At 65.9% G+C, this 57,671-nt stretch carries 39 protein-coding genes (2 of these 39 cut by a window edge); 21 read left to right on the top strand and 18 right to left on the bottom strand.

What is annotated here, in order from left to right; genetic code table 11:
• Both J2728_RS10575 and J2728_RS10580 read right to left on the bottom strand, forming a co-directional pair.
• On the bottom strand, positions 1 to 698 hold the 5' portion of the coding sequence (locus tag J2728_RS10575) for a glycosyl hydrolase family 28-related protein (RefSeq protein ID WP_309998910.1). 2,338 nt of this gene lie to the left of the window's left edge; the window shows 698 of its 3,036 coding nt (coding positions 1-698); it begins with the start codon at positions 696 to 698; the stop codon falls past the left edge of the window.
• Between the two features lie 21 nt (positions 699 to 719).
• Complete coding sequence (locus tag J2728_RS10580; protein WP_309998911.1) at positions 720 to 3,725, bottom strand: glycosyl hydrolase family 28-related protein; 3,006 nt, start codon at positions 3,723 to 3,725, stop codon at positions 720 to 722.
• A 170-nt stretch (positions 3,726 to 3,895) separates the two neighbouring features.
• Between J2728_RS10580 and J2728_RS10585 the strand changes: the two genes are divergently transcribed.
• Positions 3,896 to 4,453 (top strand): gluconokinase, encoded by a 558-nt coding sequence (locus tag J2728_RS10585; RefSeq protein ID WP_309998913.1) that lies wholly within the window; start codon positions 3,896 to 3,898, stop codon positions 4,451 to 4,453.
• On the opposite strand, the gene J2728_RS10590 is transcribed toward J2728_RS10585, so the two are convergent.
• Positions 4,450 to 5,127: a FadR/GntR family transcriptional regulator gene (locus tag J2728_RS10590; protein WP_309998915.1), complete on the bottom strand. Its 678-nt coding sequence runs from the start codon at positions 5,125 to 5,127 to the stop codon at positions 4,450 to 4,452. The two genes, J2728_RS10585 and J2728_RS10590, sit on opposite strands and share 4 nt — an antisense overlap.
• 234 nt (positions 5,128 to 5,361) lie before the next feature.
• Here J2728_RS10590 and J2728_RS10595 point away from each other — a divergent pair, with 234 nt between their 5' ends.
• Positions 5,362 to 5,622, top strand: a complete 261-nt coding sequence (locus tag J2728_RS10595) for a response regulator transcription factor (protein ID WP_309998916.1) — start codon at positions 5,362 to 5,364, stop codon at positions 5,620 to 5,622.
• Positions 5,623 to 5,703: 81 nt separating this feature from the next.
• Here the strand turns inward: J2728_RS10595 and J2728_RS10600 are convergent, their stop codons facing one another.
• The 3 genes from J2728_RS10600 to J2728_RS10610 form a co-directional block, all read right to left on the bottom strand.
• A complete protein-coding gene (locus J2728_RS10600) occupies positions 5,704 to 7,818 on the bottom strand; it encodes a glycoside hydrolase family 88 protein (RefSeq protein WP_309998918.1) in 2,115 nt (704 codons plus the stop codon).
• Positions 7,819 to 7,847: 29 nt separating this feature from the next.
• Complete coding sequence (rhaT, locus tag J2728_RS10605; protein ID WP_309998919.1) at positions 7,848 to 8,912, bottom strand: L-rhamnose/proton symporter RhaT; 1,065 nt, start codon at positions 8,910 to 8,912, stop codon at positions 7,848 to 7,850.
• Positions 8,913 to 8,983: 71 nt separating this feature from the next.
• On the bottom strand, positions 8,984 to 10,354 hold the full coding sequence (locus J2728_RS10610; protein ID WP_309998922.1) for a BNR repeat-containing protein: 1,371 nt from the start codon (positions 10,352 to 10,354) through the stop codon (positions 8,984 to 8,986).
• An 824-nt stretch (positions 10,355 to 11,178) separates the two neighbouring features.
• Between J2728_RS10610 and J2728_RS10615 the strand changes: the two genes are divergently transcribed.
• The 5 genes from J2728_RS10615 to J2728_RS10635 all read left to right on the top strand — a co-directional run bounded on the left by J2728_RS10615 (position 11,179) and on the right by J2728_RS10635 (position 18,612).
• Entirely contained in the window at positions 11,179 to 14,559 is a 3,381-nt protein-coding gene (locus J2728_RS10615; protein WP_309999462.1) for a response regulator, read from the top strand.
• A gap of 2 nt (positions 14,560 to 14,561) precedes the next feature.
• Positions 14,562 to 15,383, top strand: coding sequence for a CheR family methyltransferase (locus tag J2728_RS10620; protein WP_309998923.1), 822 nt, complete (start codon positions 14,562 to 14,564; stop codon positions 15,381 to 15,383).
• Positions 15,380 to 15,949: a chemotaxis protein CheB gene (locus J2728_RS10625; protein ID WP_309998925.1), complete on the top strand. Its 570-nt coding sequence runs from the start codon at positions 15,380 to 15,382 to the stop codon at positions 15,947 to 15,949. The genes J2728_RS10620 and J2728_RS10625 overlap by 4 nt, the downstream gene beginning before the upstream one ends.
• Positions 15,946 to 17,085: a hybrid sensor histidine kinase/response regulator gene (locus J2728_RS10630; RefSeq protein ID WP_309998928.1), complete on the top strand. Its 1,140-nt coding sequence runs from the start codon at positions 15,946 to 15,948 to the stop codon at positions 17,083 to 17,085. The genes J2728_RS10625 and J2728_RS10630 overlap by 4 nt, the downstream gene beginning before the upstream one ends.
• Positions 17,086 to 17,259: 174 nt before the next feature.
• Complete coding sequence (locus tag J2728_RS10635) at positions 17,260 to 18,612, top strand: FAD/NAD(P)-binding protein (RefSeq protein WP_309998930.1); 1,353 nt, start codon at positions 17,260 to 17,262, stop codon at positions 18,610 to 18,612.
• A gap of 9 nt (positions 18,613 to 18,621) precedes the next feature.
• On the opposite strand, the gene J2728_RS10640 is transcribed toward J2728_RS10635, so the two are convergent.
• The 8 genes from J2728_RS10640 to J2728_RS10675 all read right to left on the bottom strand — a co-directional run bounded on the left by J2728_RS10640 (position 18,622) and on the right by J2728_RS10675 (position 32,223).
• Complete coding sequence (locus J2728_RS10640; protein WP_309998932.1) at positions 18,622 to 20,025, bottom strand: glycoside hydrolase family 30 protein; 1,404 nt, start codon at positions 20,023 to 20,025, stop codon at positions 18,622 to 18,624.
• Positions 20,025 to 22,313 carry a beta-glucosidase gene (locus J2728_RS10645; protein ID WP_309998934.1) on the bottom strand — a complete coding sequence of 763 codons (2,289 nt, stop codon included), beginning with the start codon at positions 22,311 to 22,313 and terminating at the stop codon, positions 20,025 to 20,027. Before J2728_RS10645 ends, J2728_RS10640 begins: the two co-directional genes overlap by 1 nt.
• Positions 22,314 to 22,333: 20 nt before the next feature.
• Positions 22,334 to 23,863, bottom strand: coding sequence for a tryptophan halogenase family protein (locus tag J2728_RS10650; RefSeq protein ID WP_309998935.1), 1,530 nt, complete (start codon positions 23,861 to 23,863; stop codon positions 22,334 to 22,336).
• Between the two features lie 117 nt (positions 23,864 to 23,980).
• Positions 23,981 to 26,830 carry a TonB-dependent receptor gene (locus J2728_RS10655; protein WP_309998937.1) on the bottom strand — a complete coding sequence of 950 codons (2,850 nt, stop codon included), beginning with the start codon at positions 26,828 to 26,830 and terminating at the stop codon, positions 23,981 to 23,983.
• 154 nt (positions 26,831 to 26,984) lie between these two features.
• On the bottom strand, positions 26,985 to 28,025 hold the full coding sequence (locus J2728_RS10660; RefSeq protein ID WP_309998938.1) for a LacI family DNA-binding transcriptional regulator: 1,041 nt from the start codon (positions 28,023 to 28,025) through the stop codon (positions 26,985 to 26,987).
• A 173-nt stretch (positions 28,026 to 28,198) separates the two neighbouring features.
• Positions 28,199 to 29,551, bottom strand: a complete 1,353-nt coding sequence (locus J2728_RS10665; protein ID WP_309998939.1) for a glycoside hydrolase family 27 protein — start codon at positions 29,549 to 29,551, stop codon at positions 28,199 to 28,201.
• A 36-nt stretch (positions 29,552 to 29,587) separates the two neighbouring features.
• Positions 29,588 to 30,511 carry a family 43 glycosylhydrolase gene (locus tag J2728_RS10670; protein WP_309998941.1) on the bottom strand — a complete coding sequence of 308 codons (924 nt, stop codon included), beginning with the start codon at positions 30,509 to 30,511 and terminating at the stop codon, positions 29,588 to 29,590.
• A 59-nt stretch (positions 30,512 to 30,570) separates the two neighbouring features.
• Entirely contained in the window at positions 30,571 to 32,223 is a 1,653-nt protein-coding gene (locus J2728_RS10675; protein ID WP_309998942.1) for an alpha-L-fucosidase, read from the bottom strand.
• Positions 32,224 to 32,417: 194 nt separating this feature from the next.
• Between J2728_RS10675 and fucP the strand changes: the two genes are divergently transcribed.
• The 13 genes from fucP to J2728_RS10740 all read left to right on the top strand — a co-directional run bounded on the left by fucP (position 32,418) and on the right by J2728_RS10740 (position 49,001).
• On the top strand, positions 32,418 to 33,686 hold the full coding sequence (gene fucP / locus J2728_RS10680; protein ID WP_309998944.1) for an L-fucose:H+ symporter permease: 1,269 nt from the start codon (positions 32,418 to 32,420) through the stop codon (positions 33,684 to 33,686).
• A gap of 1 nt (position 33,687) precedes the next feature.
• A complete protein-coding gene (locus tag J2728_RS10685) occupies positions 33,688 to 34,701 on the top strand; it encodes a zinc-binding alcohol dehydrogenase family protein (RefSeq protein ID WP_309998945.1) in 1,014 nt (337 codons plus the stop codon).
• On the top strand, positions 34,695 to 35,531 hold the full coding sequence (locus tag J2728_RS10690) for an amidohydrolase family protein (RefSeq protein ID WP_309998946.1): 837 nt from the start codon (positions 34,695 to 34,697) through the stop codon (positions 35,529 to 35,531). The genes J2728_RS10685 and J2728_RS10690 overlap by 7 nt, the downstream gene beginning before the upstream one ends.
• Positions 35,528 to 36,532 (top strand): aldo/keto reductase, encoded by a 1,005-nt coding sequence (locus tag J2728_RS10695; protein ID WP_309998948.1) that lies wholly within the window; start codon positions 35,528 to 35,530, stop codon positions 36,530 to 36,532. Before J2728_RS10690 ends, J2728_RS10695 begins: the two co-directional genes overlap by 4 nt.
• Positions 36,529 to 36,825, top strand: a complete 297-nt coding sequence (locus tag J2728_RS10700; protein ID WP_309998951.1) for a UxaA family hydrolase — start codon at positions 36,529 to 36,531, stop codon at positions 36,823 to 36,825. The genes J2728_RS10695 and J2728_RS10700 overlap by 4 nt, the downstream gene beginning before the upstream one ends.
• Positions 36,822 to 38,027, top strand: a complete 1,206-nt coding sequence (locus tag J2728_RS10705; RefSeq protein WP_309998953.1) for a UxaA family hydrolase — start codon at positions 36,822 to 36,824, stop codon at positions 38,025 to 38,027. The genes J2728_RS10700 and J2728_RS10705 overlap by 4 nt, the downstream gene beginning before the upstream one ends.
• 11 nt (positions 38,028 to 38,038) lie before the next feature.
• A complete protein-coding gene (locus J2728_RS10710; RefSeq protein WP_309998954.1) occupies positions 38,039 to 38,767 on the top strand; it encodes an SDR family oxidoreductase in 729 nt (242 codons plus the stop codon).
• A 22-nt stretch (positions 38,768 to 38,789) separates the two neighbouring features.
• The gene (locus J2728_RS10715) at positions 38,790 to 39,641 is read left to right on the top strand and encodes a fumarylacetoacetate hydrolase family protein (protein WP_309998956.1); all 852 of its coding nucleotides are present in this window, start codon (positions 38,790 to 38,792) and stop codon (positions 39,639 to 39,641) included.
• 4 nt (positions 39,642 to 39,645) lie between these two features.
• Entirely contained in the window at positions 39,646 to 39,993 is a 348-nt protein-coding gene (locus J2728_RS10720) for an L-rhamnose mutarotase (RefSeq protein ID WP_309998959.1), read from the top strand.
• A 119-nt stretch (positions 39,994 to 40,112) separates the two neighbouring features.
• Positions 40,113 to 40,865, top strand: coding sequence for an IclR family transcriptional regulator (locus J2728_RS10725; protein ID WP_309998962.1), 753 nt, complete (start codon positions 40,113 to 40,115; stop codon positions 40,863 to 40,865).
• Between the two features lie 418 nt (positions 40,866 to 41,283).
• A complete protein-coding gene (locus J2728_RS10730) occupies positions 41,284 to 44,340 on the top strand; it encodes a TonB-dependent receptor (RefSeq protein ID WP_309998963.1) in 3,057 nt (1,018 codons plus the stop codon).
• Positions 44,341 to 44,638: 298 nt separating this feature from the next.
• Positions 44,639 to 47,104, top strand: coding sequence for a beta-galactosidase GalA (gene galA, locus J2728_RS10735; protein ID WP_309998965.1), 2,466 nt, complete (start codon positions 44,639 to 44,641; stop codon positions 47,102 to 47,104).
• A 22-nt stretch (positions 47,105 to 47,126) separates the two neighbouring features.
• On the top strand, positions 47,127 to 49,001 hold the full coding sequence (locus tag J2728_RS10740; RefSeq protein WP_309998966.1) for a glycoside hydrolase family 97 protein: 1,875 nt from the start codon (positions 47,127 to 47,129) through the stop codon (positions 48,999 to 49,001).
• A 130-nt stretch (positions 49,002 to 49,131) separates the two neighbouring features.
• Here the strand turns inward: J2728_RS10740 and J2728_RS10745 are convergent, their stop codons facing one another.
• The 3 genes from J2728_RS10745 to J2728_RS10755 form a co-directional block, all read right to left on the bottom strand.
• On the bottom strand, positions 49,132 to 50,979 hold the full coding sequence (locus tag J2728_RS10745) for a glycoside hydrolase family 35 protein (protein WP_309998968.1): 1,848 nt from the start codon (positions 50,977 to 50,979) through the stop codon (positions 49,132 to 49,134).
• Positions 50,980 to 51,293: 314 nt separating this feature from the next.
• A complete protein-coding gene (locus J2728_RS10750) occupies positions 51,294 to 52,841 on the bottom strand; it encodes a tryptophan halogenase family protein (protein ID WP_309998969.1) in 1,548 nt (515 codons plus the stop codon).
• A gap of 63 nt (positions 52,842 to 52,904) precedes the next feature.
• Positions 52,905 to 55,694, bottom strand: a complete 2,790-nt coding sequence (locus J2728_RS10755; RefSeq protein WP_309998971.1) for a TonB-dependent receptor — start codon at positions 55,692 to 55,694, stop codon at positions 52,905 to 52,907.
• A 336-nt stretch (positions 55,695 to 56,030) separates the two neighbouring features.
• On the opposite strand from J2728_RS10755, the gene J2728_RS10760 reads away from it, so the two are divergent.
• On the top strand, positions 56,031 to 57,527 hold the full coding sequence (locus tag J2728_RS10760; RefSeq protein WP_309998973.1) for a glycoside hydrolase: 1,497 nt from the start codon (positions 56,031 to 56,033) through the stop codon (positions 57,525 to 57,527).
• An 87-nt stretch (positions 57,528 to 57,614) separates the two neighbouring features.
• Here the strand turns inward: J2728_RS10760 and J2728_RS10765 are convergent, their stop codons facing one another.
• Positions 57,615 to 57,671, bottom strand: partial view of a CehA/McbA family metallohydrolase domain-containing protein gene (locus tag J2728_RS10765; protein ID WP_309998974.1) — the 3' end only. Its footprint extends 1,464 nt past the window's final position; 57 of the gene's 1,521 nt are visible here — the last part of the coding sequence; its start codon lies off the right edge, out of view; its stop codon occupies positions 57,615 to 57,617.

Raw genomic sequence — 57,671 nt, forward strand, 5'->3', positions numbered from 1 at the left:
TCGAGCAGGACGAAACCCCAAGCCGGCGAAGGCTTCTCGGTCAGGATGCCGTAGCGACCGCCCTTGAAGTGCAGGTCCTCGGCCTCGTTGCCGATCTGATAGAGCGCCGCCAGGCCCGAGCCGATGTCGAAGCGCATGTGGCTGAGGAAAGCGTGCTGGGCCGCGTGGAAGCGGATCGCCGTCGCCGCCGGATTGCCCTTGCCGATCTCGAAATCGACATTGCTCATCGCGGTGTAGAAGGTGCCGGAATTGGCGTCGGGCACATCCTTGTTGAACGGCACGCTGCCCGGCGGCGGGAACGGAACCTTACGGGCCGGGTCCGGCTTGGCGCCGGCGACGATCACCATGTTGGCGACGCCCTTCTGGAAGCCGGGAGTCGCGTCGCCCAGCACGATCACCGGCCGCGTGGCGCCGACGCCGAACACGCGAACGCCTGGCCACAGGAACAGGGTTCGCGAGATCCGGTAACGGCCGGAGGGCAGGAAGACCAGTCCGCCGCCGGGCTTGGCGGCGGCCGCGTCGATCGCCTGCTGCAAGGCCGCGCTGTCATCGGCGCGCCCGTCGCCGCGTCCGCGGACGGTGATGGCCGCCGGATCGGCGGGCGCGGCCGCGAAGGCCGAGCGGCTCTGAGACGCCTCGGCCGAGCCGCCGACGGTCGCGACCACGACGGTGGCGAGGGCGATCAGGATGGTCTTCATGGCGGGCCCTCCCAGGCTTCGTTAGGGCTCGACAGCGTAGAGCGAATGGTGGGTCAGGACGAACAACGTCCGCCCGCCCTCGCCACCGAAGATCAGCTGCAACGGACGCTCCGGCACGTCGATGCGTCCGACCAGCTTGCCATCGGGCGCGTACTGGAAGATTTGCCCGTTGGCGACGAACACGCGCCCTTGCCCATCCACCGCGACGCTCTCGCCGCCGCGCTCGGCGAAGACCTTCAGGTCGGTCAGCGTTCCGCCAGGTCCGACCTGGCCGCTATAGGTCCGGTTCTCGGAGCCATTGGTCACGAACACCCGCTGGCCCGTAGCGCCCCCGATCAGGCCGTGCGCCTGCAGGGTGTCCGACCAGCGCCAGCCCACGTGATCGGGCGGACCTTGCTGCCACACCCGGAACGCGGGCAGCACGACGCTGCCGTCGGGCGAGACGTATTCTCGGGCCTTCGGCGTTCCGACATCGCGCGCGAACATCTCGGCCAAGGTGGTGAAATGATCGGTCGCCGGATCGTATTGGTCGCGGAACTCGCCATTCACCCACCAGTTCACGGGCAGTAGCGTCTTGGCCCCCGCGCGCGGCGTGGCCGCGGTCGGCGAGATCATGGTCAGCTGGTCCTTCGGCCCTTGTGGGTCGATCGAATAGACCGAGGCCCGCGGACCGTACGAGGACACCACCAGCAGCTTGCCAGAGCCATCGACGGCCAGGTTGGTCGGGTCCAGCGACTGGTCGCGCACCACCTCCAGGCCGCGCGCCTGCGTCCAACGATAGATCCGCTGGAAGCGCTTTTCGATGAAATAGAGCGCGCCGTCCGCGCCCGTCGCGGCGCCCGAGATCGACCAGAAGCCGGTCTCCAGCTTGCGCACGCGCGGATCGGCCGCCGGCGGCGCGCCGGGCGAGACCGGACCGGCGACGTCCAGCACGGCGAACTCGCGTTCGCGAACCTCCAGCTTGCGGGTCTTGTCCTGGATCGCGTTCTCGAACGGGTACTTGCTGGCCCGCAGATAGGTCCCGCAGCCGATCTGGTCGCACAGGGCGATGCCGCTCTCGGCGTTGATATGGACGTTGCGGAAGCGGATGTCGGTCGAGTTGAACAGCTTCACCGCCGTCTCGGCCGGGTGATACGAGCGCGTCACCCGATAGCCGTGATAGTTCGCGAACAGGATGTTGCGTGAGTTGCGCACCTCCAGCGACACGGCGTCGGGGCCGTCGCCGACCTCCTGCTCGGTCTGGGGCGCGAGGAACTCCCAGTTTTCGACGTTGTCGAGCACGAACTCGTTGCGGACGTGGTGCTCGACCGAGACCTCGTAGATGTAGCCGGGGGTCTTGGTGTCGCTGATGTAGAAGCCGGCCGAGGCGAACGTGTTGGGGCTCCACACGTCGGCGAAGGTCCCGCCGCCGCCGTCGGTCACCCAGATGCTCGGATACTGCGCGTCCCAGCGTCCATCGGCGACCGGATCGCCGCTGCGGGCCTGGGCCGCGCCCAGCGACTTGCCATCGGCCGTCGGCGTGCCGCCGCCGCCCATGATCTTGACGTCATTGACCATCGAGGTCGCGCCGGAGCGCCACAGCAGGGCCGAGGCGCGCGGATTCACCCGACCGGTGAACAGGCCAATTCCCGAGAGGATGTTGTCGCCAGCGCGCGGCGTCTCAAGGATCGGTCGCACGGCGCCCACGCCCACGTGCCCAGGGTTGTTGTCCGGAATGACCAACTGGGTGATCGCCGGGTGCAGGCCGATCAGCACCGTGTCGGGCCGCAGCTTCAGGGTGTCGGACACCATGTAGAAGCCGACCGGCAGATAGAGCACGCGGTGCGTGTCGATCGCCTTCTGCAGCGCCGCGGTGTCGTCGGTCGAACCGTCACCCTTGACGCCCAGCGTCTTGACGTTGGTCCACTCGCCCATCGGCGGCAAAGCCCGCAGCGCCGGCTTGGCCGTCGTCTTGGCCGTGAGCGGCTTGATGTCGGCGGTCGTCTTGTACTCGCCCATCTGGCCAAGCGCCGGCAGGGTCAGGCCGTGGGTGAACGACGCCACCCGATAGTCCTTGCCCTTGCCCGCCACGGTCTTGCCGCTGTCGCGGAAGCTGGCGAAGACCGGGGTGTTGCTGGCGGTGGCGTTATCGAAGCCGACCTGGGTGAAGACGCTGTTCTCGGCGGAGATCACGACCCCGGCCTTGGAGACGTTCTCGAAGCGGACGTTCTTGCCCCAAAGGCTGTCGCTATAGCCGCGATCGATCTCGATCCCGACGGGGGTGTTCTTAATGCCGACATTGACCAGGGTCAGGTCGACCTCGTGCTCGCGGATCGCCGCGTCGCGCTGACCATCGAAGGTGGAGTCGACCAGGGTGAACTGCCAGGCCGGCGAGGTCTTCTCGGTGACGATGCCGTAGCGCCCGCCATGGAAGTGCACGTCCTCCATGATGTTGCCGGCCTGGTAGACGCCCGCGAAGGCCGAGCCCAGGCGGAAATCCATGTGTCGGAGGAACGCATGCTGGGCCATCCGGAAGCGCACGGCCGCGGCGGCCGGATTGCCCTCGCCGATCTCGATGTCGATGTTGCTCATCGACGAATAGAAGGTGCCGGAATTGGCGTCGCGCACCTTGGCGGTCGTGGGGCGCACGGTGGGGATCGGCACAGGTATCTCGCCGACCTGATATTGGTCGCCGCCCGTGAACGCGATCATCGTCGCCACGCCCGTCTGGAAGCCCGGCGTCTTGGCGCCCAGGACGAAGACAGGACGCGTGGCTCCGACGCCGAAAATCCGAACGCCCGGCGGCACCAGCAGCGTGCGGCTGAGCCGATAGCGTCCCGACGGCAGGAACACGAGACCATGACCGGTCTTGTCGCGGGCGGCGTCTATGGCTTTCTGAATCACGTCCGTGTCGTCCGCGCGCCCGTCGCCCACGGCCTTGACCACGATCGCCCGAGGATCGTCGGGTATGGAAGTCAGAACCGAGCGGGTTTCCGCCAAGGCTGGTGTCGAAACCGCCAGGATCGCCGCGAAGACAACCGCTCTCATCTCACTCTCCCTCTTACTATCGCCCAGCGATAGGAGATCGGCGCCGCTCGGGCATCCGCGACCATGGTCGTAGTTACGTCCGGTCGGACCGCCGTTAGAAAACGTTCTCCAGCCGACCCTGTCATCGCGCGTTCTTCCAGAGCGGTCGGCCCCGTTCCCAAGGAGACCGTTTGCGGACGTCATCTCGCTTAGCGCGGCCCAAAGGCCTGGCCATCGTGACCATGGGCGTCAGCGGCTGCGGGAAGTCGACGCTGGGCGCTCTCCTCGCCGCCCGCTTCGACTGCGCTTTCCTGGAGGGCGACGCCTTCCATGATGAAGAGGCGGTCGCGAAGATGCGCGCGGGCCACGCCCTGACCGACGAGGACCGTTGGCCGTGGCTCGATCGGCTGGGCCTCGCGATCAAGGAGACCCTGGAGAACGAAGGTCAGGTCGTCGCCGCCTGTTCGGCGCTCAGACTGCGCTATCGCGAACGCCTTCGCGCCGCGATCGGCGCTTCCGCTCGCTTCGTCCTGTTGGACCTTGGCCGTGACGAGCTGGAGCGGCGAATGATCCAAAGGGCGGGCCACTACATGCCGCCCAGCCTGCTCGACAGCCAGCTCGCGACACTGGAGCGGCCCGATCCAAGCGAAGGCGTCTTCATGCTCGACGGCTCGCTCTCGCCCGAAGGCCTTTGCGACCGCGTCCAAGCCTGGGTGTCGACGATAGCGCCCGCGGTCTTGCGGGCTTAGGGCATCAGGCGCTTTCGTCCGCGCGAAAGGTGCCAACGCATGGCCAGGGCCGCGCTGTCGCCATCCTGAGCGCGGATCGCTTCCACGATCATCTCATGTTCCCGCATCATCTCGTCGATCGCCTCGGGCGGCCGCGAGCGCGAGATGTCGACGCCCGCGCGCATGATCTTGTCGACATCGGGCTGGAGCGCCTCGAACGTCACCAGGAAGGCCGGGTTGGCGGTGGCCAGAACGATCCTTCGATGCAGCTCCATGTCCTCGTCGTGCGCCGGAGCGTTCGATAGCAGCGCCGCGCGCAGGTTGGACAAGGCCTCCTCGATCCCGGCCATCTCTTCGTTCGAGCGTCGCGCGGCCGCCAGACGCGCGGCCTCCGCCTCCAACACGAACCGCACCTCGTAGCTGCCCAGCGTCGAAGGAAGCTCCGACAGCGGCATATAGGCGCCGAGTTTGTCGGAAGGCCGGTTCTTCACGAAGGAGCCAGCGCCGCGCCGCGCCTCGGTGATGCTGTCGGCGGCGAGCCTGACAAGCGCCTCGCGGACGATCGTGCGCGACATGCCGAAGATCTCGGCCAGGCGGGCCTCGGACGGCAGACGATCGCCTGGGGTCAGCCCCTCGACCTTGATCATCTCGACGATGCCCAGATAGGCCTGATCGGCCAAACGCCCTTGGCTCATCCGCTCCCCCCTGTTGGCGCCGACAACGGAAAACCTGTCCAACAGATTCATGCCAATGGCAACGTCAGCGGAAATTGTTTGCGTTAACATTGACCATTCCGCTTGAATCTGTCCAACTAATATAACTACGTTCGTAGACACGAACCGCCCGCTGGCGAAGACCGGCGCATAGACCAAGGCGGAGGCCGCTCATCGAGAGAAGAGCGGTGTGGGACAGGAAAAGCAGGGGTGAACATGACCGGGAAAAAGCAGGACAATATCGAAGCCACAACGCGCGTCGGCCTTTGCGACCTGACGCCGACGCAGCTCAAGGTTCTGGAGGGCGTCAACTCCGGACTGCTGAACAAGCAGATCGCCTTTGACCTCGGCATCGCCGAGGCGACGGTTAAGGCGCACATGACCGCGGTGATGCGGAAGCTGAACGTCCACAATCGAACCCAGGCGGCGATCGCCGCGCGAGCGATGAGCCTGGAACCAAGCGCGGCGACGCGTTAGGCGCGTCCAAACGGGGGCCGCGCCTCCTACGGCCCCCAAGCCCTCGCCGATCGCGTTGATATCCTTCGGCTCTCGCGGGCGCTAGCGTCCCGCATCGAGTTCGGCCTTGCGCGCGCCAAGCCAGGTCTTGAACGCGGCGAGGTCCTTCACGCCCTGCTGGTCCTGAACCCAGGCGGTCCCGAACGCGTAATCGATCCGGGTCGGGTCCTTGAAGGTCACGAAAACGGAATTCCCGTCGTCGCCTGGAGCCCCCACAACCGCCGAGGGGTGATAGAACACCGCGACGCCGAGGCCGTCGTTGGCCAGACTCTGCTTGCCGTAGGTGGCGAGATAGGCCCAGCCGTGCGTGCCGGACGGCGAAGCGATCACCTCCACCCCGTCATGCTTGACCAGCCCCGTCAGCAGCGGCCCGCCCTGGCTGTCGCCGACGGCCGTGACGCGGGTCAGGGTCGAGCCACGTCGTATGGAATAGCGCGCGCGAAGGTTCGACTTGCCGCCCGAAAGGCCCGTATTGACCACCTCGACGGTCGCGGCGTCTCGCCCGCTCTCCACCACCTCGGCGCGGATGGTCGAGCCGCCCAACTGGCCGGCCTTGCCGTCCCGCAAGCGGCCGATGCCGCCCACCCCGACGGTGTCGCCAACCTTGAAGATGTCCATGCCCCACGGGGCCATATCGTGGTAGTTGTCGACGCCCTGCCCGATCTTGTCGAGCACGGGCCCGGGCGTCTTCTTGCCGAAGATGTCGACCGCCATCCGCTCGTCGAGATAGAGCCGATAGGCGACGAGGTCCGACTCCCAGCCCACGCCCTCGAAGGCCATCAGGCCGTCGTGAATGAAGTGGTCGGCCGGAACCGTGAAGCTCTTACGCTGGTGGAAGACGCCGCCCTGGAGCACCTTGTCCTTCAGAACACCGCCGTGCTGAACGTTCAGCACCGCCTGGGCCGGCGCGCGCGGCGCTTGGACGGTCAGGTCCTTGCCTGGCTTGAGATCGAGGTCGGCGACCGCTGTCGCCGCCAGCAGGAAGGCGCCGACGCCATAGAACTGGGTGTCATCATAGCTGACGCTCTCGGGGCGGTCCGACACGGGCTGCACGTAGCCGAACTTACCGTCGGGATGGACCGCGCGCGTCAGAGCGGTCCAGCCCTTGCGCACCGTCGGTTCGAAGGTCTGGCGGTCCAGCAAACCCGCCTTGATCCCCCAGGCTAGGCCATAGGTGAAGAAGGCCGTCCCGCTCGACTCCGGCGGCGACTTGGTGGGGTCCGACAGCAGCGAGGGAGACCAGTAGCCGTCGGGCTTCTGGATCGCGGCGAGCTTGACCGCCATCTCCTTGAAGACGGTCTCCATGCGCGCGCGGGTCGGATCGCCTGTCGGCAGCAACGGAATGACCCGCGCCAGACCCGCCAGCACCCAGCCGTCGCCCCGGCTCCAGAAGATCTTCTCGCCGTCGAGGCCGCGCCTCGGGAAGAACCGGGAGTCGCGATAATAGAGGTGCTCGTCGCGGTCGTAGAGGAAGTCGGTGACGGCGTTGAACTCAGACTTGGCATAGGCCGCGTAGCGCGGGTCGCCAGTCACCTTGCTCAGCTCGAACCAGGTCGCCGGCGCCATGAACAGGGCGTCGCTCCAGCACCAGCGCTTGTCGCACTCGACGCCACGCGGGTCGGTATATTCGGCGTGCTCCAAACCGACCTTCGGCGGATAGGCCAAGATCCCGTCGAAGCGGGCCTTCAACGGCCCGATGGCCTCCGGCCCCGCGCCTTTCTGGGCAGCCCACAGATAGGCCTGCCCAATCACGTGATCATCGGCATGATAAAAGCGCGGGCCCAGCTGCCACTGGTTGGCCTGCCCTCGCGCCAGGATGGCCTGGCGGTACGCGGGATTGGGCGAGCGATCGGCGAGATCGGTCAGGCCCACGAACAGCGCGCCCTGCACCCAGCCCTTGGGATCGGGCGTGTCGCGCGAGGTGTTCGGCGGGATGTAGCCCGCGGCCATGGTCGCCAGTTGGTAGTCGGCGACCTTCTCGACCAGCCGCATGACGTCGGCGGGACGGTAGGGAACGACCTCCGCCGGAGCGCTCGCGGCGGGCGGCGCGGCGACGGCCGGAACCACGCCCAGAGGCGAAAGCAGGATCGCCGACACCAACGCCGTCCGGCGCAAGGCGGCCCGATGGCCACGCGAAAGCTCTCGTGAAAGGTTCATCGCCCTCCCCCCTCTCCTGTTATCGCCACCTAAGCGCCAAGACTGTTGCCATAACCGATGACCACGGTCGCCAGCACCAGCAGCGTCACACCGGCCCAAACCACCGCCCGGGTGGCGGCTTTCGCCTTGCGCCACTCGGCGAGCGCGAAGCCCCACAGGGTCCCGAAGATGATGATGCTGGCCATGTGCAGGGTCCAGCTGGAGAAGCCATAGCGCCCCATCTGGCTCTCGCCCATCGTGTAGAAGAAGAACTGGAAGTACCAGGCCACGCCGGCCAGGGCGCAGAGGGCGTAGTTACGGGCGATCGGCGCCTTGAGCTCCCCCGTTTCGCCGCGCGCAAGCCACTGCCCGGCCGAACGGTTCTTGATCACAAGCCAGCCGCACCAGACGAGATTGGTGGCGAGACCGCCCAGAAGCACCACGCACAACACCGGCAGGCCGGTCCATAGCGGCCCCGTGCCGGCCTTGGCGGAGAGCTGCCGGATCGGCTCGCCCGCCGCGAGGCCATAGGCGAAGCAGGCGGACATGATCCCCGACAGGATCGCCACGATCAGGCCCTTGCGATAGTCGAACTCGGCGATGGCGGCCTTGGCGTCCTCGGCGGACATGTCACGCTCCTTCAGGGAGCCGGCCCACGCCACGACCACGATGCCCACGAGCGTCAGGACGATACCGGCCAACACGATCCGCCCTGGCGTGTGGGCCAGCAGCTTTTCGTGAAATTCGCCGGAAACCAAAGGCGGGATCAGCGTGCCGAACGCCGTGCACAGCCCCAGCACCACCGCCATGCCGAGCGACAGGCCCAGATAGCGCATGGTCAGGCCGTAACCCAGGCCGCCAAAGCCCCAGAGCGCGCCGAACATAACGCAGGCGGCCAGCACCTTCGGCGGGGTCTGGGCCAGCACGCCGATCAGGTCGTGGGTCCCCAGCGCGGCGAAGAACCATGGCGCGAGCAGCCAGGAAAAAATCCCGCCCGCCAGCCAGTAGATCTCCCACGACCAGCGACGCACGCCCTTGTAGGGCACGTAGAAGCTGGCGGAGGCGAAGCCCCCCAGCCAATGAAGAAAGACGCCGAAAAGAGGATTGGCGGGCACTTGGAGGCTCCGGTACGGCGGGTCGGCCAGACCCAGGGAAAGACGAAGTCAGCGGGGCTCGGCGCTGGCGGTCACGGCGCGGTGTTGGTCAGGCGCAGCAGCAGCAGTGTCGTGGAGGGCGGGATATCCTCGGTCGGGCGGTCGCGGTTCGGCGGGCGCGTCGGCCAGACCAGGGCGTAGTCGCCTTCCGGACCGCCGGCGCCCCGCAGCACGTTGGCGCGCATGTCGGACGGAATCCGCACCTTGCCGCCAAGACGCGCGACCAGATCCTGGGTGGCGCGCTCCTCGATTGGCGCCAGTGTCTTCTCGTCGAGGACCAGCTCTAGACCGCGGCCATCCCGGATGACCGGCGCCATCAGACGCCCCGCCGCCTCGGGCCTCGCGCCGCCAACTGAAAGTCTGCCGGCGAGGCTGCCGGGTCCGCCGAAGTCCCAGCGAAAGCCCTTCCACTGGCTGATCGGCGCCGTGCGCCAACCCGACGCCTCGCGGCGCGCCAGATAGACCTGGGTGTCCCCGCCGGCGTCGAACTTGTGGTAGGTGATCGTCGGCCGCCCCTGGGAGTCGAAGCCCAGCACGGTGTTGTTGTTGATCATGCCGCCGCGCGCCGGCACGGGATCGACGATTTCGGCCTTGCCGAGCGTGATCGGCAGCGACAACGGCTGGCCGTCGGAACGCTCCCAATGGATCAGGTCCTTGCTGCGCGCGTAGCTCAGGTCGTGATTGGTCGAGGCGTCGGGCGTGTCCCGCCAGACCCAGACGATGTGGAACATCTTGTCCGGCCCCAGGACGGGTCCCACGAAATAGGCGTTACGCTTGCCCTCGCCACTGACCAGCGGGGTCGACAGCAGGCGGCTCCAGGTTCCTGTCTTGGCGTTGAGGACATTGTAGATCTCGTCGCCCGCGCCGCTGCGACCCGACCGGTATTTGACGATCAGGCGTCCCGCCGCGTCGTGCAGGAAAATCGGATAGGTGACACGGGCTTCGTCTTCCGGCCCGACCATCTGGGCCTCCCGGCGCAAGGTCCGGGCGTCGCCGGACTCCGCCGACCGAAAGTAGATCAACGGCTCGGAGTGCATGTTGGCCATCACGTGCAGACGGCCGGCCGGATCCACGGCCAGGGCGACATAGTTGTGGCTATCCCAGCCCAGCCAGGTGTCCAGCTTGGCGTAGGTCCAATGGGTCGCATCGCGATCGCGCTGGGCGATCGTCAGCTGGCGGTTGGCGTCGTAGTAACCGGCATAGAGGCGCGTCGCGCTGACCGCGAGGGCGAAGCCGACCTTGTGCCCCGACCAGACCTGGTCGATGGCCTCGACCGAGGCGATCGGCAGCGCCTTGGCCGGATGGTCGGCCTCGGGCGCCTGCGCGCCGACGGCGGACGCGCCCACCAGGCACGCCGCCGAAAGCCCGACGGAGACGATGATGCTCGACAGTCCGGAACGCATGGCGTCGGTCAGGTTGAAGGCGTCGAGGCTGACCGACGTCCAGTCGTTGATGTTATAGGAGGCTGAAAGGTCGAGCCGGCCTCGCCATCAGTCAACGCGATCGAACTGGCCGTCGCCAGCGCCCCCACGCGGACGCGGCCCATCTTCCCCTGAGACATGGCTCGATACCCTTCTTCGCTTCCGCCCATATCCCTATATGTGGGACCTTGTTTCATTTATTGGGGATCAGGACTACACCATCCGAGCCTGCTTGTCATACAAGTCATCCAGGTATTCGAAACGAGGAAAGCCCTACCCGCGCGGCAGGCAGCGCGCGCCGGAACGGATTACTTAGTTATAAGAATGACTTAATCACAATCTCCGGCGGGGCCGCGCGTCTGCAGCGCCACCATCAGAGTCACGATATTCTTATGGGCCGCGCCGATCATCGGAACACGATAAGCCTTCAGCGGGGCGCCGGGCTTTCCATGCCCGTCCCTGGCCTCGCAACGCGCGAAGAAGGGGTTAGAAGAGGCTCTCGAGATTGGCCGTGGGAAAATCGATGCTTCTGTTGAACATCCCGATCCGGCGCCTAGAGCTAGGCTTTCTTCCTGGAACCGAAGCTGAACAGCCGCGTTTCAGCCCAACGCGCTTTGGCGCGGGCGGGGGCGTGGTGTTCATATTCACGGCAATGAATGGCGGCGAGATATTTGGCTCGACCGCGGGAACGCCGGCGCAAGGGCGATCATCGCCGCGCCCCGCAATATCCTAGCGCCCAGCGCTTTGGCCTCGGAATAGAGATGTCGACCTCAAACTCTTCGCGTTCGTTGCTGCCCTGGTCTCGCATGGAGGTCTGGGCCGCGTTCGGCTTGGCCTTGGTGCTGCTGTTCTTCCTGGCCAGCGGCATGGTCGCCTATCGCAACGTCGAGATGCTGCGAAGCAACAGCCGGATGATCTGGCACTCGCACGACGTCCTGATGGCGATCGACGACCTCTTGTCCACCGTCCAGGACAGCGAAACCGGCCAACGTGGCTATCTCCTCACCGGCAACGACCGCTATTTGGAGCCCTACCAGGCCTCGACATCCGCGGTTGCGACACGAGCGGACACGGTCAGGACCCTCACCCGGGACAACCCGACGCAGCAGGCCAACCTCGCCGTGCTCGAACGGCAGATCAGCGCCAAGCTCGCCGAGCTCGAGGAAACGATCGCGTTGCGCCGACGGGGCGACGCCGAGGCGGCCACGGCATTGGTCAATACCGATCGCGGCAAGGTCGAGATGGACTCCATCCGGCGCCAGATCGCGACCATGCGGCAAGAGGAAAACCGCCTGCGCGATATCCGCTTGAACGAGATGGGCGCGGCCTACAACACCGCGCTGTTGAGCGGCGTGCTGGCGAGCCTGCTTGGCGCGATCCTGACGGCGGTGGTGTTTTATCTGATCCGTCGCGCGGCTCGCGCCCATGCGCGGGGCGAATGGTTGCAAGGCGGCCAGGTGGGTCTGGCCTCGGCGATGATGGGCGATCTCTCGGTGGAGATGCTGTCCGACAACATCCTGGCCTTCCTCTCGAGGTACCTGGGCTTCCAGGCTGGCGCTCTCTTCAAGGGCCACGGCGGCCATTTCTACCGCGCCGCCAGCCTGGGCATCCCCGCCGACGCCCAGACGCCGGAGCGTTTCAATCTTCGAGAGGGGCTATTGGGCAAGGTCGCCGCCGAAGGCGTGTCCACCATCGTTCACGACGTTCCAGACGGCTACATCCAGATCGGCTCGGCGCTCGGGCAGGATAAGCCCAAGCATCTGGTCATTGTCCCCGTGAAGGCCGAGGGCGTGGTCAATGCCGTGATCGAGCTCGGTTTCCTGCAGCCCGTCGATGATCGAGTCCTGGAGTTCCTGGAAGAGGCTTCGAGCGCGATTGGCATCGGCCTGCGCTCGGCCCGCTACCGCGCCGAGTTGCAAGACACGCTCGAAGAGACCCAACGCCAATCGGAGGAATTGCAGGTCCAGAGCGAGGAACTGCGCGTGTCCAACGAGGAGCTCGAGGAACAAGGTCGCGCCCTCAAGGAAACCCAGACGCGCCTCGAGCAGCAGCAGGCGGAACTGGAGCAGACCAACAGCCAGTTGGAAGAACAGGCCCGCATGCTGGAAACCCAGCGTGACGAATTGGAACACACCAGCGCGGCCGTGGCGCTGAAGGCCCGCGAGTTGGAGCAGGCCAGCCAATACAAATCCGACTTCCTGGCCAACATGTCCCACGAGCTGCGCACGCCGCTCAATTCTCTGCTGATCCTCTCCAAGCTGCTAAGCGACAACCCCAACGGCAACCTGTCGACCGAACAGGTCAAGTTCGCCCAGACCATCGAGTCCTCGGGCAATGACCTCCTGAACCTGATCAACGACATCCTCGACCTGTCCAAGATCGAAGCGGGCCACATCGAGGTTCGCCCCGAGAGCGTCTCCCTGCGCCGCCTGACCAGCGACCTGCGCCAGCTGTTCGATCCCGTCGCCGACAGCCGCGGACTCGACTTCGCGATCGAGATCGCCAAGGGCTGCCCCATGGTGATCGAGACGGACCGCCAGCGCCTGGAGCAGGTGCTGAAGAACCTCCTCTCCAACGCCTTTAAGTTCACCGAGAAGGGCGGCGTGAGCCTGAAGATCGCGCCGGCGGACGACGGCGGCATCGCGTTCGCCGTCAATGACACCGGCATCGGCGTCTCGGCGGAGCAGCGGGAGGCCATCTTCGAGGCCTTCCGCCAGGCCGACGGCACCATCAGCCGCAAGTACGGCGGCACGGGTCTTGGCCTATCGATCAGCCGACAGCTATCGCGCTTGCTGGGGGGATCTATCGCCCTGGAAAGTCAGCCTGGCGAAGGCAGCACGTTCACCGTCACCATTCCCCTCGCCTACGCCCCTTCACGCGTGGCGCCCCGCGAGGCGCCAGGGCTGATCGAAACGCCCGCCCCCGCGCCGCGATCGCCCGCGAAGCGGACGACGACGCCCAAGTCGGTCGAGGACGATCGCGATCAAGCGCTCGGCGGCCGGCGGCTGTTGCTGGTTGTCGAGGATGACAACACCTTCGCCAGCATCGTCCGTGACCTGTCGCGCGAACAAGGGTTCCAATGTCTCGTCGCCAGCACCGCCGAGGAAGCCGTGAGGCTCGCCCGCGAGTTCAAACCCAGCGCCGTGGTGTTGGACGTCGGCTTGCCCGATGAATCTGGCCTGCTGGTCCTGGACCGCCTAAAGCGCGATGACGCCACGCGTCACATCCCCATTCACGTCATCTCGGCGGAGGACCACAGCCAGACCGCCCTCTCGCTCGGCGCGATCGGCTACCTCGTCAAGCCGGTCAAGCGGGATGATCTGACCGACGTGCTGAAGACCCTCGAGGCCAAGCTCGCCAGCACGGTGCGACGGGTGCTGATTGTCGAGGACGACAACGTCCAGCGCGAGGCCCTTGGCACGCTCCTGACATCCGCCGACGTCGAGACCGTTGGCGTCGGAACGGCCGCGGAGTGCTTGGACGCGCTCAAGCGAGAGACATTCGACTGCATGGTGCTGGATCTCTCCCTGCCGGACGCCTCGGGCTACTCCTTGCTGGAGACGCTCAGCCAGGACGGGGACCACGCCTTCCCGCCCGTCATCGTCTACACCGGGCGCGACCTGTCGGCCGACGACGAGCAGCGTCTGCGGCGCTATTCCAGCTCGATCATCATCAAGGGCGCCAAGTCACCCGAGCGCCTTCTGGACGAGGTCTCGCTGTTCCTGCACCAGGTGGTCGCGACCTTGCCCCCCGAACAGCAGAAGATGATTCAAAAGGCGCGCAACCGCGACGCGGTGCTCGAAGGCCGCCGGATCTTGGTGGTCGAGGACGACATCCGCAATGTCTACTCACTGACCAACGTGCTGGAGCCCCGCGGGGCCGTCGTCGAGATCGCTCGCAATGGCCAGGAGGCGATCGATGCGTTGGGCAGAGCGGCGCAGGATCCGACCAAGGCGATTGATCTCGTCCTGATGGACGTGATGATGCCGGTCATGGACGGCCTAACCGCCACCCGGTCGATCCGCGAGAATCCTCGCTGGTCGAAGCTGCCGATCCTGATGCTGACGGCGAAGGCCATGCCCGACGACCAGGCCCGCTGCATCGAGGCCGGGGCCAACGACTACATGGCCAAGCCGATCGACGTGGACAAGCTGTTGTCCCTGGTTCGCGTCTGGATGCCGAGGTAGGCGTGTCCGAGATCGAGGACCTGGAGATCCAGCTGCTGCTGGAAGCGCTTTACCAGCGCTATCATTACGATTTCCGCCACTACGCGCGGGCGTCGATCAAGCGCCGCCTGACCCAGGCCCGCGCTCAACTGGGCTTTCCGTCCGTTTCGGCGATGCAGGACCGCCTCCTGCACGATCCGGCCATGCTGCCGCGCCTGCTGGGCTTCCTCACCGTCCAGGTGAGCGAGATGTTCCGCGACCCGTCCTACTTCCGCGCGCTGCGCGAGAAGGTCCTGCCGCACCTGCGCACCTATCCGTCGCTGAAGGTCTGGATCGCCGGCTGCAGTAACGGCGAGGAAGTCTATTCGCTGGCTATCCTCTTTCGCGAGGAAGGGCTCTACGACCGAACGATCTTCTACGCCACCGACATCAACGCCGAGGCCCTGGCGGCCGCCGAAGCCGGCGTCTACGCCCTCGACCGCATTCGCAAGTTCACGGAGAACCACCAGGCCTCAGGCGGCAAATCCTCGCTGTCGGACTACTATACGGCCGCCTATGGCCGCGCGGCGTTCGACAAGGCCCTGCGAAACCGAGTGGTCTTCTCCGACCATAGCCTGGTGACGGACGCGGTGTTCGCGGAGATGCACCTGATCTCATGCCGCAACGTCATGATCTACTTTGATCGACCCCTGCAGGACCGGGCGATCGGCCTCTTCCACGAGTCCCTGACCCGAAAGGGATTCCTTGGGCTTGGCTCCAAGGAGAGCCTGAGATTCTCGACGCACGCGGCCGCCTTTTCGGAATTCGCCGCCGCCGAGAAGATCTACCAGAGGCGCGAACCATGAGCCGGCCCGCCCTGGTCGTGATCGGCGCGTCGGCCGGCGCGGTGCAAGCTCTATTGGCCTTGCTGCCGGCCCTGCCCGCCAGGTTCCCGCTCCCGGTGCTGGTCGTCGTGCACGTGCCGCCCGATCGGGACAATGTCCTGGTTCCGCTGCTACGGGCCAAGTGCGACCTGACGGTCAAGGAAGCGGAGGACAAGGAGCCTCTGGTCGGGGGCGTGATCTACTTCGCGCCGTCGGACTACCATCTTCTCGTTGAGAGTGGCGGGACCCTGGCGCTCTCGGCGGACGAGCCCGTCAACTATTCGCGCCCGTCGATCGACGTCCTCTTCGAGAGCGCCGCCGACGCTTTCGGTGACGCCGTCGTCGGCGTTATCATGACCGGAGCCAATCATGATGGGGCGGCTGGTCTTAGAGCGCTGCTAGAGGCTGGCGGCGTGGCGATCGTCCAGGATCGCGCCGAAGCCTACGCCACGGCCATGCCCGACGCCGCCCTAGAGGCCTGCCCTACCGCTTTCACAATGACCCTCGACGCGATCGCGTCGTACCTGTCGAGTTTGGGGACCGCATGACCACAGCGGACAAGCCGATCAACTTCCTGCTCGTGGATGATCTGGCGGAGAACCTCCTGGCCCTCGAGGCCTTGCTGCAGCGCGATGGCCTGACCTGCCTCAAGGCGCGCTCGGGCGAAGAGGCGCTGGAACTACTCCTGACGCATGAGGTCGCCTTGGCGCTGCTCGACGTGCAGATGCCGGGCATGGACGGCTTCGAACTGGCCGAGTTCATGCGGGGCAGCGAACGCGCGCGCCATATCCCGATTATCTTCGTCACCGCCGGCGCGGCCACCAGCCAGCGCCGCTTCCGCGGCTACGAGGCCGGCGCGGTCGATTTCATACAGAAGCCGATCGAGGCGCATATTCTGCGCAGCAAGGCCAATGTCTTCTTCGACCTCTACGAGCAGCGCCGCCAGATCGAAGCCCAGCGCGACGAATTGGAGGCCGCCGCCCAAGCCTTGCGACGGGCTGACCGGCACAAGGACAACTTCCTAGCCGTCCTGGCCCATGAGCTACGCAACCCCGTCGCGGCCCTCGGCGGCGGCTTGCATCTTCTCAACAAGGATATCCCCCCCGAACGCGCCAAGGACATCCGCGGTCGGATGGAGCGGATGCTCGAGCACCTGACTCATCTCGTCGACGACCTGCTGGACGTCTCGCGCGTGAGCCAGGGCAAGATCATCCTGAAAAAAGCGCGCTTGGAGTTGGGCGAGGTCCTGAGGTCGGCGATCGACGCCAGCCAGCACCATCTCGAAGCCGCCGGCCACAGCTTCGTCATCGACCTCCCCGACCGGCCCGTATGGCTGGATGGCGACCACACGCGGCTGGCTCAGATCGTCTCGAACCTGCTGAACAACGCGGCGAAGTACACGCCGCGCGGCGGGACCGTCACCCTCTCGGCGACGGCGGCCGAAGGCTGGGCGACCATCACGGTGTCGGACACGGGCGTCGGCGTGCCCGCCGAGATGCAGGCCAAGATCTTCGAGATCTTCGCTCAGGTCGAAGACCACTTGGGCAAGGCGCAGGGCGGACTGGGGATCGGCCTCGCTCTCGTCAAGCAGCTCGTCTCGCTGCACGGCGGATCCATCACCGTGACAAGCGCGGGCGAAGACCGCGGCAGCGCGTTCACAGTTCAGCTTCCCATCGCGGACTAGGCCACCGCTGCCCTGGCCTCCATCAAGACAGCAAGGTTCTCTTCGCGAAATCAGATGCCCGGTCCCCTTGCTGGAGGGCGGAATCCCTTAAGGGCAGCGCCTCTTCGCGAAGGCGTCTTGCCTTGGCCGAGCGGATCGCTCACAAAACCCAAGTGATTTTGTAGGGTTTGAGTCATGCGCCGCTCTCAAGCGCCGATCATCGCCGTCGTCGGGGCGGGCTTCAGCGGGGTCATGACCACGCTGAACCTGCTGGCGCGAAGCCACACGGCGAAGGTCCTGCTCTTCGAAAAGCGCGCCCCGGTCGGCCTCGGCGCGGCCTATTCCACCCACAATCCCAGCCACAAGCTCAACGTCCGGGCGGGCAATATGAGCGCCTGGCCAGATCGCCCGGATCACTTCGTGACCTGGCTCGCGGATCAGGGAGTGGATGTTGGCCCTGGCGGCTTCGCCAGCCGGGCGGACTACGGACGTTATCTTCAGGCCCAGATCGCCGGGATAGCGGAAGGCCCGGAAAGTCTGGGCCGCCTTGTGATCATTCCCGACGCTGTCATCGGCATCGCGCCCCATGGCCAAGGCTGGCGCCTGACCACGGCGCTTGGACAGAGCCACGACGTGGACGCGACGATCCTGGCGCTGGGCAATCCGCCGCCGGCGTGTCCTCAAGGCGTTGACGAGGCGTTCCTCACCTCACCCGCCTATATCGCCGATCCATGGCGGTGGCGCGCCAGCGATTTGCCGGAAGGCTCGGTCATGCTGATTGGCTCGGGCCTCACCATGGTCGACGTCGCCCTGTCGCTGGACGACGCCCAGCCGGGCCGGCCCATGCTCGCGCTGTCCCGCCGTGGCCTAGCCCCCTTGCGCCACCAAGGCGCGCCCACGCCCTGCCCGCCCCCGCCGGGCGACCTGTCGCCGCTGGCCTTGCTCGCCTGGCTGAAGCAAACCGCGCGCGAACGTGGCTGGCGCACGGCGGTCGACGCCGTCCGCCCAGTGACCCAGGCTCTGTGGCGAAGCTGGTCGCCTCGGCGCCGGCAAGCCTTCCTGCGCCACGCGCGTCCCTTCTGGGATATCCATCGTCACCGACTGGCCCCCGAGGTCGCCGAGCGCATCGACGCCATGCTGGCCAGCGGCCAGTTGGTGATCGCGGCCGGCAAGATCCGGGAAATGAGCCTGGACGCCGAAGGCCACGCCGTCTGCAAGTGGCGCGCGCGCGGCGGCAACGCCGGCTACGCCTTCCGCGCCGCCCGCGTGATCAACTGCACGGGACCAACCGGCGACATTCTCGCCGCCGAGGACGCGTTCGTGCGGGACCTCGTCCGCCAGGGGCTCGCGCGCCCGGATCCACTGCGCCTCGGGTTCGATCTCGACGACGACAACCGTCTGCGAAACGCGAGCGGCGACGCCCTCCCCCGCCTCTTCGCCGTGGGCCCTTCGACCCGCGCCGCGCACTGGGAGATCATCGCCGTGCCCGACATCCGCGGGCAGGCGGCCGCCGTGGCGAAAGCCGTCTTAGCCAGTCTCGGCTCCTAGACGACCTTCTCACCAAGTGAAGGTGCCGGCCGAACGCGCCGGCAATGACGCCTTGAACTGGCTGACGCCGTCCGAGATGGCGAAGTCCGCCGCGCCAGCGCCGATGTTCAGGACCAGGAGAACGCGACGACCGTCCGGGTTCTGGAACGCGACCGTGCGTAGATCCCCGACCCGCGCGGGCGATCCGATCCGCGTGGCGCCGGGCTTCACGAAACGGCTGGCGTGCCCGAACGCGTAGTACTCCTGCGTCCGGGTGATCGCGCCGGTCTGGCTATCGATCGTCACCAACGGCCGGCAGTCGCTGCATCCGCCCTTGTGCGGGCCAAATTTTTCGTCGAGCGCCAGGTTCCACATCAGGACGCCGCGCGAGCCCCCGCGCGTGGAGCCGATGATCAGGTTCTCCATCATCCAGGAGAAGCTGTCGTCGAACTTCGGCGCCCACTCACCGCCCGAGCATTCGGTCAGGAAAACCTCTTTGTCCGGATGCGCGGCCGTCACCGGCGCCTGGGCCGAAACGTCCCCGGCGTAGCAATGCCAAGCCACGCCCGCGAGGAAGGCTCTGGCCTTGGCGTCCGCCAACACCGTCATCGGCTGGTCAGGCTTGTCCCAGTTGTGGTCCCAGTCGAGAACCTTGGTCGCGATCTTCTCGCGTTGGAACACCGGCGCCAGGTTCTCGCCGAAGAAGCGGGCGCGATCCTCGGGCTTCCAGCGCATACCGGGATAGCTGTCCGGCTCGAAATCCGGCTCGTTCTGGATGCTCAGATAGTCCGCCGGCACGCCCAGCTTGGCCGCGCCCTTAATGTAGCGCGCGAAGAAGTCGGCATAGACGGGATAGGCCTCCGGCTTTAGCTCGCCCTGGACCAGAGACCCGGTGGTCTTCATCCAGGCCGGCGCGCTCCAGGGCGAGTGCATGACCTTGAGGTCCGGATTGATCCTCAGCGCCGCGCGGACGGTCGGGAAGACGTACTGCTCCGGCCGCTTCAGGGAGAAGTGCTCGAGCTTCGGGTCGGGCGCGCCGTTCGGCGTGTCGTCCAGGCTGTAGTGATCCAGCGAGAAGTCAGAGGCCCCGATGGTGACCCGAGCGAAGCTGAAACCAAGGCCTCCGTTCGCCCGACCAAACAGCTCGCGTAGAAGCGCGTCTCTTTGCGCTGCGTTCAGCTTGTTCTGGATCAGCCAAGCCGAGGAGTCGGTGATCGAGGCGCCGAACCCCACGATCGACTGATGGCGCTCCTTGGCATCGACGGCGATCACCGGCAGGTCAGCGACATCCCGCGCCGAGACGGCGCGCGAAGCCCGCTGCTCGGCCAAGAGCTGCCTCTTGTCGCCCGTCGTCACCCAGGCTTGCAGCTTGGGCGCGGCGACGGCCGGGAAAGCGACCGCCAGCGCGGCGAACGTGGTGCAAAACGCGCGCATCAGGGCTTCCTCGACCAGGCCTTCAGGTTGGCCTTGCCCGTGAGCACGGGCTCGCTGGCGTTGCGGCCGACATAGAGCGGATAGCTTCCCGCCGCGATCGACCAGCCGGGCTTTGAAGCCTCGTAGTCAGCCAGGAGGCGCGGTTCGACCGTCAGCGTGACGCGCTTGGTCTCGCCCGGCGCCAGATCCACCTTTTCGAACCCGGCGAGACGAACCATCGGCGCGCGCTTGCCCGCCGTGACATAGAGCTGGGGCGTGTCGGCGCCGGCGACCTTGCCGGTGTTCGTAACCTCGAAGCTGACCTTCAGGCCCGCGGCGTCCTCGACCTTGAGGTTCTTGTAGGCGAACGACGTATACGAAAGGCCGTAGCCGAATGGATAGAGCGGCGTCAGCTTGCGCTGAGCGTACCAGCGATAACCGACGGCCGCGCCCTCGACGTATTTGACCGGGAAGCCCTTGATGCCGGGGACGGTTTTGTCGGCGCGGCGGGCGTCATCGATCGCGGCCTGCTCGGCGAAGCCCGGCGCGCTGGCGCGCGGAGCCTGGTCGGCGGACTTCGGGAAGGTCATGGCCAAGCGGCCCGACGGATTGACCTCGCCGAACAGCAGGCGAGCGATCGCCTGACCGCCGCGCTGACCGGGATACCAGGCTTGCAGCACCGCGCCGACGCGGTCGATCCACGGCATCAACACCGGACCGCCGGTCTCCAGCACGACGATCGCGTTCTTGTTGGCGGCCGCCACGGCGTCGATCAGGGCGTCCTGGTTGTCGGGCAAGGCGATCGAAGGCGCGTCCTGGGCCTCGGTCTGCCAGTGCCAGGCGAAGACGATGGCGACGTCGGCGTCCTTGGCGGCTGCCGCGGCGGCGGCGGGGTCCTTGCCGTCGACATAGACCACTTCCGCGCCCGGCGCGGCGGCCTTGATGGCCTCCAGGGGGGAGGACGCGTGCCAGGTGACGCGGACGAACGAGGCCGCCTCCCCGCCGTTCAGCGGGATCTCGACCGGTGCTCCGCCCACGGAGCGAACCTGGGACGAGCCGCCACCCGACAGCACGCCGACGTCGGCATGAGCCCCGATCAGCACGATCTTCTTGGCCGTCTTGGCCAGGGGAAGCAGGTCGCGATCGTTCTTCAGCAGCACCGAACCGCGCTCGGCCACCGATTGGGCGACCTTGGCGTGGGCGTCATAGTCGATCGGCTGGGCGGTCGCCGGGGTCGGGTCATCCATCAGACCCGAGGTGATAACTCCGTGCAGGATGCGGCGGACCATGTCGTCGACGCGGGCTTGGCTGACCTCGCCCCTGGCCACGGCGGCCTTCAGGTCGTCGCCGAAGAAGATCTGGGTGTCCAGCTCCTGGCCGGACTGCTGGTCGAGGCCGGCCAGGGCCGCCTTGACCGTGCTGTGCACCGCGCCCCAGTCGGACATCACGAAGCCCGGATAGTTCCAGTCGCGCTTGAGCACCTTGTTCAGCAGGAAGTCGTTCTGGCACGCCCAGTCGCCATTGACCTTGTTGTAGGCGCACATGACCGAGGCGGGATTGCTCTTCTCGATCGCGATCTGGAAGGCCAGGAGGTCGCTCTCGCGCAGGTCCGCCTCGTCGATCTGGGCGTCCATCACGTGGCGGCCGGTCTCCTGGGCGTTCAGGGCGAAGTGCTTGATCGTCGAGACGATGTGGTTGGACTGCACGCCCTTGATCTGTTCGGCGACCATCTCGCCGGCCAGCAGCGGATCCTCGCCAAGATATTCGAAGTTGCGGCCCGCCCACGGGTCGCGGGTCAAGTTGACGCCGCCGGCCAGCAACACGTTGAAGGTCTTGGCGCGAGCCTCGGCGCCGATCATGGCCCCGCCCGCATAGGCGAGTTTGGGTTCGAAGGTCGAGGCCAAGGCCAGGCCCGACGGCAGAGCCGTGGCGACGTCGCCCTTGCGTTGCTCGACCTGATTGGCGACGCCGAGGCTGGCGTCGGTCTCGCGCAGGGTCGGGATTTTCAGACGCGGAACGCCCGGGACATAGCCGGCCGACGGGATCATGTCGGCGGGCGCGGGCTTGGCGTTGGGCGGGAAGAGCCCGTGCAGATAGGTGATCTTCTCGTCCAGGGTCATCTGCTTGACCAGGGCGTCGGCGCGAGCCCACGCCGGGTCATTGGCGCGCGGCGCCAGGGGCGCGCTATCCTTGGTCGGCATGACCTCGGCCAGGGCGCCAGACAGAGGCGCGAGCGAGAGCAACGCCACGGCGGCGGTGGTCCGGCACAGGATCCGCAAGGCGGAAGATGGCTGGGCGGCGAGCGTCATGGCGTTACTCCGTGCAATCGTCAGGGTGTTGGAACAAGGGGCGCGGCCAAGGGCGGAGCCTGGCAGGTCCGGGCCACGAACTCTGCGTGGCTGGGCATCACGGCCAGGCACTTGCCGATGACCGTCTGGATGTTCTCGAGATATTGCGCGATCGCCTCGTCCGACTGGACGCGGACCAGGGGGTCGTAGCCGCGCGGGATCACGCCCTGGCCCAGGAAGACCTGGATCCAGCTCTCCTCGGTGAACAGCTCGTCGTCCTCGCGGAACACCCGGCCGTTGGCGCGGAAGAGATCCATCTTCCGCTGGAGCGTCCCGGGGACCTCCATATCTCGGCAGTGGCGCCAGAAGGCGGTGTCGTCGCGCTCGGTGGCCTTGTAGTGCAGGATGATGAAGTCGCGGATGCGCTCGTATTCGAAGTCGGTCTGGCGGTTGAACTCGTCGATCGTCGCCTGGTCGAAGCCGGCGTCCGGCAACAGGCGGACCATGCGGATCACCGACGACTGGATCAGATGCAGGCTGGTCGACTCCAGCGGCTCCATGAAGCCGGCGGCCAGGCCCACGGCCACGCAGTTCTTGTTCCAAATTTTCTTGCGCTTGCCGGTGGTGAAGCGGATGCGCAGCGGATCGGCCCGCTGGGCGCCGTCCAGATTGGACAACAGGACGCGCTCGGCCTCGTCATCGTCGATGAAGCGGCTGCAGTAGACGTGGCCGTTGCCGGTGCGGTGCTGCAGCGGGATACGCCACTGCCACCCGGCGTCATGCGCGGTCGAGCGCGTGTACGGCGTGAAGCGCTCCGAGCGCTCGGACGGCACGGCGATGGCCCGGTCGCAGGGCAGCCAATGGGTCCAATCGTCGTAGCCGGTCTTCTGGGCCTGCTCGATGATCAGGCCTCGGAAACCCGAGCAGTCGACGAAGAAGTCGGCGGTGATCGTCTCGCCGTCTTCCAGCGTGACGGACTGGACGAAGCCGTCGTCGGGGCGCAGCGCCACATCGACGATCTTGCCCTCCCGCCGTTTGACGCCACGCGCCTGGGCGTAGGTCGACAGGTGCTTGGCGTAGAGGCCCGCGTCGAAATGGAAGGCGTGGGCGATATGGCCAATCGGCGAGTCGCTCATGTCGGCCCGGGCGCGCATGAACTTGTCGTTCAGCGCCATGGCGTTGTTGATCGCGAGATTGTCGAGGGGCGGCGCGCGACCCAGCTCACGCATGCGCAGCCAGTACTGGTGGGCGCGCAGCCAGCCCAGGTCCTGACCGATGACGCCGAAGCCGTGCAGGTAGCTCTCGCCCTTGCGCCACCAGTTCCGGAACTGGATGCCCAGCTTGAACGAGCCCTGCGTCTTCCGCAGGAAGTCGTCCTCGTCGAGGCCCAGCAGCTCGTTGAAGGTCTTGATGGCCGGGATGGTCGCTTCGCCGACGCCGATTGTCCCGATCTGTTCGGACTCGACCAAGACGATCTCGTAAAGGCCCTGGAACAGGCGCGCGCACAGCGCCGCCGTCATCCATCCGGCCGAACCGCCGCCAGCGATCAGTATCTTCTTGAGCGGTTTCACGCCCGCCTCCCGGTCTTTTGTCAAAGGTCGGGGCCGCTGGCTGAGCGGCCCCGCCTCCGATGGTTCCAAGCTGGCGAACCCGACCGCAAGGGGGGCGCGGCGGGCTCGGCCTTGCGCCTAGAACCGATAGTTGACGCCGAACAGGAACTGGCGGCCGTACTTCTCGTAGGTCTCCGGCAACGAACCGCCGTTGCTGGTCTTGGTCCCGCCGTCGTCGAGGCCCAGACGCGTCCGATAGGGCGAGTTGGTCAGGTTGTTGACCTGAAGGAGGACGCCGAGGTTCTCCAGCGGACCTTCTTGGAAGGTGTAGCCGATCTGGGCGTCGACCTGCTTGTCGGCCAGGATCTCGGTGAAGCCCCGTGTCGCGAACAACTGCACCACCTCGCCCTTGAAGGCCGAGCGGTAGCGCTGGCTGATGCGCGCCTGGAAGCCCCCGCGCTCGTAATAGCCGGTGACGTTGTAGACCGTGCCCGACAGGCCCGGGATACGGACCTTCTGCTTGGGATCGGTGCTGGTCGTGGGATTGAGGTTCGACTTGGTCAGCGACAGGCTGCCCTGGACGCCGAAGCCCTTCATCAGATCGGCGAACTGGCCGAAATCGAGCGCGCCGCTGAACTCGAGCCCCTTGACCGTGCCGCCGTTGCCGTTGGCCGGCAGGGTGATCTGTCCGATGTTGTTGATCGTGGTGCCGGCCGGAATATTCGCCCCCGGCGGCAGCGGGATGCCCGTGAAGTCGAACGTGCCCGACTGCTGGTAGATGTAGGTGTCGAGCTTCTTGTAGAAACCGGCCACCGACACATAGGTCGCGGGGCTGACGTACCACTCGTAGGCGAGGTCCGCCGCCTTGGCCATCCAAGGCTTCAGGTGCGGGTTGCCGCCCGAGGCAGACCAAGGATTGACCGTCGTGCCCGGCCCGCAGGGCTGGCTGGAGCAGACCAGGCCATTGAAGCCGGGCGTCACGTTCGCGCGCATGTCGTCCATGCGCGGACGGGCCATGGTCTTGGACAGGGCGAAGCGGAGGCGATGGCCGCCGCCCAGGTCGTAGATCAGGTTCATGCTGGGCAGGACGTCGGTGTAGTCGTCCTTGGCATTGATCCGGGTGGGGACGATCGGTTGACCGGAGGCGAGGCCGTTGATCACGACGCCGCTGGACTCCTGCTTCTGCTTGACCACCTGGACGCCGACGTTGCCGCGCAGGTCGCCGGCCTGGAAATTGGCCTTGGCGAAGAAGGTCGCGACCTCCTCGGTGATGTCCCAATTCTTGTCGTAGTAGTTGGCGTCCAAGATCGGCGCGGAGTTGTAGTACTTCTTCCAGACGTCGCCGATCTTGACCGAGAGTACATCGCCGAAGCCGGCGAAGCCTAGATTGGTCGGCGAGACCAGGTCGGCGGCGTCGACATAGACCTGCTGGCGACCGTTCTTGAGGAACAGGTCGTTGTCAGAGACGGTCTTGCCCTTGTCGCGCTTGGTGTAGTTCACCCCGCCCGACACTTGCGTGATGAACCCGTCCAGCTCGTGCTCAAGGCGGACGTCCACGGCGGTGACGTCCTCCTTCACGTGCGGATAGCGGATCGCGCCGTCGTGGCCCCAGCCGCCCCAGGGCGCGCGGTCGCCCAGCGTGACCTTGCTGGCGTCGGCGTAGTTCAGACCCTCGTCATATTGCGAGAAGCCGTTGTCGGCGACCTTGAAGCCGATCGTGTCGTAGGTGCGACCCACGTCCGGCGTGGCCGGAGTGACGCCGCCGACGCCGCGGCCATAGCCCGCGTACGTCTCCATGATCTGTTCCTTTCGCTTGTTGGACGAATAGGACAGATCGGCGACCAGCTTGGTCTTTTCGGTCAGCTGGAATTCGTTGTTGAAGCCAGCCGCGAACAGCTGGTCCTGGCGCGTATTGTAGTCGTTGCGCACGATCGGCACGCCGTGGTTCAGCGTGCCGCCGGTGGCGAACTTCGAGCCGCCCACGTCGCCGGTCGTGACGTTCGAATAGGTCACGCCGTCGGCGTACGGGTTCGAGAACCACTGGGCGCCGCGCGTCGTCTCCTTCTGTTTGAAGGTCGAGTAGTAGAGATCGAGTGTCGAGTGGATTCGGTCGTTCGGCTGGTACTCGAAGATGCCGATGACCGCGTCACGCTTGTTGTTGCGCGAGACAGCCATGATCTCCTGGCCGTTCAGCATCAGCGCGCCGTCTGCGCTGTCGGGCGAAGTCGATTCAGGTGGGAAGGCTTCGTAGCCGTAGGCCTTGTAGCGCTTCACCTGCGAAGGCGAATCCAGATGGGCGTAGCCCAGGGCCACGCCGATCTTATCGTCGGCGAACTGGTTGATATAGCTGACGCTGAAGCGGCCACCCGTGTTGCGAGAGTCATCGTTCAGCTTCTTGCCCGACGTCTTCTCGCCGCGCAGGTTCACGGCCAGGACGCGCTTGCCGTACTCCAGCGGGCGGACGGTGCGCAGGTCGGCGGTGCCCGAAAGGCCCATGCCCGAGACCTGGGCGTCGGGCGTCTTGTAGATGACGACGCTGGACAGCAGCTCGGACGGATACTGGTCGAACTCGACGGCGCGGTTGTCGCCCGAGCTGGCCTGCTGACGGCCATTCAGCAGAGTGGTCGTGAAGTCGGGCGCCAGACCCCGGATCGAGATCACCTGGGCGCGGCCGTTGACGCGTTGGGCGGCAAGGCCGGGAAGACGGGCGATCGACTCGGCGATGGAGACGTCCGGCAGCTTGCCGATGTCCTCGGCCGAAACGGCTTCGACGATCGAGGTCTCGTTCTTCTTGATGTTGATCGAGTTTTGGATGCCGGCGCGGATGCCCGTGACGACAATGGCTTCGACCGTATCGTCGCCTTGCGTTCCCGCCTCGGAGGCCTGCTGGGCCCAAGCCGAGCCGGCGATGGCCAGGCTGATCGCGGCGACCGAGGTGCTGACGTAGAATTTCTGGATGGACGCGCGCGCGCCACTGCGATTTCGCATTTGAGCTTTCTCCCCTCCGAAGGTCGCCCCGCGCGGGCGACGTCTTATTGTCTTGCGACCCATGATAGGCCGTGGAAGCGCTTCCATGGAAGCGCTTCCATTTGCATTTGAGCCGACAACGTTGTCAAGCCGGAAACCATGGGCCGAACGACGTCTAGTTGGGCGCCGTGGTCTGCCGGCGAACGAGGGCGTGATCCAGTTGGTGGAACACGGGCGCGGGCTCGATATTCGTTCCGTTCAGCCGCGCGACCAAAAGCTCGACCGCTCGCTGCCCCAACGCCTTAACCGGCTGATGCACCGTCGTCAGAGGCGGCCAAACGATCGCCGCGACGGGCGCGTCATCAAAGCCGGTGATCGACAGGTCGCGCGGAATGGTGAGGCCCCGTGCGTGGGCGGCCGACAGGGCGCCGGCAGCCATGTCGTCATTGGCGCAGACGATAGCGGTCGGTCTTAGCGGATGATCCAATAGTCGCGCCGCCAGATGCGTTCCGGAGCGAAAGGTGAAGTCACCACGCAAGACGACATATTCGGCTTGATCCAACCCTCTCTCGGCCAGAGCGCGCTGGAACCCTTTCAGGCGCAGATTGGCTGAAAGGTGATCCTCGATCCCGGCGAGAAAGCCGAACCGGCTGTGCCCAAGACCCAAGAGTTCGACAGCGACGTCGTAACCGCCGGCCTCGTCATCGACGCCGACGCCGTCGAAGCGCCCCCGACTCCCCCCACCCGGGGACACCGTGACCACCTTGCACCCCTGGGCCAACACGGCTTCGATCAGGATCATGTCATCGCTGTAGGGCGGCGCGAGGATAAGGCCCTCGCACCGCTGAGCGGTGATGAGCTCCAGGATGCGCTTGTGGCAGTCAGGCGTCCGATCAGGAACATTCTGGACCAGCATTTGATAGCCCAGAGCCAGGCAGGCGCGTAGCGCGCCCAACTCCAGCGCGGCCTCATAATATGAGTTCGGATCGCTTTCGGGATCGGACGCGAAGACAAAGGCGAGTAGGCGACTGGCTCCGCCAGCGAGACTGCGGGCTTGCGGATTGACCTTGTAGTCCAGCCGCTCGACGGCCTGCATCACGCGCGCCCGGACTTCGTCACGGACATTTTGACCGCCGTTGAGAACCCGCGACACCGTCACGCGCGCCACGCCCGACAAGCGGGCGACGTCATCGATGGTCGGTCTCTTGCCGGTCAAATCATCCCCCTCTCGAAGGTCCGGAAGATGATCAGGAAATCCGAGCGGTACAAGCGCTTCACGCGCGCGGCTTGAAAACGGGCCAACCGATGGACCGTTTCGCGACAACGGGTTTCAGCCCCGCCCCCTTGATTTGGCGAGGCCGGCCCGCGTCGAGCCGCCCCGGAAACGCCCTACACCGCGCTCAAGCGATAGAGGCCCGCGCCATGGGGCGGCAGGTCCGCTTGGACCCTCCCCCCGGCGCGCCCGATGTCGTTTCGACTCCAGAGGTCGCGCACCCGCACGCTCGCGGGCAGGCCCAGGAGGCCCAGCGACACGCCGACGGTCCGCGGCTTGTCGCCAGTGTTGAACAGCGCGAGGTAGGCGTCTCTGTTCGAGGCGCGCGCTGTCCAGACGCGAACATCATCCTCGACGAAGTGCGGTCGATTCGCGCTGGACGTCTGATTGACCGCGATCACCTCGGGATTGGTCAGCAGCGACTTGGTCGGCGCGTCCAGGTGGCGCAGGTCGCCGCCCATGATCAACGGCGAGCGGGCGATGGACCAAAGGGTCATCAGGGTGCGCTGTTCGTCCGGCGTGAACTTGGTGTCGCGCTCCCCCAGCGCCAGACGTCCCAGAGGCAGCATGTCCGCGTCGGGCCAGCCGCCTTCCCCGATGTAAGGCGACCAGTTCTCCAGTCGGGTGAACTGGGCGTCCAGCATCTTCCAGTCATCCCAGAAATCGTCCGAGATGCGCCACATCTGAGCGTGGCGGCGCGCATGCTCGCCCCGGAGCACCGGCGTTTCGCCCGGAGACATCGACAGGATCATTGGCCTTCCCGTCCGGCCGATCGCGCGATGGATCGCCTCGATTTCGGCCATGTGGGCGTCGTAGGGCCGGCTCAGGTCATCGACCTTGACGAAGTCGACGCCCCACGAGGCCAGCAGCGCGAACACGCTGTCATAGTAGGCCTGGGCGCCGGGCTTGCGCATATCGACGCCGTACATGTCCGGGTTCCACGAGCAGACGCTGTCGCGATCGACGATGTCGGCGATGGCGATGTTGGTTCCCTTGACCTTCAGCCCCCGCTCTACCGCTAGGCGCGGCGCGCCGCGCATCAGGTGGACCCCGAACCGAAGCCCCAAGGCGCGCACCTTGTCGGCCAAAGGCCTGAACCCCTTGCCGTCGGTCGCTGAGGGAAAGCGATTGAGCGCGGGCAGCAGACGGCCATGCGCGTCCATCGTCGGGATCGGCTTGGCCGCGTACTGATAGCTGCTAGCGCTGGGCTCGTACCACTGGATGTCGACGGTCAGGATGTCATAGCCGGCGGGCAGCAGCTCGCGCGCCATGATCCTCGCCTGCTCCAGCGTTTGCGCCTCGGTGATCGTGGTCGCGAAACTGTTCCAGCTGTTCCAGCCCATGGGCGGCGTCGGCGCCAGCAACGGCGATTTGCGCGCCCGGGGCTTCGACAGCGCCACGCCCGGAGCGGCGCTCAACAGAGCCGCCCCACCAAGCAAGGTCCGGCGGTTTGTATTCAAGGGCGTCATGCGAACTCCGTTGCTCCAGGTCGCGTGTTCAGGCGCTCAGGGCTTGACCTCATTGATCGCGCCGTCCGGGGCGTAGGTCAGCGGCGCCACGGTGATGGATCGGCGATGGTCGCCGCCGCCGGGCAGCAGGTTGTCGTGGTAGAACAACCAGCTACGGCCCTTGGCGTCCAGAATGGCCTGATGGTTGGTCGAGATCTTCAGATAGTCCAGGATCACGCCCTTGTAGGCGTAAGGCCCCATCGGCGACTTGGAGACGGCGTAGACGATCTGGCCCGGCCAGCCAGTCGAGAAGCTGAAGTAATAGAGGCCGTTCCGCTTATGCAGGAACGGAGCCTCGCCATACTTCTTCTTGGGATCGTCGGCGGGAAAGCCGGTGACCACCAGGTCCTCGATCGGGCCGGCTAGGCTGATCATGTCGGCGCCCAGCTTGACGATCTTGGGGACCCGCGTGCCGAACACGAGATAGGCTTGGCCGTCGTCGTCGATCAGCACCTGGGGATCGATCGGCTCGGCGCCGGCGTTGGCGTCACGCGCCTTGTCGACCAAGGGCGCGCCGATGGCGTCGACGAACGGTCCCTCGGGCCGCGACGCCACGGCGACCCCGATCTTGTCGCCGCCCACCGGAGCGTAGAAGTAGTAGCGACCATCGCGGTGCGCGGCTTCCGGCGCCCAGGCCTTGGCGTCGGGCCTAGCCCACTTGAAGGCCGTCACGGACATGAAGGCGCCCGCGTCCTTCCAGTGCTCGAGATCCTTGGACACGTAGAGGCGCCACGTCGTGGAGTCCCAATAGGTTCCCGAGTTCGAGGCGTCGTCGGTGGCGTACACATAGTAGCGCCCGCCGAACGAATGGGGCGAAGGATCAGCGCTGAAGCGCGGGGTGATCGGCTCGGCCGCATAGGCCGGAAGCGCCGCCAGAGCCGCGACCGCCAGGCCGCTCAGAACGGCTTTTTTCCAGGTCATGTTTCGCAATCCCCTAGGGCGCTGGCCTCGCCGATGCCGGCGAGGCGCATGGCTACCCGCTAAAGCACACCGTCGATCCGCAAGGCCACGCCGAACGGATGCAGCGCGGCGTCGGGCACCGTGACGTGCAGGCCAGCACGATCCTGGCGGAACGGCAAAGGCGTCTTATCGCCCGCCAAGGTGACCCGCTTGACCGCGCGCCGCGCGTGGGGGCCGCCCTGGGCGAGCGAGAGGACGCTCACCTGCCCTCCCTCTGGCCGACCAAGCGTCAGGGCGTAAAGCGCCTTGCCCTTGGTGGTGAAGCGGATGTCCTTCGCGGTGAAAGGCTCCTGCTTACCCTCGCTGAACATGCCGGTGACCACGGAGGTCGGTCCCTCGCCGTAGATCACCCAAGGCCGCGTCCCATGGATCGCGTCGGAGAACCGACCCATCCAGCCGCCAATCTCCTCGACGATGCGACGCTCCTCGGAGTCGATCGTGCCGTCGCCGCGCACCGGCACGCTCAGCAACAGGTTGCCGTTCTTGGAGACGATGTCGCACAGGCGATGGATGACCTCGGCGGCCGGCCGATAGCGCTTCTTTTCGAAGATCTCGCGGCTGTAGTGCCAAGACCCAAGACAGGTGTCGGTCTGCCAGGGCGTGGGGCTGATCTCGGCGCGCAGGCCGCGCTCGACGTCGGCGACGACGCCGGGAACCTTGCGATCACCGGGCTTGATATTGACCACGACCTCCATCTTGCCGCCATGCCAGCCCATCGAGGCGTTGTAGTAGTGCGCCGTGACGTCCAAGCCAGCTTGCTCGAGCGGTAGGTCGAAGTTGTCGAAATAGACGAGGTCGGGCTTGTAGCTGTCGATCAGGTCCTTGCAGCGCAGATACCACTGGCGAACGAAGGCCGGATTGTTCAACGGCGCCTTTTCGTTCCAGGCGCCATCGTTGGCCTCGTGCCACTTGTTGGCTTCGGCGATGCTGGTGACGCCCGGCGGGAGCGGCATCACCGCGCCGCAGTAGAGCTCCTGCGGATCGAGGCCCTCCCACCAAGTTCCCAGGCCGTCGGCTTTGAACCGCTTGAAGGCGTCGTAGCGCTCGCCTTTGCGAGGCCCCTCTGGGTCGTAGCCATAGGCGGTCTGGAACCAGTGCCAGGCGTGCGCCGAGTGGTTCGAGACGCCGAACCGCAGGCCGCGCTTACGGGCCGCCTTCTCCCAAGCGCCGATGATGTCCTTCTTGGGACCGACGCGGACGCTGTTCCAGTCGTGGAACTTGGAATCGTAGGCGTCGAAGTTGTCGTGGTGGTTGGCCATGGCCACGAAGTACTTGGCCCCGGCCTTCACATAGAGATCGAGCAGATCGTCCGGGTTCCAGTTCTCCGCCCGCCACTTCGGGTAGATTTCCATGAAGCCCGTATCGGCGGGATGGCCGTAGGTCTTCAGGTGATGTTCGTAAGCCGCGCTGCCTTGCTCATACATGCCGCGGGCGTACCAGTCGCCGGCCTCGGGCACGCATTGCGGGCCCCAGTGCGCCCAGAGGCCGAACTTGGCGTCCCGGAACCAGTCCGGCGCGACGTAGCCGGCGTTCAGCGACTCCCAGGTCGGCTTGAAGGGCCCGTCGGCGATCCTGTCGAAGCCAGGCGGCGTTAGCGTCTCCGCTCGCGCGCTCGCGGCGGCCATGCTCGCGGCGGCGACTCCGCCGAAAAGATCGCGTCTCGTAGGCTTCATAGCGCTCCCCAGTTCTGGCGCACCGGTCATTCGCGCCGCCGCACGTGATCTTGCCTACCTAAAAATTTCATTGATGCAATGCTTTTTACCAGCGATAACGCAACTCCGGCGATTTTGATCGCCCGCACGAGAACGCGAAGGCGTCGGAGGGTTTCGGAGGGAAAATGACGAGAGCACGTCAAGAAGGGTCGCTGTTGACCCAGGGAATTATCATAGCGCTGTTCTTCCTTTGGGGAGTCGCGAACAATCTGAACGACGTGCTGATCCCCCACCTGAAGAAGGCGTTCTTCCTCTCGGATCTGCAGTCGGGCCTCGTGCAGTCCGCCTTCTATCTCGGGTACTTCTTTCTCGCCCTGCCCGCCTCGATCGTCATGAGGCGATATGGCTACAAGGTCGCGGTTCTGGTGGGCCTGGGCCTGTTCGGCCTTGGCGCCCTGATGTTCTATCCGGCTTCCGCGGTTCTGCAGTACCCCCTGTTTCTGGCCGCTCTGTTCGTCATCGCGTCGGGTTTGGCGTTCCTTGAAACCTCGGCCAATCCGCTGATCACCGTCCTGGGCGATCCCGCGACCTCCGAACGCCGCCTGAACTTCGCCCAGGCCTTCAATCCGCTGGGCTCCATCACGGCGGTCCTCCTAGGCGGTCAGTTCATCCTGTCGGGCGTCGAGCCGACCAAGGCGCAGTTTGACGCCATGAGCGCGGCGCAATTGGCGGCTTTCCAGGCGCAAGAGGCCCGATCGACCCAGATTCCCTACCTGGTGATCGCCGCCGTCGTCTTCGGCTGGGCGGCGCTCGTGGCCTTCACGCGTTTCCCCGCCGCCGCCACCCGGCCGCCGCCGGAAGACGTCGCCAACGCGCCCTCGGCTGGCGCGGCTATCGCCGCCCTGTTCCGGCGCCCGCGTTTTCTGTTCGGTGTGATGGCCCAGTTCTTCTACGTCGGCGCCCAGGTTGGCGTCTGGAGCTACATGATCCGCTACGCCCAGCACGAAGTCGGCATGGGCGAGAAGGTCGCCGCGACGTACCTCACCTGGTCTCTCGTCGGCTTCATGGCTGGACGCTTCGCGGGAACCGCGGCGATGGGCAAGATCAGCCCGACCCGGCTGATGGCGGCGTTCGCGGCGATCAATACGGTCCTGACGCTTTTCGCTGCGCTCGCCGGCGGCAAGGCCGGCCTTCTCGCCCTGGCCGCGACCAGCTTCTTCATGTCGATCATGTTCCCGACCATCTTCGCGACGGCGATCAAGGGCCTCGGCCCCCTGACCAAGACCGGTTCGTCATTCCTGGTCATGGCGATCATCGGCGGCGCGGTCTTCACCGCCCTGATGGGCGCGATCTCCGATCTCAGCGCCATCAACCACGCCATCCTCGTCCCCAGCGTCTGCTTCGCGGTCGTCGCCGCTTACGGCCTGTTCGCGGCGCGAGCGGCGTTGACGATGGACACCACTACCGCACCGAAGGCGCCCTAGCATGATGAACACCCTGGTTTGCACAGCACCGGGCGAACTGGTTCTGGAGCAACGCCCGCGGCCCGTTCCGGCCGAGGGCGAGGTTCTGGTGCGGATTCGCCGCGTCGGCGTCTGCGGCACGGACATGCACATCTTCCGCGGCACCCAGCCCTATCTCGCCTACCCGCGGATCATGGGACACGAGTTGGCGGGAGAGGTGGTCTCGGCCCCGGCTGGCGTCGATCTCGCGCCCGGCGAGGCCGTTTACATCATGCCGTACATGTCGTGCGGCCACTGTTCGGCATGCCGGAAGGACAAGCCGAACTGCTGCCGGAACATTCAGGTGCTCGGCGTCCACGTGGATGGCGGCCTGGCGGAGTATCTCTGCGTCCCTGCGGGGTTCGTGGGCAAGGCCACGGGACTAACGCTGGACGAAGCGGCCATGGTTGAGTTCCTGGCCATCGGAGCCCACGCGGTGCGGCGCGCCCAGATCAAGCCCGGACAAAGCGTCCTCGTCGTCGGAGCGGGCCCCATCGGCATCGCGGCCGCGCTGTTCGCCAAGCTCGCGGGCGGGGTCGTCACGGCACTGGACGGCCGGCGCGATCGCCTGGACTTCTGCGCCGAACATATCGGCGTCGACCATACCGTCGATCTTGGCCCGGACTCCGCTGGCGAGCTCGGCGCGCTGACGGAAGGCGACTTCTTCGATGTGGTCTTCGACGCGACCGGCAATCCGAAGGCCATGGAAGCGGGGTTCGCCTATGTCGGCCACGGCGGGGCCTACGTCCTGATCTCGGTCGTCAGCGCCGACATCACGTTCTCCGACCCCGAATTCCACAAGCGCGAAACCACGCTGTTGGCCAGCCGCAACGCCACGCTGGAAGACTTCGAGATGGTGGTGGAGACTATCCGCGCCGGCAAGGCGCCGACGCGCGCCCTGAACACCCATAGCGGTCGGTTGGCCGATCTCCCCACCGATCTGCCCCATTGGATGGAGCCCGAGGCTGGCGTGATCAAGGCGATCGTATCGTGCTGATCGACGCCCACCAGCACTTCTGGCGCATCGGCCAAAACGATTGTGTCTGGCCGACACCCGATCTCCCCGCGATCCATCGGGACTACGGGCCTCGGGATCTGCGCGTCGCGGCGGGTTCGGATCTGGTCGGCGCGGTGACGGTCCAGTCTCAGCCCAGCGACGCCGACACCGATTGGCTGCTGCGGCTGGCCAACGACGAGCCGCTCATTCTTGGCGTTGTCGGCTGGGTCGACCTTCAGTCGCCGCTCGCGCCCGCCAGGATCGCCGCGCTCTCCGCGCATCCAAAGTTCAAGGGCGTGCGGCCCATGCTGCAGGACCTACCCGACGACGCCTGGATCGCGCGCCCCGATCTGGCCCCGGCGATCGACGCCCTGGTGGCGCGCGATCTGTCGCTGGACGCCCTCGTCTTCACGCGGCACCTGCCGCACCTCCTAACCTTGGCGACAAGGTGGCCCGATCTGCGGATCGTGATCGACCACGGCGCCAAGCCGCCGATCGCTGGCGACGCGTTCGACGAATGGGCCGAGGCGATGTCGCGGCTCGCCGCCCTGCCCCAAGTGCATTGCAAGCTCTCGGGCCTGCTGACCGAGGCGAGACCCGATCAGCCGCCCGAGGCCATCACACCCTATGTCGACCGGTTGATCGCGCTGTTTGGGCCGGATCGTTTGATGTGGGGCAGTGACTGGCCCGTGGTCGATCTCGCGGCGGACTACGCCGCCTGGCTCGAGCAAGCGAGAAGCTTCCCCGCCCTGCGCGCCCCGCCGTTCGCCCAGGCGGTGTTCTCGGACGTCGCCCGTCGGTTCTATCGCCTGGATGCGGGCCTCCAATGAAACCTCGTCAACCCAGTCTGCCCCGTCTCGGCTTTGGCGCCGCGGCGCTCGGGAATCTCTACACGCCGGTCTCGGACGAGACCGCTCGGGCGGCGGTCGACGCCGCGCTCGTCGCGGGCCTCGACTATTTCGATACCGCGCCCCACTACGGCTTTGGCCTCAGCGAGAGCCGGCTGGGAAACCTGCTCCCCGGCTCCGCTCGGATTTCGACCAAGGTGGGCCGCCGCCTCGAACCCATCGACGCGCCGGATGACACCGTGCGGCATGGGTTCGCCGGCGCCGCGCCGTTCGAGCCCGTCTTCGATTACAGCTACGATGGCGTGATGGCGGCGTTCGAGGCCAGCCTCGCGCGTCTGGGACGCGAGCGGGTGGACGTGCTGTTGGCCCACGACCTGGGCCGCATGACCCATGGCGACGCTCATCCAGCGCAACTGAAGGCGTTCATCGAGGGTGGCTACCGGGCGATGGTCGAATTGCGCGAGGCGGGCCTCGCCGGGGCCATCGGCCTGGGCGTGAATGAGTGGGAGGTTTGCCTAGAGGCCTCCGCCCATGCTGATTTCGATGTCTTCCTGCTGGCCGGTCGCTACACGCTGCTGGAGCAATCGGCGCTCGATAGTTTCCTGCCGACCTGCGCCGCCAAGGGCGTGTCGGTGATCGTCGGCGGTCCTTTCAATTCGGGGATCCTCGTCGAGGACGCGGCCTCGGGCGCGCCGTTGCACTATAACTACGAGCCCGCGCCCAAGGAGATTGTCGAGCGCGTGGCGCGTCTGCGGTCTGTCTGCCGAGACCACGGCGTCGCCCTGCCGGCCGCGGCCCTGCGCTTTCCGCTCGCCCATCCGGCCGTGATCAGCGTCATTCCCGGCTTGGCCTCAGCGGCTCAGGTGAACCAAGCCCTAGACTGGCTGGACGCGCCGATCCCGGCGGCGTTCTGGCGCGACTTGCGTCAGGCCGGATTGCTCCACGCCGAAGCGCCCTTCCCCGAAGACGAGATAACCGCATGAGCGTCGTTCTGCTGCATCCGGACGACAACATCCTGGTGCTGGCCGCCCCGATCCAGGCGGGCCAGCGACTGGAGATCGAGGGCCAGTCCATTGTCGCCGCCGGCGACGTGTCGGTCGGCCATAAGATCGCCCGCCGCGCCCTGTCGGTCGGCGAGAAGGTGATGAAATACGGCGCCCCGATCGGTTCGATGACCGTCGCCGCGGCGCCAGGCGAACACGTCCACATGCACAACATGAAGAGCGACTACATCGCCAGCCACACGCGACAGGCCACAGGCGAGGACCAGGCATGAGTATCCAAGGCTACCTGCGCGCCGACGGCCGCAAGGGGATCCGCAACGTCGTGGCCGTGGCCTATCTGGTCGAGTGCGCCCACCACGTGGCGCGGACCATCGTCACCCGAAGCGACGATCCCGACGTACACCTGATCGGCTTCCCGGGCTGCTATCCAAACGCCTATGCCCTGAAAGTCATGCAGGCGATCGGCACGCACCCGAACGTTGGCGGCATCCTGTTGGTCTCGCTGGGCTGCGAGAGCTTCAACCGCGAGGCGCTCGCAGCGGCCGTCACCGCCAGCGGTCGGCCTGTGGAGACCCTGGTCATCCAGGAGAGCGGTGGCACGGCCGACACGATCCGCAAGGGCGTCGAGGCGGTGGCCCGTCTCAAGGCCAAGGCCGCCGCCACGCCACGCGTCCCCATGGCGGTGTCCGAGCTGGTGATCGGTACGATCTGCGGCGGCTCGGACGGCACCTCGGGCATCACGGCCAATCCGGCCGTGGGGCGCGCTTTCGATCGTCTGGGCGCGGCGGGCGCGGCCTGCGTCTTTGAAGAGACGGGCGAACTGGTCGGCTGCGAGAAGATCATGGCCAGCCGCGCGATCACGCCCGAACTGGGCGCGGAGCTCGAGGCCAGCGTTCGAAAGGCCGAGGCCTACTACACCGTGATGGGCTACGGCAGCTTCGCACCGGGCAACGCCGAGGGCGGCCTGACGACCCAGGAAGAGAAGTCGATGGGGGCCTATTCCAAGTCGGGCTCGGCCCCGATCGTCGGCATTCTCAAGCCCGGCGACCAGCCTCCGACAGGGGGGCTATACCTGCTGGACGTCGTCCCCGACGGCGAGGTTCGGTACGGCTTCCCGAACATCTCCGACAACGCCGAGATCGTCGAGCTGATCGCCTGCGGCGCTCACCTGACCCTGTTCACGACGGGACGCGGCTCGGTGGTCGGCTCGGCGATCTCCCCGGTGATCAAGGTCTGCGCCAATCCCGAGACCTATCGCAAGCTCTCGGGCGACATGGATATCGACGCCGGTCGGATCATGGAGGGCCGCGGAACCCTGGACGAGGTCGGCGACGAAATCTTCGACCTGGTCCTGGCCGTCGCCGGCGGCGAGCGGACCGTGTCCGAAGCCCTCGGCCATCAGGAATTCATTTTAACCTACAAGGCCTTCGACCCCATCGGTCCGGCCTGCCTGCCGCTTCGGCGCGCGAGCTAAGGAACAGCATCATGGGAAGACTAACCGGCAAGACCGCCCTGGTTACGGCGGCCGCGCAGGGCATCGGCAAGGCGAGCGCCGAACTGTTCGCGCGTGAAGGCGCGCGGGTGATCGCCACCGATATCAATGAAGCCCTGCTGGAGGGAGTCCAGGGTTGCGAGCCGCGCAAGCTGGACGTCCTGAATCCGGAAGCGATCACGGCGCTGGCGGCCGAACTCGGCGCGATCGACATCCTGTTCAATTGCGCGGGCTACGTCCACTCCGGCACCATTCTGGACTGCGACGAGAAGGCCTGGGCGCTGTCCAACGACCTGAACGTCACGGCGCAATACCGCGCCATTCGCGCCTTCCTGCCGGCCATGCTGGCGGCGGGCGGCGGCTCGATCATCAACATGGCCTCGGTGGCCAGCTCGATCAAAGGCGTGCCTAACCGCTTCGCCTACGGCGCGACCAAGGCCGCCGTCATCGGCCTGACCAAGGCCGTGGCCGCCGACTTCGTGGCGCAAGGCATTCGCTGCAACGCCATCTGCCCCGGCACCGTCGACACCCCGTCGCTCAACCAGCGACTGGCCGACACCGGAGACTACGCGGCCGCCCGTGACGCCTTCACCGCCCGCCAGCCCATGGGACGCCTGGGCAAGCCCGAGGAATTGGCGCAGCTAGCGCTCTATCTCGCCAGCGACGAATCCGCCTTCACCACCGGCCAGATCCACATCATCGACGGCGGCTGGATCAACTGATCACCGCCAGGAGACACAACCGATGAAGCTTCTCCGTTATGGCCCCGTGGGCCAAGAACGTCCCGGCCTGCTGGACGACCAAGGCCAGGTGCGCGACCTCTCGGGTGTCGTGCGCGACATCGACGGCGCCGCGCTCTCTCCCGACAGCCTCGCCAAGCTGGCGGAGCTCGATCCCGTCAGCCTTCCGTTGGTCACCGCTCCTGGCCGCCTGGGTCCCTGCGTCGGTCGCGTCGGCAAGTTCATCTGCATCGGCCTGAACTACGCCGATCACGCCGCCGAAAGCGGCCTGCCCGTGCCGACCGAGCCGGTCATCTTCACCAAGGCCACCAGCGCTATCTGCGGTCCGGACGACGATGTCATCCAGCCGATCGGCTCGACCAAGCTGGACTGGGAAGTCGAGCTGGGCGTCGTGGTCGGCACGGAGACCCGCTATGTCTCCGAAGAGCGGGCCTTGGAGCACGTCGCCGGCTATTGCGTGATCAACGACGTGTCCGAGCGCGCCTTCCAGATCGACGGCACTGGCACCTGGGACAAGGGCAAGGGCTGCGACACCTTTGGCCCGACCGGCCCGTGGCTGGTCACCAAGGACGAGGCCGGCGACGTCGAGAACCTCGGCATGTGGCTGAAGGTCAACGGGGAGCTCTTCCAGAACGGCTCGACCAAGACCATGGTCTTCAAGCCCGCCTTCCTGGTCTCTTACGTCTCGCGCTTCATGAGCCTGCAGCCTGGCGACATCATCTCGACCGGCACGCCGCCGGGCGTCGGCATGGGACAGAAGCCGCCGCGATATCTCGTCCCCGGAGACGTGATGGAGCTTGGCATCGAAGGCCTGGGCGCCCAGCGCCAGACGGTCGTCGTCGAGACGCGGGTCTGACACGATGCGCCATTGCCTTGCCCTGGACCTCGTCGACGACGCCGACGCCATCGCCCGTTACGAGGCCTGGCATGCGCCGGGCGCCGTTCCCGCGGCGGTGACGCGGTCCATCCGCGACGCCGACATCGTCGACATGGAGATCTGGCGCGCCCACGACCGCCTTTTCATGATCATGGAAACGGGGCCTGGCTTCTCGCCCGAAGCCAAGGCCGCCGCAGACATGGCCAGCGAGGATGTTCAAGCCTGGGAGCGCCTGATGTGGGAATTTCAACGCCCCCTGCCAAACGCCGCGCCTGGCGAGAAGTGGGTGGCGATGCGACGCATCTACGCCCTGAGCCAACAACCATCCTAGGAACGCCCGCGACCTGACTTGCAAGAAGCCTGACCCAATAGCGATCGGCGTCGCTTGCGGGCTTGCAAGGCGTTAGAAGATCACGCCACAGCCATCATGCGAACGCGTAGGAACCTGGCTTGACCGAACGCAAGTACACAGCCCCCGCCCTCGAGAAGGGTCTGGACATACTCGACCTGCTTGCTCAGCACGGGCAGGCCATGACCCTGTCGCAGATCTCCGTGGCCCTTGGCCGCTCGGTCGGCGAGCTCTTCCGCATGATCCACGTGCTGGAGTTCAAAGGCTTCATCGAGGCGACGCCATCCGGCGATGGCTATCAGCTGACGAACCGGCTGTTCACGCTCGGCATGGCGCGCGCTCCCGTGAAGAACCTGCTCGAAGCCGCCCTGCCCCCGATGCGCGATCTCGCCGCCGACGCCGAGCAGTCTTGCCATCTGGCTATCGTCTCACGCGACGAGATCGTGGTGGTCGCCCGCATCGAGAACCCCGGCTACTTCGGATATTCGGTGCGTACGGGCCATCGTCGTCCCATCGTTGAAGCAACGTCGGGCATGGTGCTGTATGCTTTCCAGCCCGAGGCGGTCCAGCGCCGATGGCATGGCGAGATTTTCTCGGGCGTCGATCAAGCCGGTCGGGAACGTTTCCTGGCCGACGCCGCGCAGGTGGCGACGCAAGGCTACTGGCGCGCCGAAAGCGATCTTACACCGGGCGTCGTGGACATATCCGCCCCCGTCGTGGTCGATGGCGCGGCGGCCGCGGCGCTCACCATGCCCTACATGGCTCGCAAAGGCGCGCGCCCTCTCGAAACCGCGGTAGAACTGCTCCGCGCGACCGCTCGCCTGATATCGAGCGAGATACAAGGCGTGAGCTAGAGGCTCCCGCCACAACAACCGCCGCTTCGCGTCCCTTGAATACGCGCAAAGCGCGTTTTTGCGCGCCCGCAGGTTTCGTCACCAAGATGCAATCGATCGCTCCTCGTTGATCCAGGAGCGGTGAGTCGTTGAATGGCGAACCCATGGCGCGACCCATTTTGGCCTGACCAAATTGGCGTGCACCGGCCAAACATCACAACCCCAGATTAAAAATCAGGTGCGCACCGCAGAGGTTGCTTCAAATTTTTCACTTAAATTTCAATTCGTTATGCGAATTAATCCCCAGCGGACACAAAGTTTCATTTAAAAAAAGATATTTATATGAGAAATACGACATGGCCGATCGCGTTGGGGAACATAAGCGGTCAGGCCAATATGAGCCGCCGGAAAAGGGCGAGCCAGACAAGGAGGGAGTATCATGAGCTTTCACACCAATCGGACGCGCGCTCTTCGCATGGCGCTGCTGTCCGCGACGATTATCGGCCTTCCGGCCGCCGCCGTCGCTCAACAAGCGGACGCCTCGGCCGCCGCGCAGAACGACACCTTGGAAGCGGTCGTCGTGACCGGTTTCAAGCAGAGCTACGCGAACGCGATCCGTTCGAAGAAAAACGCTATTGAAATCACCGACGGCATCTCGTCCGACGGCCTGGGCCGCTTTCCGGACCTGAACGTCGGCGAAGCGCTGCAACGCGTTCCGGGCGTCCAGATCAACCGCGAAGCGGAAGGTCGCGACGCCACGATCAACCTGCGCGGCATGCCCGGCGAATATTCCAAGACCACGCTGAACGGCCAATCCTTCTCGGGTCCGGCCCTGCTGCGCGACAACCAGGGCTCGCCGCTGGGCGCGTTCAACTCGGACATCTTCTCGGCCTTCGTGATCCAGAAGTCGCCGATGGCCAACACGGTCTCGGGCGGCCTGTCGGGCAACGTGGACATGCAGATCGCCCCGGCGCTGTCGCGCAAGGACGGCGGCTTCATGAAGGCGGCCTATGAGCACAACACCCTGGGCGACCTGGGCGCCCCGGCCGCGACGGTCGGCTACAACAAGCACCTGACGGACACCCTCGCGGTGTTCGGCACCGTCGCCTACAAGAAGGAAAACTTCCGCCGCGATACGCTGCGTCTGAACAACTACGACTATCTGACGGCGGCCTCGACGGGCCTCACGCCCACGCAGTTCAACGCGACGTACGGCCAGTACTTCTCGGCCACGCCCTGCGCCAACAACGCCACCTCGTACTGCCGCTCGCTGTCGCAGGCGCTGGGCCTCTCGGCCTCCGAGGCCGCCCCCTTCGTCACCAGCAACACGGGCTCCAAGAGCACCAATGGCGTCTGGTCCAATAGCGCCATCCGTCAGTACACCCGCATGAACGTGGGCAAGGTCTGGTCGGGCACGGCCGGCGTCGAGTGGAAGCCGAACGACAATACCAAGATCGGCCTGATCGGTTTCATGACCGATCGCAATCTGCCCGACACCGTCCAATACTTCATGACGAGCTACTTCTCCCCGTCCAAGACGCCGGGAGCGGGCACGGTGATCACACCGAAGGGTACGCCGATCCAGACGAACGACGGCCGGTACCTTTACGAGAGCTACGACTTCAACAACCTGACGGTCCTGACCTCGAACCGCCTGTACTCGCAGCACCAGAAGTCGAAGGGCGTCATCGGCAATATCGACTGGAGCAACGAGCAGTGGCGCCTGGCCGCGGCTCTGAGCCTGTCGTCGGGGTCCAATGCCTCGGTCGAGACCTCGGTTGACTTCGTCAACTACACGCGTCCTGGCGGCGGCGTTTCAGGCTCGCTCTCGACGGGCCTGGGCAACATGGACGGCTTCTCCTACGTGACCCGTCCGAACCCGCAGAACTCCATCGACGCCGGGGCGAACTGGACCTGGGGCGGCGTCGACGATCCGGTGTCGTGGTACAACAACGGCACGCCCGAACAGAGCACCAACCGGATGGCGATCGAGGGCTCGGAAAGCTTCGCCAAGAACGACCTGAACAGCGTCGGCCTCGACGCCGAGCGCTTCGTTACCCTGGGCCCGATCAAGAGCATCCAGGCGGGCGTGCGGCTGGAGCGCGAGAAGTACGTCTCCACCGGCTATCGCTCGTACGCCTACGGCATCCAGACCTCGAAGATGACCTCGAGCATGCTGGAGACCTCGCCCTTCCTGAAGGATTTCATGGGCGGGACCGTCGGCAACTACAATCAAAACTGGCAGACTCTGAAGGTCCGCGAGTTCCTCGACGCGGTTCGTCCGGTCACGGTCTTCCCAGGCGGCGGCCTGTCGTCGGTGGGGCTCAACATCCAGTACGCGGATGGCGCCTACTACGACAAGAACTTCACCAACGAGAACGATATCAATCAGTTCTACGTCCAGGCGAAGTATGACACCGAGATCTTCGGTCACGGGGTCCGCGGTAACTTCGGTGGCCGCTACGAGGACACCAAGAACACGATCACGGTGCTGGACCGCAAGGTCGCGCCCACCAACGGGATTGGTTCGCCGAACGACTTCAAGACCGACCAGTACAAGAACAAGTACCACTACTTCCTGCCGTCGGCGATCTTCGCCGCCGACGTCATGGATGACCTGGTGCTACGCGGCGCCTACTACAAGACCTACGTCCGCCCGCACCCGCGTCAGTACTCGCCGGCGACCAAGGTCGATCCGCTGCAAAGCCTGAACAAGACGCTCAGCGTCGGTTCGCTGAGCGTGTACGACACCTGGGTTTCGATCGGTAACAACAACCTCAAGCCGTACATGGCCGAGTCGTTCGACCTGTCGCTGGAGTGGTACAACCGCCCCAACGGCCTGGTCTCGCTGGCCTACTTCCACAAGGACATCACGGGCCGGATCACCTCGACGTCCGATCCGTCGATCCTGTGCCCGGCTGACGGCTCGACCTGGGGCTTCGGCGCCCTGTCCTGGGACGGCACCTACTGCACGGCCACCGCCCTGAGCAGCGCGACCAAGCAGGTCCACGTCAACGCCAGCGCCAGCTATAACCTCGACTCGAAGACCACCGTCGAGGGTCTGGAGTTCAACATCCAGCAGAACCTGGACTTCCTGCCGGGCTTCTGGAAGAACTTCGGGGGCAGCTTCAACTACTCGTATACGAAGTCGAAGAGCCCGGCGATCGCGCCTTTCCCCGGCATCTCCAAGAACAACATCAACCTGATCGGCTACTACGAGACGCCGAAGTATGGCGTCCGGATGGTCTACAACTGGCGTTCGGACTACCCGCTGAACGCCAACGGCACCTACACGGGCGGCGCTCGTTCGGTGAAGTCGCGTGGCCAGCTGGACATGTCGGCGTCGTACAACGTCAACGACGCCCTCAGCCTGTCGCTCGACGTCTATAACCTGACCGACGCGGTCCGGTTCGAGTACGAGAACGATCGTCGGGTCGCCCGCTGGGTCGACTATGACGGCCGCACCATCACCCTGACGGCGCGCGCCACGTTCTAACGACCACGACCGAGGGCCGTTTCGTCAGCGGGACGGCCCTCTCTTCCTCCCTCCATACCGTCCGAGCGCGTCAAGCGATGCATGGCAAGCAAGACCGTACGACGGATGACTTGGATCGGATCTGGCGGCCGGCCGGCGTGTGGCCGAGCGGCTGGATGGGCGCCATTCGACGGATGGCGCTGAAAAGCGCGTCGCGACTGCAAGCGCGATGCTAGTTAACTCCTCCCTTGCCCGCCGCGTTCGCCCCCGTTGACGCGGCGGGCGTCTCTTTGCCGCGCTAACAAGCCAGGGGACCAGCATGCCCATCGACCGCCGGACCCTGATCCACTCCCTGCCCGTCGCGGGCGCGGCGATCGCCTCTCTGGCTCCAGCCAGCGCTTCGGCGGGATCAGCGACTTCCTCTCCGCGACAGCGCATTCGCCTGGATGAAGGGTGGCGTTTCGCCCTGGGCCACGCGGCGGATCCTGATCGCGACTTCGGCTTTGGCGACTTCCAGCGCACCTTCGCCAAACAAGGCCGAGCCGCCGGCGCTCTGGCGGCCCCCGACTATGACGACAGACGTTGGCGCGAAGTGACCCTGCCTCATGACTGGGCGGTCGAATTGCCGTTCGTCAACAATATCCGCTTCAGCCGAAACCCGGCCGACAAGGATGACGAGGATCCCGTCGCCGCCCACGGCTACAAGGCTATCGGGCGGAATTTTCCGGAGAACTCGGTTGGCTGGTACCGCATAACGCTGCCCATCGCGCCCGCGGACGCCAAGGGACGTGTGGCGCTGGAGTTCGACGGCGCGTTCCGAGACGCCACCATCATCGTCAACGGCTACATCGTCACCCAGCACCACGGCGGCTATGCCTCGTTCGGTGTCGATATCACCGACTTCCTGAACACCGATGGCGCGGCCGACGTGCTGCTGGTCCGCCTTGACGCCAGCCTTGGAGAGGGATGGTTCTACGAGGGCGCCGGCCTCTACCGGCACGTCTGGCTCGTCAAGACGGCCCCGCTTTTCGTGCCCCAATGGGGCGTCTTCGCGCGCGCCTCACGCGACGGCCAGGTCGACATCGACGTTGAAGTCGCCAACCGCCGCGAGACCAGGGCCGACGTCAGGATCGAAGCACTCGTACTGGACGCTGGCGCGCCGGTGGCTTCGGGCCAGACGACGCAATCGGTCGCGGCTTGGCGCGACACCACCGCCAAGCTGACGTGCAAGGTCCCCTCGCCCCGCCTCTGGTCGACGGACGCGCCCAATCTCTACGTCCTGCGCGTGACCATCCGCGAGGGAGAGACGATCCAGGATGTGTATGACATCCGTTTCGGCTTCCGGGATTTCCGCTTCGACGCACGCGAAGGCTTTTTCCTCAATGATCGCCCCCTGAAGCTGAAGGGCGTCAACAACCACCAAGATCACGCGGGCGTCGGCGCGGCCATACCGGACGCCCTGCAAATCTGGCGTCTCAAGCAGCTGAAGGCGCTGGGCGCGAATGCCTACCGCGCGGCCCACAATCCGCCGACGCCGGAGCTGCTCGACGCTTGCGACGCGCTGGGCTTGCTGGTGATCGATGAAACCCGTCAGATGAGCTCCGCGCCCGAGCCCATGGACGAGTTGCGGCGCCTGGTTCGCCGTGACCGCAACCATCCTTGCGTGATGCTGTGGTCCATTGGGAACGAAGAGCCCCAGCAGGGCACGGCGCGCGGCGCCAAGATCGCCAAGGCGATGGCTCGGGAAATCCGCGCCCTCGATCCCACCCGCAAGGTGACGGCCGCCATGAACAAGGGCTTCGGCGAGGGGATCACCGACGCAATCGACGTGATGGGCTTCAACTATCACGAAGAGCTCATCGAACCCTTCCGGCAGAAATACCCGGACATGCCGATCATCGGCACCGAGACCGCCAGCGCGGTCTCCACCCGAGGCGAGTACGCGCGCGACGACAAGCGGTCCGTCGTTTCGTCCTATGACGTCGACGCGCCCTACTGGGGCAAGACGGCCCAGGCGTGGTGGAAGCTCTACAACGCCAAGCCCTACTTACTTGGCGGCTTCGTCTGGACCGGTTTCGACTATCGGGGTGAGCCGACCCCCTTCAACTGGTGGCCGTCGATTTCGTCCAATTTCGGCATCCTGGACCTGTGCGGCCTGCCCAAGGACATCTTCTACTATTATCAGGCCTGGTGGCGAGACGACCTGCCAGTTCTGCACCTCCTGCCGCACTGGAACTGGGAGGGACAGGAAGGCAAGACCGTCGAGGTCTGGGCGTACACCAACCTCGACACGGTCGAGTTGTTCCTGAACGGAAAATCCCTCGGTCGCCGGAGTCCGCCGAAGGACGGCCATGTCCAATGGTCGGTTCCATACGCGCCCGGCCGACTTGTCGCTTATGGCTTCAAGGGCGGAGAGGTCGTCCTGAAATCCGAGCGCAGGACCGCCGGCGCGCCAGCAAGCATTGTCGTGGAGGCGGATCGGACGCGCTTAGCCGCCGATGGCCAGGACGTCGCCGTGCTCAACGTGTCGGTGCGCGACAAGGCCGGCGTGATCGTGCCCAAGGCCGCCGTTCGGGTGGACTTCGACCTGACCGGCGCGGGGCGATTGATTGGCGTCGGCAACGGCGATCCCAATTGCCACGAGGCCGACAAGGCGTCCTTCCGCACGACCTACAACGGCTGGGCCCAGGCGCTTGTGCAGACGCGCAAGACGCCGGGCGACATTCGCCTGGCGGCGCGCGCGGAAGGTCTGACGACCGCGGTCGTCGCGCTCTCAAGCCGCTGAGAAAACAAGAGAGAACCCGAGCATGTCCTTGCCTATCACGCTGCTGGCCGCCGCGCAGATCGTCACGGCCTCTCCGGACAAGAGCATCGCGATATCCATCGCCAACGATGGAAGCGCGTTCTCGGTGTCGCGCCGGTCGGAGTCGCTGATCGTCGACTCTCCGCTGGGCCTGGATCTGTCGGCAGGCTCTCTGGAAGGCCTCGAGCTGAAGTCGGTCAAGCGTCAGGCGGTCAGCCGGAGCTTGCCCCTGGTCGCCACCAAGGCCGCCCGCGCCCCCGACGTCTACAACGCGACCACCCTGACCTTTCAGGCGAAGGGCCCCATCGCCAGAACCCTGAAGATCGAGGTTCGAGCCTACGATGACGGCGTCGCGTTCCGCTATGTTCTTCCGGATGGCGGCCCGACCAAGCTTCGGGGTGAACGCACCCAGTTCAAGCTCGATGGCGACCTGTCCTGTCTGGCCAGCGAGTACGTCTCGTCCCACGAGAACAATTGGAAGTTCCTGAAGCTGTCGGCCATGGACGTCGGCAAGGCCTACGAGATCCCCGCCGTCTGCGCGTCGAAAAGCGGCCACACGACCCTGGCCATCGCTCAGTCGGGTATTGGCGGTTACACAAGCTCGGCGCTGGTTCCCACCGGAACGGGTTTCCAAGTGCGGCTGTCGCCCCGTCTGGACGATCCGAGCATCGCGGTGACGTCCGATCGCGGCCTGACCACGGCGTGGCGGGTGGTGATGCTCGGCGACCGGGCGGGCGACCTCATCCCCTCGCCCCTGATCGGCAACCTCGCGCCTCGGCCCACCGGTGACTATTCGTGGGTGAAGCCCGGCAAGGCGGCCTGGGACTGGTGGTCTGGCCCGACCAACGGCGAAAAGCCGACCATGGAGCGCTTCCGGCGCTTCATCGACTTCGCCGCCGAGAACAAGTTTCCCTACTTCCTGATCGACGCGGGCTGGGCCTACAACGCCACGGGCTGCTGCGAGGCCGACCCGAAGACGGACATCACCCGCGCCGACCCCGCGATCGATATGCCCGCCCTGGTGGACTACGCGAAGGCGCGGGGCGTCGGCCTACTGCTCTGGGTCCATTGGAAGCACATGGAGCCGCGCATGGACGCCGTGCTCAAGCGCTATGCCGAGTGGGGTGTCAAGGGCATCAAGGTCGACTTCATGGAACGCGACGACCAGGAGATGGTCGCCTTCTATGAACGCCTAGCCAAGGCGACCGCCGCCCATCATCTGCTGCTCGACATGCACGGCGCCTTTCCGCCGTCGGGCTTGTCCGCGACCTACCCAAACTACATCACCCAGGAAGGCGTGCTGGGGGCCGAGTACGACAAGTTCCCGACCAAGCGCGTGACCGCCAGCCATAACGTCCATCTGGCCTATACGCGCCTGCTGCTGGGCCCGATGGACTACACCCCCGGCGGATTCCGGAACGGCGTGCCGGAAAACTACGCGCCCACCGAGGTGATGCCGTCCACCCAAACGCGGCGCGGCCAAGCCCTGGCGATGTACGTCGTCTATGACAGCCCGCTGCAGATGGTCTCGGACGATCCCTCGGCCTATCGGGACGCGCCCGGCTTCGAGTTTCTGCGCGCTGTCCCGACCGCCTGGGACGAGACGCGGTTCGTGGCGGGAACGCCCGACAGCTATGTCGCCCTGGCGCGACGCGCGGCGTCGACCTGGTATGTGGGCGTGATGAACAACGAGGAAGGGCGCTCCGTCGCCCTTCCGCTAGGCTTCCTGCCCAAGGGAAAGTTCAACGCGCGGATCTGGGCCGACGGCGCCTCGCCGAACGCGGTCGAGACCTCCAGCCGGCTCGTCGATCGCGACACCGTGCTCAAGATGGACCTGAAGGGATCGGGTGGAAGCGTGGTCGTCATCGAGCCGCGGTAGCCTCAGCCGCCCCCCAAGCAAGCTGGACCATGGGTCAGCGCTTGGGGAATAGGCCGCCAAGGGACCATGATCTTTAACACGATGGAGCCTGTCGCCCGTGCTCACGACCTTGAGCACGGGCGACGCTCATCTATTGTGCCTCGCGGGTGTTCGTCACCCTGCTGAAGACCGGCGCCTTCACCGTCGTGAGACGTTCAGTGGAGTCGCCGGTCAGGTCGAAGAAGACGATCCGGTTGGCGCCGGGACGCATCCACGGCGCCGGCGTGTAGAGGGTGTGCACCGGTCCAATGGACCAGAAGCGGCCCAGGTTGTGCTCGCCGAGCCAGAGCTGGCCTTTGTGGAGGCCGCGCGTGTCCAGATAGGTGTCGGCGGGTCGATCGACCGTCATCTCCACCTCGTAGAAGCAGGGACCAACGCAGGGCTCGGCCGACATGGGCAGCTTGGACACGTCGTCCATCGGCAGACGGTACATGCGCCAGTCGTTCAGCGGCTGCCCCTCCAGGGTGACTTCGCCCGTCAGCCCCGCCTGTTCGGTCCTGATCGCCCGCGAGTAGTTCACGCGGCCGGTGTTCTCGACCAGGATATCCAGCGTCGCCGCCCCCGAGCGCTCGGGCAAGGTGACGGTTTCCTGATCGAGGCGACGGTCGATCACGCCCACCAGCTTCTGGTCGACATAGACCTGCGCGTAGCTGTGGACGCCCTTCAGCGTCAGCACGCCGCCTTTTCCCGGGGTTAGCGGGACGCGATAGAGGACATAGCCGTAGTTCTGATCAAGCTCCTCGAACGTCAGCGGGCGGTTGGCGCGAACGGGCTCGGGAAGGTTGCGCCACAAGGAGGCGCTGCGCTTCACGGCCGAGATCGGGAAGGTCTTGGCGATGCTGGCCGCCGGCGTCGGCGCGGCCGGCTTACCCGTGACATCGGAGATAACCGAGGCCAGCAGCCCGTACTTGTAACGGGGGTTGCCCGCCTCATCGAGCGGCGCGTCGTAGTCGTAGCTGGTCGTGTCGGGGTGATAGTCCTTACCGGTGTGCGAATCCGCGCCGTTCATCCAGCCGAACGACGTGCCGCCGTGGAACATGTACAGCGACACCGAATAGCCCCGCTTCAGCATGAACCGCAGCTCTTCGGCCTCCTTGCGGCCGTCGGTCTCGTGGTGATCCTCACCCCATTTGTCGAACCAACCGGCCCAATATTCCCCGACCATCCGCAAGCCATTGGGCCGGAACGTCTCCAGCTGGGCGACCGACTTCTCGGCGCCGCCCGAGCCGAAATTCACCACCGAGGGCAGATGCGGCAGCGAGCCCTTGGCCAAGTCGGACGCCTGGTTGGACGTGAACAGAACGCCATCGGCCAAGCCGGCCCGGCGGTAGGTCGCTTCCAGACCTTCGAGATAGGCCTGGTCGTCGCCGAACGCGCCGTATTCGTTCTCCAACTGCACCGCGACGATCGGGCCGCCGTTTTTCAGCAATAGCGGCTGCATCTCTTGCCCCAGCCGAACCATCCAGCGCTCGACGGCGGCGGTGTACTTGGGTTCGCTCGAACGCAGGAGGACGCCGCGGTCCTTCAGCAGCCAGGACGGATAGCCGCCAAGCTCCCACTCCGAGCACACATAGGGGCCGGGGCGCAGGATGACGTCCAACCCCTCCGCCTGCGCGGCGCGGATGAACGCGGCCAGGTCTTTCTGACCGGTGAAGTCATAGACGCCGGGCCGCGGTTCGTGCGCGTTCCAGAAGGCGTAGGTGGTGATGGTGTTGAGGCCCATCGCCTTGGCCTTTTGCAGGCGATCGCGCCAATACGCCCTCGGGATACGAACATAGTGCATCTCGGCCGAGATGACCTGGTAGGGCTTCCCGTCCTTGAGGAAGCCGTGGCCGCTCACCTCGAAACGGTGCGCTGGCGGGGCGGCTAGAGCCGACAACGGGGCCAGCGCCGACGACGAGATCGCCGCGCAAAGCATCAGTTTAACAAGCGGTCTCATAACTTCCTCTTTCGAACCTTAGGCAACATTCGGGAGCAAAGTCCCATTCGGGCCACTCCACGAATCCCGTCTTCACGACAATAGCCGACAGAAATTCTCAACGCCTCGCCGATCGGCTATATTTATTATAATTCAATTGGCCGCACCTTGGAATTTTCCACACAAAGACAAGTCTATAAATCGCACGATAAAGACCGTCGTTTTTGCAATTGAGTTTAGACCCTCGATGCCGATTTCGTTCTCGCTCACGGGCTCGGCAAGCTGAAAAAGCGGACATTGGCTTCCCCCAAGAACTGGGCATGGGTCGTGGCGAGCTAGGCATGGAGACTCGCCTGGCAGTGCGCGGCGATGAAGTCGGCGTGGCCGGGCATGCGAGCCACGGCCTCGCCAGCTTGTTCGGCGATCCGGGCCAAGCGCGCGGCGGCGACCTCGCGCGAGACAGAAAGGGCCAGCGGGTCCTCGCCCAGCACCGAAGCCTCCTGCCCCTCCAGAACGGCCAGCCAACTGGTCTTGGTGAAAAGCTCGTCGGTCTCGCGGAAGATCCGACCGGTGGCGCCATGAATGGCCAGCCGCTCGGCCAGGCTGTCGGGCGGATCCATGGCCCGCAGGTCCCGCCAGTAGGCGGTGTCGTCCCGCTGGGTGACGTGGAAATGCAGCACCAGAAAGTCGCGGACGTTCTCGAAATCGGCCGCCATCAGCCGGTTATAGCGCCGCGCGTCGGCGGGCTCGAACGCCTTGGTCGGCAGCATTTCCAGCAGCCGCGCGATACCCGCCTGGATCAGGTGGATGCTGGTCGACTCCAATGGCTCCAGGAAGCCGGAGGCCAGCCCCAAGGCCACAACGTTCTTGACCCAAAAGGCTTCGCGGCGGCCAGCCTGGAAGGTCAGCAGGCGGGGCTCGGCCAGTGGCTGGCCCTCCAGACCCGACAGCAGGGTCGCCCGCGCCTCATCCAACGAGACGTGAGCGCTCGAGAACACATAGCCGTTGCCCGTCCGATGCTGGAGCGGGATGCGCCATTGCCAGCCGACGCCGCGCGCGGTGGAGCGAGTGAAGGGCGGGGGCGGTTCGGTATTGGACGACGGAACGGCCAGCGCGCGGTCGTTGGGCAGCCAACGCGACCAGTCCTCGAAGGGCGTCTCTAACGCCTGGCCGAGCAGGAGGGAGCGGAAGCCCGAACAGTCGATGAAGAGGTCGCCGGCGATCCGCTCGCCGCTTTCCAGGGTTACGGCCTCGACGAAACCACCCGCGCCGCGCATAGCGACGTCGACGACCTTGCCCTCAAGGCGGACGACACCGGCGGCCTCGGCATGAGCGCGCAGCAGGCGGGCATAGAGCCCCGCGTCGAAGTGGAAGGCGTAGCCCATGGGCGGCGGGCCGTTGGCGCTCTGAGGGATCGGCGCGAAGCGACCCAGCGCGGCGGCGCGGGCGCAAACCGAATAGGCGTCGAGCGACTGGGCCTGACCGGCGCGGCGCGAGGCTCGCCACACCGCCTCGAATGGCGCGGCGCCGAAATCGTGGCCGTAGACGCCGAACGGATGGAAATAGCGATGACCTCGCCGCGTCCAGTCCACGAACTCGATGCCCAGCTTGAAGGTCCCGCGCGTCTCGCGGACGAACGTCGCCTCGTCGAGCCCGATCAGGGCGTTGAAGGCGCGGATGGGCGGGATGGTCGCCTCTCCCACCCCGACAATGCCGATCTCCTCGGATTCGATCAGCGTGATCGCCGGGCCGCGCGGACCTAGAACCTTCGAAAGCGCCGCCGCCGCCATCCAGCCGGCCGCGCCGCCGCCAACGATCACGACGCGCGAAATCGCGCCCTCCCCCGCGGGCGGCGCGATCGATGCTCCGGATAGTTGGGACATGGCGATCTCCCGAAAAAATCGCCGGCGTGGACCCGACCACGCCGGCTCAGCCTCGGGGGAGGATTAGTAGGTGACGCGGAGGGCCAGGCCGTAGCGCCGATCGTTAAGTTGGTACTGCAGCGGCGCGCCGGGCGTGCCGATGTAGAGGACGTTCATCCGGTTGTTCAGGTTCACGACATCGAACGAGACGGCCATGTGCTCGTTGATGTCGTAGGCGACCGAGACGTCCAGCGAGGCGTAGGGCTTGGCGTACTGGGGGATGCCGTTGGCGCCGCTGCCCGTCGTCTGATCGAGATAGCTGGAGCGCCAGTTGTACGCGATCCGCCCGCTGATCGGGCCCTTCTGGTAGAGGCCGACGAGGTTATAGCTGTTCTTCGACAGCTTCTCGAGCGGCACCTGTTGGGGCGTGTTGGATCCAGCCGTCGCGAACGGGTTGCTCACGCTGCTGTCGACATAGGTGTAGTTGGCCTGCAGGCCCAGACCATCGAACGGGCTGGGCAGGAAGTCGAAGAACTGCTGGTAGCCCAGCTCGATGCCCTTGACGGTGCCCTTGCCGGAATTGACCACGGTGCCGACGTCATAGACGACGCCGTTGTAGGTGCCCGTCACCGTGCCGCCGGCCAGGAAACCGTCGACCTTCTTGTAGAAGACGCCCGCCGTCAGCGAACCGGTGCTGGAGAAGTACCACTCGGCCGTGGCGTCGTAGTTGTCGGACTCGATCGGGTGCAGGTTCGGGTTGCCCGAGCTGGCGCTGGGGTGGCCGGTGACCGGATTGACCTGATTGGGATTATTCAGGGTCAGGTTGGTCGAGAGCTGGTCGAAGTTCGGCCGCGCCAGACCCTTCGAATAGGCCAAACGCGCCTGCAAGGTGTCGGTCAGCTTGGCGCGCAGGTTGAAGCTGGGCAGCACCCGCGTGTAGCTGTTGTCGACGTCGATCGCCTTCGAGGTGCCGTCCGAATTGAACTGGGTGCCCTTCGAGGTCGCCTCGGTCTTGATCACGCGGACGCCCAAACCGCCGTCGATGGCGACGCCGCCGACCTCGGTCGCGTAGTCGGCGATCGCCCACCCCGTATAGGTCTTCTCGGTCTGGCTGTTGAGGTCGCCCGGCGTGAAGTTGTCCTTCGTGGTCGCCCCCAGCAGGGCGTAGAGCGCCTTGGTCTGCGCCCAGACGCCGTCGCCCGACGGGAAGGCCGGATAGAGCAGCCCCCCCTTGACCGTGTTGCCGTCGAACCAGTCCTTGGACGGCCCCTTCATGGCCAGCTGCGGATGCGCCGACAGCGGGACCAGCGGCGTGCCGGCCGGCGCCGAGCAGTTCGGGTCGGCGCCCAGCGACGTGATGCAGACCCCGTGCCAGGTGCCGCGCAGGTCGATGCTGTTGTCGGAATAGCGGCCGCCGCCGCGCAGCTTGTCGAAGAAGCCGCCCTCGAAGTCGTATTCGAAATCGCCGGCCAGGGCGAACGTCTCGGCGTCGTTCCGCTGCAGCGAGTCGGCGACGTAAGGCGTCGTGTAGTTGGCCGGATTGTTCAGCAGGCCCGGATCGCGAACCTCGAAGCGCGGATATTTTCCGGTCAGGTCGAAGTCGACGACCGTCTTGTGCGGCGTGGTCAGGCCCGTCTGTCCCGACTGGGTGTACAGCGACAGGACGTGACCGTTGCGGTCGGCGTTGTAGTACGATTTCAGGTACTGGGCGTCGAAATTGGCCTTCAGCTTATCGCTGACCCGCCAGGCGGCGTTCAGCGTGAAGTTCTGGCTCTGGCTCCAGAGCTGCTGGTCGTAGCGGCCGGTCTCAAAGGTCTGGTTCCGCAGCGAACCCTTGGTGGCGTAGCCTTCGTCGTTGAACGTGAAGGCCGCGCCCGGCAGCGGATCGGTGCCGTAGCTGGTCACCACGCCGGCGGCGTTCCGGACGTTCGAGCGGTTGTTGTAGTCGTAGTAGTAGGCGCCGGTGCGATTGAACCAGTACTTGGTGCGCTGGTACTGGGCCGTGATCAGCAGGTCGTCGCTTGGCTTCCACTGGAAGGCCGTGGCGACGCCAAGGCGCTTGCGGTCGCCGGTGTCGTCATAGATCTCGAAGCCATAGGGCACCTGGGCGTTGGCCGGCGCGCCCGCGATCGATCCCGCCGCGACCGTGTCGAACGGACCGGCCAGCAGGCCGTCCTGGCGATAGCGACTCTTGCTCAGCACGGCGTTGACCAAGAAGCCCATCTCACCGGCCGACGTGTCCCAGCGATTGCTGTAGAGGCCCGAGATCGAGCCGCCATCCTTGCCGACTCGATCGTAGTAGTTGCCGCGCACGGTGGCGCTGATCACTCGGCCCGCCGAGTCGAAGGGCTTGCGGGTGCGCAGGTTCACCGCGCCGCCGACGCCGCCTTCGATGATGTTGGCCGGCGCGTTCTTATAGACGTCGATGCCCGACAGCAGCTCCGGCGGAACGCCTTCCAGGTCGAAGGCTCGGCCGCCCGACGCCGAGTAAATGGCGCGCCCATCGAGGAAATTCTGCACCTGGGTCAGGCCGCGCACGGTGACGGCCGGCTGAGTGCGATGGTCGAAGTCGGTGGCGCCTTCGCCGTAGCGACGTTGGATCTGCACGCCGGTGATCCGCTGCAGGGCCTCGGTCGTGTTGGCGTCCGGAAGCTTGCCGATGTCCTGCGCCTGGACCGAGTCCACGATCTGGTCGGCGCTGCGCTTGATCGCCTGGGCCGAACGAAGGCTTTCACGGACGCCGGTGATGACGATTTCCGACACCGCGGTGTCGTTCGACGAAGCGGCGGGCTTCGTCTGGGCTTGGACCGGAGCGGCCAGCCCCAGCGCCACCAGAGACGCGCTCACCATCAGCCCAACTTGCATGGTCCTCATTGTTCCCTCCTCGCGTGTTTTTCTTCGGTCGCGCTTCATGTCGAGCGCGATTTCATGTCCGACATATTATGCTGCCATTTGTCGTACAAGTATGATTCCTATGAGCACCGAGGCCTTAGGTGGGTATGCCCCATATTCGACCGAGGATTTCTCTCGGTGATGACGCGGAGCCCAAGGACAGCGGATAAGTGGCTAAATAGCGGTGTTTATGAGCATTTCCGGCCATATGGCGCAGAGCCCAAGCTCTCGGCGCGAGCGAAAAATGGCGGAGAAGAACGCGGTAATTATTTCGACCTCGACATATCCTTGTCAGACAAATGTGAGCGCTAACAGTTCATGACCACACCCTCCCATGGCGTCCCAACGCTCAAATCCCCCACGCGACGCGGCCTGATGGCGACGGCGGTCGCCGCCGTCCTGACCCCGACGCTCGTCCGCGCCGCCGAGCCGGTCGTCACGATCGCGCTTCGGTTCGATCTCACGCGCGCCGGGACGGTGTTCGAAGGCTGGGGCACGGCCCTGGCCTGGTTCGCCAACGTCACGGGGGGTTGGCCGGACGCGGATCGCGAGCGACTAGCCGACCTGCTCTACGGCCCGAATGGACTGGGTTGGACCATCGCGCGCTACAATATCGGAGGCGGCGACCGGCCCGACGCCAAGCCCTATCTGCGTCCTGGCGCGGCCGTGCCCGGCTTTTGGCGTCAGCCAGACGGCGCCGCCGGCGTCGATTGGTGGACCCCCGACGACCCGGCGATGTGGGACTGGTCGGCCGACGCCAGCCAGCGTTGGTGGCTGGACGCGATCAAGACTCGCGTGCGCGCGCCGGTCCTAGAGGCCTTCTCCAACTCGCCGCCCTGGTTCATGACCGTCAGCGGCAAGGTCTCGGGCGCCGAAAAGGGGACTGACGACAACCTCCGCCCGGGACAAGAAGCCCTGTTCGCCGCCTATCTCGCTCGCGTGGTCGACGAGTTGCAGCGACGTCACGGCGTTGCGTTCCGCACCCTATCCCCTGTCAACGAGCCCAACACCGATTACTGGCACGCGGCCAATACGCAGGAAGGCGCGCACTGGAGCCCTCGGCGACAGGGCGAGATGATCCTGGCCACCCAAGCCGCGCTCAAGGCGCGTGGTCTCGCCACCGTGGTCAGCGCGCCGGACGAGACCAACTCCCACCTCTTCCTGGCCGACTGGGCCGCCTATCCAAGGGAGGCCCGCGCCGCGATCGGCCAGTTGAACGTCCACAGCTACGGGACGGTGAACCAGACCGGCGTGCGTGACGCGGCCCGCGCCGCGGGCATCCGTCTCTGGATGTCCGAGAACGACAACCCGCTGGACAAGGACCCGGAGGACTTCGAGGGGATGGCTTCGCCTCTGGCCTTCGCCGAGCACGTGGTGCTGGACCTCAAGCGCCTGGAGCCCGCCGCCTGGGTGTTCTGGCAGGCGGTCGAGAACCTCAGCGCCCGCGACGGAAGCAAGGGCTCGAACTGGGGGCTGATCAAGGCCGACTACAGCCGTCCGCCAGAGGGGCCACATACCATCCATGTCACGCGCCGCTACTGGGTGATGGCCCAGTTCAGCCGCTTCATACGCCCGGGCTACCGTTTGGTGCCGATCGATGATCTGGACACGGTCGGCGCCCTGTCGCCCGACGGCAAGACGCTGGCGCTGGTCCATGTCAACGGCGGGTTGTCGCCGCGCCGCCTGGCCCCGCCGGCCGGTTGGTCTGGCCAGATGATCGTCACAGACGCCCAGCATCGCGCCGAGCCGATCGCCGGTTTTGTCGTCCCACCGCGCGCGGTGGCGACGCTGATTCTGAAGCGCCGATCCGAGTAGAGGCTCGTCGCGGGGGCCCGCTCGAGGGCGAAGTCGCTCATCGGGGCCGGAAGTGGCGGGGCGATCATGGGCCCGCCCCCGCCTCCCCTACCTTGTGACGATGAAGATCGGGTTGGCGTAGAACCACAGGTCGGACCACGGGTC

The sequence above is a fragment of the Caulobacter segnis genome, from assembly GCF_031454995.1.
GTDB lineage: Bacteria > Pseudomonadota > Alphaproteobacteria > Caulobacterales > Caulobacteraceae > Caulobacter > Caulobacter segnis_E.

Excerpts from the sequence above, each read along its gene's own strand:
- J2728_RS10580 (WP_309998911.1), bottom strand. The coding sequence starts at position 3,725 with ATGAGAGCGGTTGTCTTCGCGGCGATCCTGGCGGTTTCGACACCAGCC.
- J2728_RS10590 (WP_309998915.1), bottom strand. The coding sequence starts at position 5,127 with ATGAGCCAAGGGCGTTTGGCCGATCAGGCCTATCTGGGCATCGTCGAG.
- J2728_RS10595 (WP_309998916.1), top strand. The coding sequence starts at position 5,362 with ATGACCGGGAAAAAGCAGGACAATATCGAAGCCACAACGCGCGTCGGC.
- J2728_RS10600 (WP_309998918.1), bottom strand. The coding sequence starts at position 7,818 with ATGAACCTTTCACGAGAGCTTTCGCGTGGCCATCGGGCCGCCTTGCGC.
- J2728_RS10610 (WP_309998922.1), bottom strand. The coding sequence starts at position 10,354 with ATGCGTTCCGGACTGTCGAGCATCATCGTCTCCGTCGGGCTTTCGGCG.
- J2728_RS10615 (WP_309999462.1), top strand. The coding sequence starts at position 11,179 with ATGGAGGTCTGGGCCGCGTTCGGCTTGGCCTTGGTGCTGCTGTTCTTC.
- J2728_RS10625 (WP_309998925.1), top strand. The coding sequence starts at position 15,380 with ATGAGCCGGCCCGCCCTGGTCGTGATCGGCGCGTCGGCCGGCGCGGTG.
- J2728_RS10630 (WP_309998928.1), top strand. The coding sequence starts at position 15,946 with ATGACCACAGCGGACAAGCCGATCAACTTCCTGCTCGTGGATGATCTG.
- J2728_RS10635 (WP_309998930.1), top strand. The coding sequence starts at position 17,260 with ATGCGCCGCTCTCAAGCGCCGATCATCGCCGTCGTCGGGGCGGGCTTC.
- J2728_RS10640 (WP_309998932.1), bottom strand. The coding sequence starts at position 20,025 with ATGCGCGCGTTTTGCACCACGTTCGCCGCGCTGGCGGTCGCTTTCCCG.
- J2728_RS10645 (WP_309998934.1), bottom strand. The coding sequence starts at position 22,313 with ATGACGCTCGCCGCCCAGCCATCTTCCGCCTTGCGGATCCTGTGCCGG.
- J2728_RS10655 (WP_309998937.1), bottom strand. The coding sequence starts at position 26,830 with ATGCGAAATCGCAGTGGCGCGCGCGCGTCCATCCAGAAATTCTACGTC.
- J2728_RS10665 (WP_309998939.1), bottom strand. The coding sequence starts at position 29,551 with ATGACGCCCTTGAATACAAACCGCCGGACCTTGCTTGGTGGGGCGGCT.
- J2728_RS10670 (WP_309998941.1), bottom strand. The coding sequence starts at position 30,511 with ATGACCTGGAAAAAAGCCGTTCTGAGCGGCCTGGCGGTCGCGGCTCTG.
- J2728_RS10675 (WP_309998942.1), bottom strand. The coding sequence starts at position 32,223 with ATGAAGCCTACGAGACGCGATCTTTTCGGCGGAGTCGCCGCCGCGAGC.
- J2728_RS10685 (WP_309998945.1), top strand. The coding sequence starts at position 33,688 with ATGATGAACACCCTGGTTTGCACAGCACCGGGCGAACTGGTTCTGGAG.
- J2728_RS10695 (WP_309998948.1), top strand. The coding sequence starts at position 35,528 with ATGAAACCTCGTCAACCCAGTCTGCCCCGTCTCGGCTTTGGCGCCGCG.
- J2728_RS10700 (WP_309998951.1), top strand. The coding sequence starts at position 36,529 with ATGAGCGTCGTTCTGCTGCATCCGGACGACAACATCCTGGTGCTGGCC.
- J2728_RS10705 (WP_309998953.1), top strand. The coding sequence starts at position 36,822 with ATGAGTATCCAAGGCTACCTGCGCGCCGACGGCCGCAAGGGGATCCGC.
- J2728_RS10710 (WP_309998954.1), top strand. The coding sequence starts at position 38,039 with ATGGGAAGACTAACCGGCAAGACCGCCCTGGTTACGGCGGCCGCGCAG.
- J2728_RS10715 (WP_309998956.1), top strand. The coding sequence starts at position 38,790 with ATGAAGCTTCTCCGTTATGGCCCCGTGGGCCAAGAACGTCCCGGCCTG.
- J2728_RS10720 (WP_309998959.1), top strand. The coding sequence starts at position 39,646 with ATGCGCCATTGCCTTGCCCTGGACCTCGTCGACGACGCCGACGCCATC.
- J2728_RS10730 (WP_309998963.1), top strand. The coding sequence starts at position 41,284 with ATGAGCTTTCACACCAATCGGACGCGCGCTCTTCGCATGGCGCTGCTG.
- galA (WP_309998965.1), top strand. The coding sequence starts at position 44,639 with ATGCCCATCGACCGCCGGACCCTGATCCACTCCCTGCCCGTCGCGGGC.
- J2728_RS10740 (WP_309998966.1), top strand. The coding sequence starts at position 47,127 with ATGTCCTTGCCTATCACGCTGCTGGCCGCCGCGCAGATCGTCACGGCC.
- J2728_RS10745 (WP_309998968.1), bottom strand. The coding sequence starts at position 50,979 with ATGAGACCGCTTGTTAAACTGATGCTTTGCGCGGCGATCTCGTCGTCG.
- J2728_RS10750 (WP_309998969.1), bottom strand. The coding sequence starts at position 52,841 with ATGTCCCAACTATCCGGAGCATCGATCGCGCCGCCCGCGGGGGAGGGC.
- J2728_RS10755 (WP_309998971.1), bottom strand. The coding sequence starts at position 55,694 with ATGAGGACCATGCAAGTTGGGCTGATGGTGAGCGCGTCTCTGGTGGCG.
- J2728_RS10760 (WP_309998973.1), top strand. The coding sequence starts at position 56,031 with ATGACCACACCCTCCCATGGCGTCCCAACGCTCAAATCCCCCACGCGA.